Below are 57671 nucleotides of genomic sequence, written 5' to 3' on the forward strand. Positions count from 1 at the left end.
TTGGAAACGATGAACGGGAAGCCCAGTCGCTTCTTTCACTCTTAAACCTGTTGTTCCTGTTGCATAAAGTGTATGATCGGCCAAAATATCTCGATACGCAATGGCGAATTGAATCATGTCACTTTTTTTCTTATCGTGAGCGATTAAAGCAATGTTCATCAGGGGTCCACTCCTTATTAGTCGATAATATTTTCTAAGCCATAGACGAGTTGATCAATATGCATCACCTGTTCAACAGAAAGCTTCACACCTGACATAAATGATGCACGGTTATAAGAATCATGACGGATCGTGAGCGTCTGTCCGTCCATTCCAAACAGCACTTCTTGATGTGCAATCATGCCTGGAAGTCTTACGCTGTGAAGGCGGATGCCATCATAATCTGCTCCTCGTGCACCTTCGATTAGTTCTTTTTCTTCAGGGTGCCCCTGCTTTTTGCTTTCTCTTACTTCTGCGATCATTTCAGCTGTTTTTAGTCCTGTACCGCTCGGAGCGTCCAATTTTTTATCATGATGAAGCTCAATGATTTCAACATCAGGAAAATAATTTGCTGCCATTTTGGCAAACTTCATCATTAAAACAGCACCAACAGCAAAGTTAGGCGCAATAATACAGCCTATCCCTTTTTCTTCTGTTAATTGCTGAAGTTCTTTTAGGTCGTCTTCTGAAAAACCTGTTGTGCCTACGACTGGACGTACGCCATGTTCAAGGGCTTTTTTTGTATGTACTTTCCCGATTTCTGGGGTCGTCAAATCAATTAATACATCTGGTGCTGTTTCTGAAAAACACACGTCAATATCCGTATAAATGGGCGCATCAGATGTTGTATGAAGCACATCAGATAGCTTTTTCCCCTCATGTGTGTGATCAAGTGCTGCTACCAGTTCAAAATGGCTTGTTTCTTCTGCCAGCTTGACAGCCTCTATCCCCATTCTTCCTCTTGCTCCAGCGATTACGACTTTGATGGTTTGATTCGTCATCTTCTCTACTTCCCTTCTTTTTTCGTCCAGCGGTCTTTGTCTCTTGTATTGAATTTATGCATCACACGATCATGGGCTTCTTCAAGTGATATATTGAGTGAATTGGCAAGGCATGTTAACACAAACAGCACATCGCCAATTTCTTCTTCCATGCTTTTTTCTGTTTCAGTTGTTTTTTTCGGCTTTTCTCCATAGTAATGGTTAACCTCTCTTGCCAGTTCACCTAATTCTTCTGTCAGACGGGCCATCATGGCAAGCGGGCTGAAATAGCCTTCTTTAAATTGTCCTATGTAATCATCGACTTCTTGCTGCACGTGACGCAGCGTTTTTTCATTCGTCATGAAGCTCATCCTCCTATCCATCTCTTACATGTTAGCGAAATCATAAATATTTGACAAATGTTTAAAACTCAGTTTGCTTGTTTCTCTTCCATACCATATAATATTATCGCTGTCTAAGCAAAAAAAGGAGTGATCTTTTGCTAAAAGAAATTCGTCTTAAAAATATCGTATTTATTTTAATAGGATCTGCGATTTTTTCTTTCGGCCTTGTTCATTTTAATATGCAGAACAACTTGGCGGAAGGCGGATTTACAGGTATCACACTGCTTTTATATTTTCTATTTCACATTGACCCATCTATTTCAAACCTTGTGTTAAACATTCCGATCTTTTTTATCGGCTGGAAAATGCTTGGCAGAACCATGTTTACATATACAATTGTCGGAACCGTCAGTCTTTCTGTCTTTCTAGCCATCTTCCAGCGCTTTCAAATACATATGCCTCTTCAGCACGATTTAGCCTTAGCCGCACTCTTTGCAGGTGTGTTTATCGGAACAGGCCTCGGAATCATCTTTAAATTCGGCGGGACAACAGGCGGCGTTGACATTATTGCAAGACTGATCAACAAACATTATCAAGTCGCAATGGGAAGAACGATGTTTATCTTCGATGCGTGCGTCATTACCATCTCTCTTACCTATTTAAATTACAAAGAAGCCATGTATACACTTGTTGCCGTATTTGTTGCTGCAAAAGTCATCGACTTCATGCAAGAAGGCGCTTACGCTGCCAAAGGAGCGATGATTATTTCTGAAAAGGATGACATCATTCAAAAGAAAATCACAGAGGAAATGGAGCGCGGAGTGACCATTTTAAAGGGTGTCGGCTCCTATACGAAACAGGAACGCAACGTCCTTTACTGCGTCGTTCCAAAAAATGAGCTTGTCCACCTCAAGAGCGTCGTAACTTCCGTCGATCCTCATGCCTTTGTATCAGTGAGTGACGTGCATGACGTACTTGGTGAAGGCTTCACATTAGATGAACATAAAAAGCCGCTCAATCCCCACTAAAAAAGAAGCCCGATAACGGTGCTTCTTTTTTTATGACTTTGGATAATCGGCTTGTCGCTTTTGCTTTTTTTCTTTTTCAGCACGGTATTTCCTAAACCCAACATACGTTAAAGTGAGTAAAATCATACTTCCTGTTGTTAAAATGACCCATAAAAGCGATGGATCCGCTTCATCTTGATCAACGTTCGCAAACACACTTGATAAATCTTCTTCGAGTTTCGTGAGACGCTCAAGCTTTGTCCCACTCGATGCTTTTAAAAATTCACCTTGTTCAATTACTTCCATGTGCTGCTTAATCGTTTGCAGCTTTTCAGGCGAGATATCAATGGTTAAACTCGGATAAATCATATCATACAATGAAACCAGCTCATTCCAAGTTTCATAGAACGTCGTCGATTCTGGATCTTTTACTTCTTTCTTTAATGTCGGAAAAGACCCCATAATCGGCTTCTCGAGAGATCCCCAAAGAGGTTCTGAATTTGATTGTATCGCATCGAGAAGCATTCTAAACTGAGAGGCATACCGAAGTTTTTCGCGCTCATTTAAGTCTTCCTGCGGGAGTCCTTTAATGATATCTTGATAGCCAAGTGTAATTTGCCGAACCTGCGTATTCGTCAGAGTTCCACGCCAATTCTCAGCTTTAAATGTCTTTTCAGCATACAATGCAACTTGTAATGCCTCATCATATTTAGCTTGTCTCGTTAATTGAAAGATTGAATCTGATAGTTCCGTTAATTCTTGCAGCGCTTTAGCAGCTGTTGTTTCCTCACCTTTTGCAGCTGCTGGATGCAAGACGAGAAATAATAATAGAATCATCGCGATTGACTTTCGTTTCATGCAAGTCCCTCCTAGCCTTTCTCCATACAGCGTATGAAGAAAAGGACAAGGTTAGACCAACATTGTTAAGCGAGTTCAAGCTTGACCGATTTTTTCGAGATGACAAGATAATACGAAACAAGAAGAACGGCAATACTTAACCAAAACGTCACGTAGCCGATCTCATTTGAATAGGCAGAAAGCATAGAATAACGCGGCATCATTCCAAATACATAATCAATCACATCATTATGTAAAATCCATATGCCTGCTACAACCAAATGACGCATGTGAAAACGATAATACGGCGCAAATAACACAGCCTGTACCGCCATCGCAAAGTGCGAACCAATTAGCATATATCCTTCCCACGGAAAATCATCAACAGAAACGAGCACGAAAAGATTCATCCCTACAGCCCATAATCCATATTTGATCAAAGTGACAAGGGCCAGTGCTTCAAAATAAGGAGCATGGCGTTTCATTAGAAAGGCTAGTAATACAAATAAAAAGAAAAAGCTTGCCGTCGGACTGTCCGGTACAAAAGGTAAAAAGATAGCCGGCGTCTCAACGAGCTGCGGGATATACCAGTAGTAGCCGTACACAGTACCAAGAAAGTTGACAATGAGCACCAGCACAAGCATGTAGCGTGTGGCTAGCAGATATTGAATCCATCTCATATTTCTCTTCACTCACGATCTGTTAAAATCAGAAAAAAGCTGACAGCGCCAGCTTTTTTCTCCTTTTGAGTATATCCTTGTACTTGCATTTAAACAACTGAATTATTTAGATTTGACCTCAGATAAATATTTCGAGAGCTTTTCAAGTTCTTCATCGCTGCCTTTAAAAATGCCCTTAGGCATGTTGCCTTTACCTTCTACAGCGATTTTCGCAATTTCCTCTGGTGCTAAACCATTGTCAACAAGTGACGGTCCAGCTGCCCCGCCTTGCATATTATCTCCGTGACAGGAGATACATGTCTGCTCTTGATAGATTTTATACTCTTCAGCTGAGGTATCAATCTCTGCTTCTTTCTTGATTTCACCTTGCTTCGCAGCTGCTTCCCAGTCATGAGTAGCAACAGACTCCCATGTTAAATAGGTTGCTGCACCAACTGCAAGAATCATCATCCCAACTGCAATTGGTCTTCGATATGGCCTGCGTTCAGGACCAGAATCAAGAAATGGTGCGAGTAAAAGAGCACCAAACGCAATTCCAGGCATAATCATTGCGCCAACTACCGTATAGCTCCCTGCAGCAAACTCATATTTTAACAACTGGTACAAAAATAGGAAATACCAGTCTGGCAGCGGAATATAGCCCGTATCTGTCGGATCAGCCATCCGCTCAAGCGGAGGTGCATGAACAACAGTTAGGACAAGAAATCCAATTAAAAAAACAGCACCTACAAGCCATTCCTTTAAAAGAAAGTTCGGCCAAAAGGCTTCGGTTTTTCCCGGATATTCGGAATAGTCTTTAGGTATGTTAGGTTTTCTTTCTGCCGGTATTCTGGAATCTCCGACAAACTTCATCCCTTTTCCCCTATGCAAAGTCATCCCCTCCTCATTGAACATTCATCAAACGCAAAATTTTACAGCGGTCCAGAAATTCCTTGCTTACGAATCATAATAAAGTGGGCAGCCATCAGCCCAAATAATGCCGCTGGCAAGAAAAAGACATGGATAGCGAAAAATCTCGTCAGCGTTTGTGCACCTACAATGTCAGGATGACCTGCAAGCAGCGTTTTAATCTCTTTCCCAATGAAAGGTGTCGCCTCTGCAATTTGAAGACCAACCTTCGTCGCAAATAGCGCCTTCATATCCCACGGTAAAAGATATCCTGTAAAACCAAGTCCAAGCATCACAAAGAAAATGAGCACACCGACAATCCAGTTTAGCTCTCTAGGCTTTTTATACGCCCCTTGGAAAAAGACCCTCAGCGTATGTAAAAACATCATAACAATGACTAGACTCGCACCCCAGTGGTGCATCCCTCTTACAATCTGTCCGAATGCCACTTCATTTTGCAAATAATAGACAGATTCCCATGCGTTTTTAATATCCGGTACATAATACATCGTTAAAAACATGCCCGAAAGGACTTGAATGACCGTCACAAAAAACGTTAAACCGCCAAAACAATACACAAAAGCAGAGAAATGATGTGCTGGATTGACGTGCTCAGGCACTTCATGATCCGCAATGTCTCTCCATATCGGTGTGATGTCCAGCCGCTCATCTACCCAATCGTAAATCTTGTTAAGCATCGTTACCCTTCCCCTTTCGGCACAGCTTTTCCAAGATAGAGGTATCCGTCCTTCACTTGCTGCTTATAATGATCAAGCGGTGCAAGCGGTGGAGTTCCGGGTACGTTTGTACCATCCTTGTCGTACAGCCCATAATGGCATGGGCAGAAAAATTTGTTTGGATTTTTCGGATCACTGTTCCAGTTCACTGTACATCCCAAATGTTTACAGATTGGCGATAAAGCGACAATTTCATCCCCTTCTTTGTACACCCATGCAGACCTAGATTCCTTTGACTCATACCATGCATCTACTTGATCAATTTTAAAGTCAAAGCGCTTCGGTTCTTTTGTCAGTTCATCTACACTGACAACTTGAACCATATCCTGATCCTCTGTTCCTTTTAGCACAGGGTCAAGCGCAAAGCGAACCATAGGCATGAGCATTCCAGCGGCCATAAATCCCCCCACGCCGGTCAACGTGTAATTCAAAAATTGACGCCTGGACACTCCATGTCTCTTCTCGCTCATTTTTTTCTCCCCCCCTCAGGTCGTCAGCTACTTTATAACTGAATTAGAAAAAATTTCATAAAACTAGGACACCCTCATAATATATCAATCTATTCACAAGGTCAACAGCCTAAAAAGCTATGTACAATGCAAATGTAAGGGTTTTTATGAAGGGTTCCATTTTTGTAACAAAAAGTTCAAAATTTGTTCTACACTGTCTTGAATGACTTTTTGCTTTAAATTGACCTTTAAATGCTCAAGCGGAACAGACTGCAATATAAATGCCGATTCGCTCACTTCTAGCTGTTCTTTCCATTTGTTATCAGATGTGATAAACACAACATGCTGAAAATGTTCTTGCAATGATTGTTTTACTGCAAGTATGTCTTCTTGCTTACGATGATTTACTTCTAAATATGTATGTGGAGGAAAAAGAAATACTCTGCCTTTCAGTTGCCTTTCAAGATCCTCTGCCACAAGCATTGTAAACTCACCTAAAGACACGGTTTGTTTGATATGGCTTGCATCTATCCCAACTAATGGAATGATAGCGGTATCAATGTAATCTTTAGATTGTAAAAAGAGATGCGCGTCCTCCGCCTGAAACTTCATCTAGTTCCCCTCTTTCATCACATAAGCCCTGCCTGTATAGGGCAAGGCTTATTGGCTTGGTTTATGATAATAGGCTTAATTCTTTTGCTAACTTATTAAATGTTTCTTGATCATGACGGTCAAGCGCTTCATCGATTTCTTTCATCAGCCGTTCTTTTTGGAAAGTAGCGATAGAATGCTCTAGCACTTTCTCAGCAAGATCTTTATCTTTTTCATTTTCATAAAGATCTTTAGGAATATGAGGATTTGTTTCAAGTACAGCGGCATATTCCGGCGAACGATATGCAGATCGGAAATTCAATTGAATAAACAAGTCTTGCTGTTTATTCAAACGAATATCATGAAATGATTTTTCTGCATCTGTCGTCATGATATTTTCTTTATAAAATCTAAAGGGAACTTCATCCACACAGTGTGTTGACATAATAATTCCCCTTGGGCAAAATTCTGCTTGCTCTACAAAATGAACCTTTTCCATCAAAGAGTCGTGACTCATTAAATAATTTAATATCCAAACACACTCTCTTCGCTTTAACTGATAATGGTTTAAGAACCACCGGATAAATTCCTTCTTTTCATTGACAGAAACAGGGGTCTGCATGTTATTCCCTCCTCTATCGTAAATTAAATTGCTATACATGAATTATTCAACAAACCAGTTCTTCATTCCTGCAAACTATAAGGAAATTTCGTCTTCAATTCTTAAAATCGTTTCTTCAATTTCTTCATTCGTGCCATCTTTCTGAAGAACTTTTCGTAATAACGGCAAGGCTTCTTTTTGTCTGCCTTCTTCTAAAAGGAACGAAGCATATTCATATAAAAAGTCACGTTCCTCATCAAAATCAGGCAGAGCAAGTTTGAAATACTCAGCGGCTTCATCGTATTCTTCTCTTCCGACAGAAGCAGAAGCAGCATACCAATTCCATTTTGGATCTTCTTCCCCAAAGCTTTTAACCTCTTTAATCACATCCAGAATTTCATCAAACAGCTCTTCATTTAAATAGATCGCAAGCAGCGTTTGAACCGCTTCAATATATCCTGGATCAAGAGCAAGTGCTTCTTGAAGCAATTTTTTCGCATCTTCCGAATGGCCATTTTTCAAATCAATCTTTGCCCCATATAAATATAACTCTTTGTTATACTCATCCACTTTAATTCCTTCTTTTACTATCTCTAAAGCTTCATGATATAGTCCTTCTTCCTCATAGCTTTTGGCTAAAGGCATATAAAGTGACGAATACGAAGGATCAATATCTTTTAGTTCAGAAAGCTGCTGAATAGCCGTTTTCGTTCTGCCAGCCCTCATCGCTGTAAATCCGTAGCCAAAAAGTGTATTTGGATCCACTTGATCCTTTACAGCCTTTTCATACCATTCAAGGGCATCTTCAAATTCTCCAGCTGTGCTTAATGATTCAGCGAGCCGCTGATATACATTGACACCGCCAATTTCATTTTGTTGATCGGCCACTTTGTAGAAATAGTCGGCTGCTTTTTTTGAAAGACCTTGAGAAAAATACAATTCCCCTAAAGCAAAATCAATGACGGCTTCATGAGGTAGTAACTCTTTCGCTTTTAAAAGCTTTTGTTCACTGACTTCAAATAGTCCTTGCATTTGATACAAATCTGCCATTAACAATAAACTCTCTGGATACGCATCGTCATCTTCAGGAATCGTTTCAAGAACTGCTATTGCCTTCTCTTCTTCATCAGAGTCTATTAACAGCTCTGCATAAAAACAGGTTAATCCTGTTTCTTCTGGATATAAATCATGTAAATCACTAATGAGATTCCGTGCTTTATCAATATCTCCCCAGTCATAATATAACTGAGCTGCCTGCGCTTTTTCTTCATCATGAAGATGCTTCTCTGCTTGAGCAAGTGTTTGGAGTCCCTTTTCAGTCTCACCAGCCTCAACTAATTTTATGGCTTCTTGTAATGAACTATTCAAATCAAACCGTTCCTTTCTGTTTCCAAAAACCTAAACTGTTGTTACTTCATATCATAATCGACAGCTGCATATCCAGCAAATATGTTGCTCTTTTAACATGAAGCCATTTTTGTGTTTTGAAGACTCTTTTTCAATCAATACTTTACTAAACTGACGATTTGTAAACCGAATACGCTAAAAAATTGTTTTTGAATCAGCAAAATGCTCTTTTTCAAGGTTTCACCTTGAGACAAGCTATGCTATAGTTCTTTCAAATATGCAAAAGGAAAGAAAAAGCCTGAGGAAATCCTCAGACTGTTTGCGTTAAGTATTCAATGTGTTCAAAGAAATTTGGGTAAGATACACGTACTGCATCTGTATCTTCAATCTCGATTGCTTGCTCTGTTATACAAGCCGCAATTCCTAACATCATACCAATTCGATGATCTCCGTAGCTTGAGACGACTGCGCCGCCTTTAAGGCTCGTTTTACCATGAATCTTCATTCCATCATCTGTTGCTTCAATATGAGCACCTAGTTTTTTAAGTTCTGAAACGACTGTATCAATACGATTGGTTTCTTTCACTTTTAATTCAGCGGCATCTTTAATGATCGTTGTTCCTTCTGCTTGAGTAGCTAGGAGCGCAATAATAGGAATTTCGTCGATGAGTCTAGAGATCATATCACCTGAAATGTCGATCCCTTTTAATGAAGAGGTAGAGATCGTTAAATCACCGTACGGTTCTCCGCCTTTAGCATCCACTTCTTGAATGTCGAGGTCTGCACCCATTTGTTTTAGCACATCTATAATACCAGTTCTCGTTTTGTTCAAACCGACATTTCTCAATACAATCCGGCTGTTTGGAACGATAGATCCAGCCACTAAGAAAAATGCAGCTGAAGAAATATCTCCAGGGACAAATACATCTGTTGCTTTTAACGTTTGTCCACCTTCAATTGAAACACTTTGTGCATCTTCATGTAGCGAGACACCAAACATTGATAACATTCTTTCGGTATGGTCTCTTGATTTATGCGGTTCAGTTAACGTCGTTGTTCCTTCTGCCTGCAGCCCAGCTAGAAGGACAGCCGACTTAATCTGGGCACTGGCAACTGGAGACTCATAAGAGATAGCTTTTAAATTACCCCCACGTATAGAAAGTGGTGTATACTCGCCATTTGCTCTGCCATCTATCTTGGCTCCCAATTGTCTTAGCGGACCTGTTACCCGTTTCATCGGTCTTTTGGCAATACTTTCGTCACCGATCAGCGTACTGTGGAACTCACAGCCAGCCAAGATTCCCATCATTAAACGAATAGTCGTGCCAGAGTTACCAACATCGAGAATATCGCTCGGCTCTTTAAGTCCTTTTAGTCCCTTACCATGAATGACAACATCTGTACCTTTTTGTTCGATGTCGACACCCATTTTTCTAAAACAATCAATCGTGCTTAAACAATCAGCGCCAGGAAGAAAGTTTTTTACTACTGTAGTACCGTCAGCAATAGCGCCAAACATCACAGATCTATGAGAAATGGATTTATCTCCTGGAATATGAATTTCTCCATTCATAGGAGCACTTTTATGAATTTTCATGTTCCTCACCTCAATCAGCATAAAATGTATCGTAATTTGCTCTATTTTTTATACAGAGTTCTGCCCGCTTTCGATCGTCATCTGTTTGAAAACTAATGCGTAAAATCCCGTTAATGTCTTCTCGCGTTTCAATAATACGGATATTTGTAATACTGATGTTTTCATTTGCTAGATATCCTGTAATTTCCGAAATAACACCAGGATGATCCGGCACATCGACATAAAGATCATAAAAAGCAGGGATAGCTCCTTTTTTCCTCAGAGGCAGGCCGTCGCGATATTCCTTGGCCTCTTGGAAATAAGAGAATAACCCCTCAGCATCTTCTTGTTGCACAAAGGATTCAATGCGGTCAATCTCTTTTTTCCATTCATGAAATCGGTCTAAAATCTTGTTTTTATTGTGCAAAAGGATATCGCGCCACATTGCAGGATTACTTGATGCAATACGGGTAATATCTCGAAAGCCTCCTGCAGCAAACCGTTTTACAAGAGGAAATTCTTCTTCAAAATGATGCGCTTGATGCACAAGACTGGCAGCGACGATGTGTGGAAAGTGACTAATCACACTTGTCACAGCATCATGTTCTTCGGGTGTCATTTCAATGAAATGAGCATTGGTTCCCTTCAGCAGATCCTTCAAACGGTCAACAGCCTGACGACTTGTTACTTTTGCTGGCGTTAAAATGTAGAATGCATTTTCAAATAAAAAGTCTTTCGCTGCAATGACACCTGATTTATGAGACCCTGCCATTGGATGCCCACCAATAAATTGGTAATGATCAGGCAACGTTTTTTCAGCAAAATGAACGACCTTTTGCTTTGTGCTCCCTACATCCGTAATCGTGAGCTCTCTTTCAATTCCAGATGCTGCAATATCACTTAACATTTTGACGGTTTGTTGTACTGGCGTTGCCAAAATAATCGTTGCTGCTTCATTCAAGCCTTCTATAAAGGACTCGGCAGTCTCGTCGATGATCCCTAGTTTTGTTGCAGCAATCATTTGTTCTTTAGAGACATCATAGCCTACAATTTTTTTATGTGGAAATTCTTTTTTAATCGACAGTGCAATAGAACCACCAATTAAACCAAGTCCAGCGATTAATATGGTTTCGTTTGCTTCATTCATGTTCATCACCTGATTTTTCGCGAAAATTAAACAAGCTGTTTCAATAGCTTATATGTATATTGGATGAGTTACAACGAAAGCCATATCCCATAAACAGGATATGAATTCATTGTTATGCTACGCACGAATGCCTTGTAATAAATCGGCAAGTGTAGTTAAGATTTCTTCATTTTGCTCCTTTGTTCCAACAGTAATACGCAAAGAAGTTGGGAATCCGAGAGCTTTACCAGATCGAACAATATAGCCCTTTTTCAAAAGTGCATTGAACAGCTCATCTGCATCTCTTTTAAAGTCAATCAGCACAAAGTTTGTTTGAGATGGATAGATAAATAGTCCAAAACGTTCCGCAAATTCTTGATATTGCTTGAGACCTGCTTCATTTTTTTGTCTGCACGATTGAATGAAGTCTTGATCTTTTATGGCTGCACGTGCAGCTGCCTGAGCGATACGACTTGTATTAAATGGCTCTCTCGCAGGTTCAATGGCGGTAATCAACTCCTCTGAGGCAACCCCATAACCTACTCGAAGTGCCGCAAGTCCATATGCTTTAGAGAACGTGCGCAGTACAATGACATTTTGATAGGCTTTTAATAGAGATAAACTGTTCGGAAAGTCTTCCGCGCGAACATATTCAAAATATGCTTCATCTAGAACGACAAGCACGTGAGCAGGCACTTGATCTAAAAACGATACGAGCTCAGATTCTGACAAATGATTTCCTGTCGGATTGTTCGGGTTACACACCCAAACGACTTTTGTGTTGTCATCCATCGCATCCAGCATTCCCTTTAGATCATGAGCTCCTCCATTTAGAAGTGGTACTTCTCTAATCTCTGCATGCTCAATTACTGCATTGTGACGGTATTGCGGGAATGACGGAGATGGGATCACCGTATTTGTATGTTGATCAAGGAATGCCCTAGCAATAATTTGCACAAGTTCATCTGAGCCATTCCCGAATATTAATTGTTTTTCATTTACTTGAAGAAACTCAGCCAGTTCCGTTCTTAAACTTGCGCTGTATCCGTCTGGATAAATCGCTAAATGTTCAAGTTCAGCTTGTATGGCCTCTCTTGCATGTGTGGAACATCCAAAAGGGTTTTCATTTGAAGCCAATTTCACAATTTTGTCTAATTGATATTCTTTTTTGACCTCTTCAATTGGTTTCCCAGGTTGATACGGTTTTAGCTGTTTTAATTGATCTTTGATTTGCAAAATGTTTCACCTCATTTGAATGAATAGAGGGGACTAAATGTTTTTGCATATGTTTCAAATTCTCTTAAAGCCTCTTGGCGTGTATCACTCGCTACTAATTGTTCTTGAAGCTCTTCAATTTTTTTGACAAGTGCACTGCCGACAACGACACCATCACTCATTTTATTCATTGAGTCTACTTGTTCTCTTGTTGAAATACCAAAACCTACAGCAACTGGTATTTGACTCAGCTGTTTCACTTGTTGAATAAAATCTGTAATCGATGCGTCGAAAGATTGTCTGACACCTGTGACGCCGAGAGATGAAACACAATACACAAAACCTTCTGCCTGCTCTACAATTTTTTCTAATCGTTCCTTGCTTGTTGGTGCAACGAGTGATATATATGAAATGTCGTGTGCTTGACAGTTCTTCTGCAGCTCGCTGCTCTCTTCAAAAGGCAAGTCGGGTGTTAAGAGTCCCGAAATATGATTTTTGCGCAGTAAAGCGAAAAAGTATTCTGTGTCTAATTGTAACACAGGATTATAATACGTAAATAGAATTACAGGAATTTTTACGCCGTTTTTTTTCATCTTTCCTGCTAATTCTATCGCTTTTACGATATTCATACCATGATGAAGTGCTCTTTTAGAAGCTCTTTGAATGACAGGGCCGTCCGCTAACGGATCAGAATACGGCACACCTAGTTCAATCGCATGTGCCCCTGCTGCTTGAAGCGCGAGGGCTAAATCAATGGTGATCTCTTCTGATGGATCACCCGCTGTAATAAATGGAATAAATAATTTCTGACCTTGCTCTAATTGAAATGTGATCATTTTGTTTCACCCTCACTTTCAAGCACATTCATTAATGTATGCACGTCCTTATCTCCTCTGCCTGACAAGCAGACAAGAACAATGTCGTCTTCACTCATGTTCTGGCTCATCTCAAACGCTTTTGCTAAAGCATGTGCAGATTCGATCGCTGGCAGGATTCCTTCTTTTTCTGTGAGCAGCTTTAACGCATCTAGTGCTTCTTGATCTGTCGCACTCACATATTGAACCCGGCCGCTCGCATGCAAGTACGCATGCTCTGGCCCGATCCCCGGATAGTCTAATCCAGCTGAAATGGAATAGGGCTCAATAATTTGACCAAATTCGTCTTGGATCAAGTATGTCAAAGATCCATGTATGACACCTTTTGTCCCTTTCGTGATGGTTGCTGCATGAAGCGGAGTGTCGATTCCTTTCCCAGCAGCTTCTACACCAATGATATCGACCTCTTCATCTAAGAACGCCCGGTACATTCCTATCGCATTGCTTCCGCCGCCAACACAGGCAACGACTTTATGAGGAAGCTGCCCTTCCTTTTCAAGTATCTGTGCTTTTGCCTCATCTCCGATCATCCGCTGAAATTCACTGACGATTTGAGGATACGGATGAGGTCCAACGACTGAGCCGATCATATAAAAGTGGTCACTGCAATGCTGGACCCAATAGCGGATGGCTTCATTGGTTGCATCCTTTAATGTTCCATTCCCGCTAGTAACAGGTATGACTTCAGCGCCGAGCAGTTTCATTCGGAACACATTGAGTGATTGTCTTTCCACATCTTCTTTTCCCATAAATACAGTGCAGGATAAACCGAATTTTGCGGCCACTGTTGCAGCAGCTACACCGTGCTGACCTGCTCCTGTTTCGGCGATGATATTTGATTTCCCCATTTTTTTCGCTAGCAGTGCCTGCCCAAGCGCATTGTTAATTTTATGAGCGCCTGTATGGTTTAAATCTTCTCTTTTTAAATAGATTTTAGCACCACCGAGATATGCCGATAATTGATCAGCGTATGTGAGTGCAGTTGGTCTGCCTGAATAGTTTTTCAAAAGCGATATATATTCCTTTTGAAAAGCAGGGTCTTCTTTTAATTCACGAAAAGCTTGTTCGATCTCTTCTAGTGGCTGCATGAGCGTTTCAGGAACGAATTTCCCTCCAAATTCTCCGTATCTGCCAATCTCATTTGGATATGCGTACATGGTTCAACATCCTTTCTTCGAGCACTTTCATCTTTGTACTGCTTTTCTTCCCGTTTTCTTCTATACCGCTTGAAAGGTCTATGGCGTCTGGACCAAAAGCAAGCAGATCTATTATGGTATCTGGCGTGATCCCGCCAGCAATGGCGCAAGTTTTCCCCAGTTGTTTTGCATGCTGAACATATGAAGGCACTGCCTCCCATGCAAAAGCTGTTCCAGAACCGCCTCTCATTCCTTTCACTTTCGCATCAATGAGAAAACCGTCGACACTTGGAGCAAATGCCGTCATATGTTCAAGTGTGTCGTTTACATCGGGGTCGTGATGGAACACTTTCCAAACGAGCGCCTTCGTTTGCTGTTTGATGTCATGTGCAACTTCTGGCGTCTCATCGCCATGAAGCTGCACAATATCTAAGGAGAGGTTGTTTGTGATCTCGCACACTTTTGGTGTTTTTTCATTCACAAATACCCCCACTATCTCTTTTTTGCATTTTACTTGTGACAGCCAGTGTTTCACTTGATCTGGATGAACTCGTCTTTTACTCGGGGCAAAAATAAAACCGATGGCATCCGCTTGTGATTGCGAGATGCATGCGACATCCTCTTGTGAGACAGCCCCGCAATATTTTAAATAAGGTTTCATCCTATTCATTCTCCGAACAATGCCTGAACGGCTTTCTCCTGTGATTGTTCCCTCATTAAAGATTCACCAACAAGAACGGCGTTTGCTCCGTGCTGTTTCACAAAGGTCAGATCATCAAATGTCTTTATGCCGCTTTCACTTACTAGTAATACGTCTTTTGGAACAAGTGGCGCGATCTCTTTTGTTTGTTCAACTGTTGTTGTAAACGTATTGAGATTCCGGTTGTTCACACCGATAATCTCAGGAGTAAATAGGTGTAAGATCTTTTCTAGTGTATGTGCTGCATGTACTTCAACGAGGACATCCAGTCCTTTTTCTTTCGCTTCTGTATAGAGCTCATACAGCTTTTGCGGCTCAAGCACCTCTCCAATTAATAAAATGGCATCTGCCCCTATCCGTTTCGATTCTTCTACTTGTATAGAGTCAATAATGAAATCTTTTCTTAGAATAGGACGTGTGATGTGTTCTTTAATAAGAGACAAATATTCGTTTTTCCCTTGGAAAAACGGTTCATCCGTTAAGACAGATAAACAATCTGCATTTGATGCTTCGTATGCTTTTGCTGTCTGTAAAGGATCAAAATGAGGCTGAATGATTCCTTTGGAAGGAGACGCTTTTTTCACCTCAGCAATCAGTCCAATCGAGCGGTGAGGATTCATAAGGGATTCTTTAAATGATCGTCTTTCATAATGTCCATCCTCAGGTAATTGCAAGGTTTTCACATGTTCTTTTTTACGGGCGATAATTTGATTAAGCATAGATCTCTTCCTCTTTCGTTTTTTGTTTTAGACGGGCTAATTGTTCTTTAGCTGATCCGTTTTTGATCGTTTCTAATGCTTTCATTGTTCCTGCCATCAGACTCTCTGCTTTTCCTGCCACATATAATGCGGCCCCAGCATTAAGCGCTGTAATATGAAGCGGTGCTCCACCCGCTTGATAATTCAATATATTCTGAATCAATTTGGCACTTTCTTCTGGTGATTGGACCTGAATGTCTGATAAATGCCCTTTTTCAAGTCCGAAGTCTTCTGGGTTTAACGTATATTCTGTCATGACACCTTTTTTGAGTTCAATGATGTATGAATTTGCTGTAATGGTTAATTCATCCAGCCCATCATCTCCGCAAACAAACAGGACATGTTCTGGCTCTAAAGGAGCAAGAGCTTTCGCCATGAGCTTTGCCTTTTCCTTTGCATACACACCAATGATTTGCTTTTTGGCCTGCATCGGGTGGCAAAGCGGTCCTAATAAGTTAAATACCGTCCGAAATCCGAGCTGCTTGCGTACGGCGGCTACTTGTTTCATAGAAGAATGATAGAGCGGTGCAAATAAAAAGCCCATGTTTTTCTGCTGTATTTGTCGTCTTGTTTCTTCAGGTGTGGATTGAATTTGAATACCAAGACATTCTAGCACGTCAGCACTCCCGCTTTTAGAGGAGACGGAACGATTTCCGTGCTTGGCGATTTTCGCCCCAGCAGCCGAAGCAACGATGGCAGCAGCTGTTGATATATTAAATGTTGATAAACCATCGCCTCCTGTCCCGCACGTATCAACGACATCAAGTGATCTTTCTACTGGTGCTGCATGCTGCCTCATGGCTTTCACGAAGCCTGTCATTTCTTCGGCTGTTTCTCCTCGATGCGCTAAAATAGATAGACTAGCAGCGACTTCAGCATCTGTTAACGAGCCGCTCATCATATCATGCATCAGGCCATTCGCTTCTTTTTCTGATAGTTTTCCTCCATTAACAAGAGCTGATAGTCGTTGATTCATTTGGCATACTCTCCTTTTCTGAGAAAATATGTTCAGCAAGCTGAATGGCTTTTAGAAGTGCTCCTGCCTTATTGCACGTCTCTTCCCATTCGTTTTCTGGAACGGAATCAGCGACAATGCCGGCACCTGCTTGTATAGAAGCAGTCTGATGTTTGACGCTCATTGTGCGAATGGTAATACAGGAATCGATATTGCCGTCGAAACCAATATAGGCAATACAGCCGCCATACGTCTCTCTTGGCTCAGGCTCCATTTCGTTTAATAATTGCATCGCCCTAATTTTTGGGGCGCCTGTCAATGTGCCTGCTGGAAAAGCGGACATAAGCGCGTCTACTGGATGTGTATCCTGCTTCAGCTTCCCTGTCACAATAGAAATAATGTGCATGACGTGCGAAAAGTTCACGACTTTTGTAAAAGTTGGGACAGACACACTGCCATATTCTGCCACACGCCCCACATCATTTCGAGCCAGATCCACTAGCATGTAATGTTCTGCTTTTTCTTTTTCATCATCGAGCAGCTCTCTTGCTAGTGCATCATCTTCTTCTTTTGTCATTCCTCGTTTTCTTGTACCAGCAATTGGATGGATTTCTAAGTGACCGTTTTTCGCATGGATTAATCGTTCTGGCGAGCTTCCGACTAAGTCTCGATCTTTTAATTTCATAAAATACATATACGGTGATGGATTGACAATCCGAAGCACACGATACAATTCAAATGAGCTCACTGTCACTGGAATGTCAAAACGCTGAGAAAGTACACCCTGGAAGATATCACCCGCTCGAATGTACTCCTTGATTTTTTCGACATCCTTTAAAAATTTTGCTTTTTCATAGGTAGACGTCACCTGTTCAAACGAAGGGGGTTCATTCATATTCCCTGAGATAATCAGTTCTTTCATATCAATTTTTGTATGAAGCTGCTGTACCATCAGTTCAAGCTGCTTTTGATTTTCTCGATAAACCAGAATTTTTTCTTCGTCTGTTTCATGACCGTTCAGCTGCGTGTACTGAATAAAATGAACTTGGTTTGTTTCGTGATCAAATGCGATCATTGTTTGGCAAACAAATAATGTGCAATTATCTGTTGTTGATGCATTCGGATGCGGCTTGACAGACGGCTCAATGTTGGGAATGAGGTCGTAACTTAAGTACCCTACGGCTCCGCCAGTAAATGGGATATCAATTTCAGGTGTCTTGATTTGATATTGCTCTTTCATCCAGTCAAGCAACTCTTTCAGCTCCGCTTTTTGCATCACTGACTTTCCCGCAGCGTCACGAGCAATATAATGGTCTTGCTCGTCATGTAATGTTAAAAAAGGATGTAATCCGATAAAGGAATATCTCGACCAGCTAGAAGATTCGTCTTTGCTTTCTAGCAAATACACAATATCCTGTTTCAGTTTCTCGACAATTTGAATGGGTGAGAGCGTATCAACTGTAATGGTTTCAACAATCGGGATGGTTTTGTAAAACTGACTGTCTCTTAAAAATTGGGTAAGGTTTGATTGGGATTTCATAAGCACACTCCTTAAATGGAATTAAGGAGAATGAGGGGACATCTTGAGGATTTGTTTGAGTATACGAAATAAGCCTAAAAGAGGCTTCGCTCTTTTAGGCAGTATGATTAAATAGAAGTATCGTATCTCTGCTCAACTCTACTCATCTCAACTACCCTAGTCTCATTCTCATCTTCTCTAAGCTTGCAATGCCGTTCACACCTGTGTGTAAACTTCGGCTGTTCATATCGTATTATAATTCCTTGTTTTTTGTCAACTGTAAATCAGGCCGAAGCGTGACAGCCTCTTCCAAGTATACGTGCTGTATGTCTTCCTGCTTGACATCTGTCTGAACGGTCATTAAAACGCGAATGCACTTCTTTAGACCTCCATCAATGTCAAGCTCTTGCATACAAGTGACAGGCACATAGGTCCATCCTTCAAACTGCCTGAGTACTTTTGCTGGAAAAACAGAGTGAATATCTTGTGTAGCTGAAATCAAGATCTGCACGACACGCTCTGGATCTACTTGATTTTTTGAAATAATCGCTTCTAGCAGCTGCTTCGTTTTGGTTAACACTTCTGTTTCTGTATCTTCTGTCACAGTTGTAGCCCCGCGTATCCCGCGAAACATCATAGACAGCCCTCCTCCCGTTTCCATTCTTCGAGCCAGTGATACAGCTCATCTTTTGTGAAAGATTGCAGGGTGACGTCTCCAACTTGTTTTAGCAAAACAAACTGAACACTCCCGCCTCTTGCCTTCTTATCACCAATCATGCGATCGACAAATGTTTTGGTTGAAATCGTTTGTGTGACTTGTACTGGGAACCCTAGTTCTTTCATCCACACTTTAAGTTTCTCGCGATCTAGGCTGAGTCCTTGCTCTTTTTCACTGACATATAAAGCAAACTGCATGCCAATTGCAATGGCATCTCCATGCGTGATCGCACCGTATCCATACTCCGCTTCAATGGCATGCCCTAGTGTATGACCTAAATTCAAGTATGCCCGCACACCTTGTTCTTTTTCATCTTCTTGAACAATGGATGCTTTCACTTGAATCCCTTGATAAAGCATATGTGCCAGTTCATCCTTTGATAATTCTGTCAACGAACGAATGGACATCAGTTCTGATAAAAAGACTTCACTTGAAATCAGTGCATGTTTTATCACTTCTGCAAAGCCTGATCTCAGCTCTATTGGTGAGAGTGTCTCTAGCATACTTGTATCATAGATGACAGCAGCCGGTTGATGAAACGCACCAATTAAATTTTTGCCGAGCGGATGATTGATTCCGGTTTTTCCGCCGACTGCACTATCATGTGCAAGCAGCGTGGTCGGTACTTGAATAAAATCAATGCCTCTCATATAAGTGGCAGCAGCAAAGCCAGCCAAGTCTCCAATCACCCCGCCTCCTAATGCAATGATGCATGAGGAGCGGTCGAGTTGAAATTGGATGGCTTTCGTATGAATCTGCTCAAACTGCGCAAAAGATTTTGATTGTTCTCCGTTTGGCACCACTACTTTTTGTACAGACCATTTCTGTTTCAGTAATTGAACCATTTCATCTCCATAAAGGGCATCGACGGCTGAATCTGTCACGATAAAGAGCTTCGTGTAGGATCGCCCAGTGGAAGTAATCAAGTCTACGATATTTTGTCTAATCCCATCACCGATATATACAGGATAAGTGGCTGAAGACGTCTTCACTTCCAGTGTTTTCATTAAAACTCCCTCTGAAGCTGGCGCATTTTGTCCACATTTTCTTTAATGCGATCAATTTGATCAAGGCCAAACTGCTCAACTACAGCATTGGCGATTTCCCATGCAACGACTGCTTCTGCCACAACACTTGCGGCTGGAACAGCACAGCTGTCAGAACGCTCAATACTTGCAGAGAAAGGTTCTTTTGTTTCAATATCCACGCTTTGCAATGGTTTGTATAAGGTTGGGATTGGTTTCATAACCCCTCTTACGACGATCGGCATGCCAGTTGACATTCCGCCTTCAAGACCACCTAAGCGGTTTGTTTTTCTCGTATAGCCTTTTTCTTCATCCCAGATGATTTCATCATGAACTTCACTGCCATTTTTAGAAGCTGCCTCAAAGCCAATACCAAATTCAACACCTTTAAAAGCGTTGATACTCAGTACTGCGCCTGCAAGCTTGCTATCCAGTTTGCGGTCATAGTGCACATAGCTGCCGACTCCAACTGGCATCCCTTCAACGATGACTTCGACAATACCACCAATTGAATCGCCGTTTTTCTTCGCTTCGTCAATGGCATCCATCATTTTTTGACCAGCTTCACTGTCATAGCAGCGAACAGGTGATTCTTCTGTTACTTTTTGCAAATCTTCAATAGATTTATAAGCGGTATGGGAAGCTTTTACTCCACCAATTTCAAGGACGTGACCAGCCACTTTGATTCCAAGGTGAGCCAAAATTTGTTTAGCTACTGCACCTGCTGCTACACGAACCGTTGTCTCGCGTGCTGATGAGCGCTCTAATACGTTTCTCATATCACGGTGACCATATTTAATCGCACCATTTAAATCCGCATGTCCTGGTCTTGGACGAGAGATTTGACGCTTCATTTCACTCTCTTCTTCTTCAGTAATCGGCTCTGCACCCATGACCTTTGTCCAGTGCTTCCAATCATTATTTTCAACAACAAGTGCAATAGGAGAACCTAATGTTTTCCCGTGGCGAACACCACTTAACACTTTCGCTTGGTCTTTTTCAATCTGCATTCTTCTTCCACGGCCATGACCTTTTTGTCTTCTAGACAGTTCATAATTGATGTCATCCTGCTCTATGTAAAGTCCCGCTGGAACTCCTTCAATAATTGTGGTCAGTTGTGGACCATGTGATTCACCTGCTGTTAAGTACCTCATGACTTATTCTCCCTTCATCGCATTAACGCTTTTAAGTAAAACTATGATAACACACTTCCTACTAAAAAGTCAGCTACTACCCCTTCTTTTGATAAAAGAAAGTATCAGCAGAGGTTAATCCAAACTTTTCTGGGTGAAAAATTTGTTCTGTAGAACCAACAAATAATACGCCATTTTGCTTTAAACTGCTGCTCATTTTTAAGTAAATTTCTTCTTTCGCCTCTTCTGTAAAGTAGATGAGAACATTTCGGCACACGATGAGATCCAGCTGTTTTTCATATGGATCCGCTAAAAGGTTGTGTTTCTTAAATTGAATGTGCTTTCGAATCTCATCCTTCACCGTGTAAAATGAAGAATCTTCTTTTGTGAAATATTTTTGCTTGATTTGATCTGGCACCTCTTGCAAAGATCGTTCATGATATCTTCCTTTTTGCGCGGATTGCAAGACTTTATCATCAATATCCGTTGCAATAATTTGGAAGTCTTTCACAAGCGGATGGCTTGATAGCAGCATTGAGAGTGTATACGGCTCTTCTCCAGTAGAGCAAGCTGCACTCCATATTTTTAGGGTGCCACTGTTTTTTGAAAGCAGCGGCAGGATTTTTTGATCAAGTACTTCCCAGCGCTGATAGTTTCGGTAAAATTCTGACACATTGATCGTCATTCGATCCATCGTTTCATCTAATAGCGCTTTGTCCTTTTCAAGAGCAGACGCAAATGCCTCAAAATCTTTATATCCTTTTTTATCATAAAGGGATGTTAATCTTCGTTTCATTTGTGCTTCTTTATATAAGTTCAGATCTATCCCAGTTAGTTTTTTCCATTTTCCAACAAATACTTGATACTGATCCATCAATGTCCTCTCCTGTCTCATCTATCTTTGTCCTAGTATAGCTGTTTTTATCATAAATTTGTATCATCTCATGCGAAAATTCGTATAGAAATCTCAATATAAAAAAGCCAAAGTGATCATTTGATGAACACTTTGGCTTGAACATTAATAAATCCAGCTGGAGATCGTTTGATCCCAGTTTGTCAGTTCTTCTTGTTTAAAGAAAAGGTTGATTTCTCTTTCGGCACTTTCTGGTGAGTCTGAGCCATGGATAATATTTTTGCCAACAGTTAATCCATAGTCACCTCTTATCGTTCCCGGAAGCGCTTCCTTCGGATTTGTCTTTCCAATTATCTGCCTTGTTACGTCTACGACTTGTTCACCTTGCCATACCATCGCAAATACAGGTCCTGACGTAATAAAGTCAACCAATTCACCGAAAAATGGTTTTTCTTTATGCTCTCCGTAATGTGTTTCTGCTACTTCTTTTGGAATGCTCATGAGCTTTGCTCCAACAAGCTGAAGCCCCTTTTTTTCGAATCTTGACACAATTTCACCGATTAATTGTCTTTCCACACCATCAGGCTTGACCATAAGAAATGTTTTGTCCATATACGTTTTCCACCCCGTCGTTATGTATGTATAGGCTTACATTGTTACAAAGTGATCGTATCATTTTTTTTTATAATAATCAATTTTTGACAAAAAATTTCACAAAAAAACCAATCAACGAAACGTTGATCAGAATTTTCGTTTACCAATATATTTTGCAATCGACGCTAATGATGATTTAGCCCGCCCGCGCGGAAGTTGATCGAGCTGTTCAAATGCTTTTTTCAAATACATTTCACTCACTCGAATGGAACGGTCGATCGCATCTGTTTGTTTGAGATGTTCAATTACAGGTTTCAGCTGCTTTTCTGTCGTTTCACTATTGATCAGCTTCAACTGACCTTCTAACGTCGGGTTCTGAAGCGCATATAAAACAGGAAGAGTGACATTTCCTTGTAAAAGGTCCCCACCAACAGGTTTGCCTAATTCTTCTTCAGTTGATGTAAAATCAAGGACATCATCAATGATTTGGTACGACATACCAACATAGTACCCAAACCAGTAAAGGGCTTTATGTGTTTTTTCATCTGTTCCAGCTGCAATCGCGCCTAATTGACAGCTGCCTGCAATAAGCAAAGCTGTTTTTCGTTTAATTCTTCTTAAATATGTACGAAGGTTTTGGTCCATGTTGTATTTATCTTTGACTTGTTCTATTTCCCCAAGACAGAGCTCGACGACCATTTTTGACAAAATTTCATGTGCCATTGGGTGATTGATTTTCGTCATGTACTCGAGTGACCTTGCAAATAAGTAATCCCCCGTGTACATCGCAATTCTGTTGTCCCATTTTGCTTTAATCGTCGGTTTTCCTCTTCTTAGTTCTGCATCATCAATGACATCGTCATGGACAAGTGATGCCATATGAATTAATTCAAGCGCTACGGCTACATATTTAATTTTATTAATATCATAGTCACCAAACATGCCTGATAGGAGAACAAAAACGGGGCGGATTCGTTTCCCGCCCGCTTGCAGCAAATGAAGACCGGCTTCACTTAATAATGCATAATCAGAGCGAACGGTTTGTTCAAGCTCTTTTTCAATTATATCGATATCATGATTTAGAAAAGAAATCATTGCTTTTAGTTTCATTATTTTCACCCAAATATCGTTTATTCAAAGCTTCTTTCCGATATGTGTTGCTGCTACACCGCCTGTAAATGGATGATACGAGACATCAGATAGACCGGCCTCTTCAAAAAGAGACGCCAGTTCTTTCATGCCAGGGAACGTTTTGGCTGATTCTTGAAGCCATGAATACTCCTGATAGCTTTTGGCAAACAGCTTGCCAAAGAGCGGCATGATGTATTTGAAATAGACATAATACCCTTGTTTAAACCCAATCATCTCAGGCTGTGATGTTTCAAGGCAGACAACCATTCCACCGGGTTTTACCACTCGTGTCATTTCCTTTAGCACTGTTAAGTAATCAGGGACATTTCGAAGGCCAAAACCGATTGTGACATAATCAAATGAGTTGTCCTCAAAAGGGAGCTCCATTGCATTGCCGTGGAGCAGCTCAATTTGATTGTAGCCGCCTGTTTTCACCTTTGTTTCGCCAACACTCAGCATATTTTTACTGAAGTCAAGGCCTTTGACCTCGCCTGTTTCTCCAACAGCGTCTGCAAGCGCAATTGTCCAATCGGCAGTTCCGCAGCATACATCTAGTGCTTTGGCTCCTTTTTGAACATTCATGAGCTTCATTGTTTTATCGCGCCATTTTTTATGCTGTTTAAAGCTAATGACAGAGTTCATTTGGTCATAGTTTTTATAAATTTTTTCAAATACACCGTGTACTCGCTGTTCTTTTGATTGCTGCATGACTTACCCTTCTTCCACTTTCTGATGGTACGCAGGTTCATTTTTCATATGATCCAAGCGATTTAATAGCTCTTTTTGAACGATCGGAGAAGAAACTAGATGCTCCTTGATTGATCGTTTGGCCTTTTCATAGCCTTCATTCTCAAAGTTGTCAAAACATGTATAGGCGTCCGTATAGCTATCGTTCAAAAAAAGTTTTAAATGTTTGTCGTCTTCTGCTTGTTTCATAAAACGTTTATAAACAAGGAAGCGACTTGCAATTTCATTCCAATGCGTCAATTGAAAGTGCTCAGAAATTCTTTGGAATAGCGCAGATTCCACTGTAGCAACACTTTTATAAAAGTGGGCTGCATCTTGAATGGATCGATCATATAGTCTAATTTTATGTTCATTAATCTCTTTGATCGCCGTGGCGAGAGTGCGGATCATGTAAATATCTTTCATGTCAGAGAGAAGAGAGTAATAGAGACCGCTGAAATAGTCTCCTGCTAGGATGGTCAACTGACGATTTTTGAACTCGTCTTGTTTGATGGCTGCAGCAGTTGTGACTTCGTCATGGGTATCAAGGGCAATTTGCACAAGCATCGCCGTTAAAATATAATTTTCTTTTTTCTCAGCATCGATTTGAGCTTCATCAAACATTGCATGAAAAAGAAGGAGCTTATCTTCATCGATGAGCGGCGCACGCAAATGCTTCGCCAAATAAGGATGAGAAAGCTTTTTGTTTAATTTTATATTCAGATTAGATAAAATTCCGTAGATGTCTTGCAAAGATATCACCCTTGTCCCAAAAATTACAGTTTCATATGTAGCTCTCTAGATTGTATAGAGATTTATTATACCATATCAGGCCTGACTTTCATGCTATCAAGTGCATAGTCGTGCGTTATTTCTTTGCTTCGCTTTGAATTTCACCAAAGCTTGTTTGAATGACAGCATCGCCCCGCACTTTGATGGCTGATGTGTGCTCAGTAAATTGTGCGATAATGACTTCACCTTTATCGAGCTTTTCGGAATGGTGAAATCTTGTATCGGAACCTCTAGTTAAGCCGATCACATTGACACCATTATCAATGGCTTTAATCACCACAAAATCAGATGCTTTATTTTCACTCAATCTGTTCACCTTCCATCTATGGATTAGTCGTTTTTAATAAAGGAAAGCACTTCTGCTCTTGCTGCCGCATCATTTGCAAATGTACCGCGTACGGCTGAAGTGACTGTTTTAGCGCCGGGCTTCTTCACTCCGCGCATCGTCATACACATATGCTCTGCTTCAACGACAATCATCACACCATGTGGATTTAAAGTTTCCACCATACTATCTGCAATCGTTGATGTAATGCGCTCCTGAAGCTGCGGGCGCTTTGCCACGGCTTCTACTGCTCTTGCCAGCTTGCTGAGTCCCGTTACTTTTCCGCCGCGCGGAATATAAGCGACATGGGCTTTGCCATAGAATGGCACAAGATGGTGTTCACACATTGAATGAAAAGCAATATCTTTGACAAGAACGAGTTCTTCATGATCTTCACCAAAAATGGTTTTAAAATGTTCTTTTGGATCTTCATTTAATCCCGAGAACACTTCTTCATACATTTTTGCTACTCGTTTTGGGGTATCAAGAAGTCCTTCACGATCTGGATCTTCTCCGATTGCTTTTAATATATCGCGTACTGCGTGTTCGATTAATTCTTTATTTATTTCACTCATGTATTATATCCTCCAAAGGCGATTACATTTCATTCAGATTCTAGCACACTTCAGATCCTAAAAGCAAAGGAGAGCGTTCTAAACAAACCATTTGATTCAAAAGGAAAAGCCCCTTATCAAAGGGGCTTTTCTAGACCAGTGTGAAACTGTATATGTATAACTCCTTCAATAGGATCATTACACATAACGATTATTTACCTGCCACCGCGTCTTTAAGTGCTTTACCTGGTTTGAAAGCAGGTACTTTGCTTGCAGGGATTTCGATCTCTGCACCAGTTTGTGGGTTACGTCCTTTACGAGCTGAACGCTCACGTACTTCAAAGTTACCAAAACCAATAAGTTGGATTTTGTCACCATTTTTAAGTGCATCTAAAATTGTATCAAAAACAGAATCAACTGCTTTTGTCGCGTCTTTTTTAGATAACTCGCTTGCTTCAGCAACCGCGTTAATAAGTTCTGTCTTGTTCATGCCTTTCACCTCCTCCCAAAAATATGCATTCAATAGATTGTTATCATTTCTTCACAATTCATCTTCTTTCTATACACTTTTTTTGAAAAAAAGAGCGTCTAGAAAGCGTCATACATGGCTTTTCATTAGAAAACTTCTCTTTGAAGGAATGTTTGTCCAACAAAGTGAAGATTTTCTGTAAGTAGATTAACACATATGAAATACCATATCAAGCATTTTAAAGGGAAGAATCCTTATTCGTCAAGGATTAAGGGCACTTTTGCGAACGAATATTCCTAATTTCAGCCTGAATCTGACTAATCTTTATACAATTGTCTTTTTATGACTTAACCCGCACGCAAAAAAAGACCCCCATCAATGAGAGGTCTCACATCCTATAGAATAATCGCGATCAGACCGCCTGATCCTTCGTTAATAATTCGTTCAAGCGTTTCCTTTAGTTTATACCTTGCATTTTCCGGCATCAGCGAGAGTTTTGCTTGAATGCCTTCTCTGACAAGCGAGCTGAGTGAGCGTCCAAATATATCGGAATTCCAGATAGAAAGCGGATCATCTTCAAAGTCTTGCATTAAGTATCGGACGAGCTCTTCACTTTGTTTTTCTGTTCCGATAATCGGCGCAAACTCACTTTCTACATCTACCTTAATCATATGAATAGATGGCGCGACTGCTTTTAATCTGACGCCGAATCTTGATCCTTGCCTAATGATTTCCGGCTCATCTAAACTCATATCCGACAAAGCTGGTGCCGCAATTCCGTATCCAGTCTGCTTCACCATTTTTAAAGCGTCAGACACTTGATCATACTCCGTTTTCGCATGTGCAAAATCTTGCATGAGCTCAAGAAGGTGATCTTTGCCCCTAATTTCCACACCAACCACTTCTTTTAGGATATGATCATATAGATCATCCGGCGCATACAGATCAATTTCTGCGATCCCCTGACCCATTTCAATGCCTGCTAAGCCTGCTCTTTCGATAAAATCGAATTCACTGAACTGACCTACCACTCGGTCAACATCTCTTAATCTCTTAATATCCTTGACGGTTTCTTTCACTGAATCCTGATAACTCTCTCTTAGCCAATGATCTTCTTTTAGTACCATGACCCAGCTTGGCAGGTTCACATTCACCTCAAGCACTGGGAATTCATATAATGCTTCACGAAGTACACTGAGGACGTCTTGTTCTCTCATACTTTCGACACTCATCGCGAGTACAGGAATATCATATTTTTGACTAAGTTCCTGCCGCAGCGCTTCTGTTTCAGGGTGATAAGGTCTCACAGAGTTGATTACCATAATAAACGGCTTTCCAACTTCTTTGAGTTCGTCAATGACACGTTCTTCTGATTCAATATAGTCATGTCTTGGGATTTCTCCAATTGATCCATCTGTTGTAATCACAACACCAATGGTGGAATGCTCTTGAATGACCTTGCGTGTACCAATTTCCGCTGCTTCATGAAACGGGATTGGTTCTTCATACCACGGCGTATTAATCATTCTCGGACCATTTTCATCTTCATAACCACGTGCACCAGGCACGGTGTAGCCTACACAATCGACAAGCCTAATGTTGACATCCAGGCCGTCACTCACGTGAATGGATGCCGCTTGATTTGGCACAAATTTTGGTTCTGTGGTCATAATGGTTTTTCCTGCTGCGCTTTGCGGCAATTCATCCTGTGCTCTTGCACGGTCTGCCTCATTATTGATATTCGGGAGCACCACGAGCTCCATAAACTTTTTAATAAACGTAGATTTCCCTGTACGAACAGCTCCAACGACTCCTAAATATATATCGCCTCCTGTTCGTTCAGCGATATCCTTGAAAATATCGACTTTTTCCAAGTGATCCCCTCCCGGACTTGCTATCCTCGTTTTCAAATAAAATACTCTATACTTCAATCAAACGGTGCTTGAAAGGTGTCAGGACAATATATGTGTATGACGTTGTCCTATTTGAATATGACACCTTTTTTGTTTTGAGAGTATGTTTAGCCATAAAAAAACCTTTCTCCTCATTTATATGCAGAGGAGAAAGGTTCATTCTTGTTTATGACGTCTTTTTTTCTAAAAAAGCCGGCTCACCTTTTTTGTTGATCGTATATGGAACAGAAAACGCTGGTACAAACGGGGTTTCCTGCCAATAGACATCTTGAATATTTTCACCTGGTTTCAGCTTTTGTTTCGTATTTTTCAAAATCTGGGCAAAATCACTGCGATAGTCAACATAGATTTCGCCATTTGAGGAAATCAGTAATGGAAGTGATTCACCCGTGACAGGGCTCGTCACTGTAGGCGGTGCTTTTAACCCTAGTTTTTTTTCATTTAACGTATATAAATCTTTAGATACTACTTTGCCATATGGCGGATATGTATGTTCATCTTGATATATTTTGATCCTTAGACGTAATTCACTGATCGTTTGCGTCATTTTGACATCAAGCAGTTTCACCGTTGGGTTTTGTTCGACGTCTGTGAGGACATAGATATATTCGCCCCCGCCTTCAAAAGATGTCGACGGTACATCGTGTAAATATCTTGGTGACAGACGCTTAAAGTCAATGACATACTTCTGATAAATAGGTGTGTCGCCTTCTTTTGTTTCAATCGGTAAAAGGCCATTTGTCGCTTTTTGAAAATCTTCAATTGCGGTCTGCACACTTTGCAGCTGCTCTTTATATGGCACGCGGTTTTCAGCTTTACGATTCTCTGGATAGAGGCACCCCGTAAGTAAAATAAGTGTTAACAGCATGACACTGATTTTTGCTTTGATCATCACATTCTTCCTTTTTCTTTATTCATTGACTGGCCCGCTAAATACAACTAAAAACACAATGATACCTGATATGAGCATTAAGCTGTACGCGACAGTTGAGGCTGTTATTTTCAGAAATCGGCTCTTCAGCTTAAACCTACTAAGATAAATGGTTACAACGGCTAAAAACATGAGCCCCATTGAACCAAGCGCAAACCACATCTTGATTAAAGCAAAACTCATCGTGCCTGTCCCCCTTTAACACAAACGAATTGTAAGCGTTTATATTTCATTCTAAACCAAAATTAAGTAAAATATCAATCATTTTTCCAATCAATTCAGAAAAAAGTGCATAAAAAAACTGAAGCAAAGAGGGGGACTCTGCTTCAGTCATTAGGTCGACTATTTTTCCTCATTCTGTAGAGGCAAAGCTCTATTCAAACTTCATTGTTATGTTATGCAAGTCTTCCCCTTCTTGCATCCTCTACACGCCTAAGTTCAGTCTTCCAATTATTTTGTTTGGTTTTCGAACATGTTCACAAGGTCTTCCATCTCATGTGTTTTCACACGTGCCATTAAGGATTCTACAGCATCGTCTACCTTTTTCCCTTCAAATAGGACGCCGTAAAGAGCCTCTGTAATCGGCATGCTGACCTTGTATTCTTTGGAGAGCTGATAAGCGCCTTTTGTTGTGCGGACGCCTTCGACAACCATCCCCATTTTTTCAAGCACTTCTTCGAGCTTATATCCTTTACCGAGTAAATTCCCGCAGCGCCAGTTACGCGAATGAACACTTGTACATGTGACAATCAAATCTCCAACACCTGTTAATCCGGCAAACGTAAGAGGGTTTCCTCCCATTTTTGTGCCGAGGCGGGCGATTTCAGCAAGACCCCTTGTGATGAGCGCTGCTTTCGCATTATCACCATATCCGAGTCCGTCTGTGATTCCTGCCGCAAGAGCGATGATGTTTTTCAGCGCCCCGCCAATTTCCACACCAATCACATCAGGGTTTGTGTACACTCTGAAGTTGTTGTTCATAAACAAATCTTGAACAAATTGAGCCGCTTCAATATGTTCTGATGAAACTGTAACAGTTGTCGGATGACGCAAGCCAACTTCTTCAGCATGGCTTGGTCCTGACAGGACAACAACTGCTTCTCTTTTCGCTTCCGGGACTTCTTGTTCAATCATTTGAGAAATTCTAAGAAGTGTATCTGGTTCAATTCCTTTACTGACATGAACAAATGGCACCTTTGACGTAATGAACTCATTTGCCTGTTTCAATACTTCTCGAATGGCCTTTGTTGGCACAGCGACAATAATCGCATCTGTCCCTTCTAGTGCCTGTTTCATATCTGTTGTCGCTTGAATAGACGCTGGCAATGCAACATTAGGCAAGTAATCATGATTTTCATGTTTCTCATTGATTTGATCAATTAATTCTTGTCTATGTCCCCACATGTGTACATCATGATGATTATCAGCTAATACAAGCGCAAGAGCTGTTCCCCAGCTCCCTGCTCCAAGTACTGAAATTTTCTTCATCCTGCTCACCCTTTTTATTTTCTCGCTCTCGCAAATATTTTAATTGGTGTTCCTTCAAAACCAAATGCATCTCGAATTCGGTTTTCTAGGAAACGCTCATAAGAAAAGTGCATAAGTTCTGGATCATTTACAAACACAACAAAGGACGGCGGTTTGATCGCCACTTGTGTTGCATAGTAAATTTTCAGACGCTGTCCGTTATGGGTCGGCGTTGGGTTCATCGCTACAGCATCCATGATAATATCGTTTAGAATGTTCGTTTGAACGCGCATCGCATGATTTTCACTAGCGGTAATAATTGTTGGCATTAACGTGTGAATTCTCTTTTTCGTAAGAGCAGACATGAATAAGACAGGTGCATAATCAAGGAATTGAAAATGCTCGCGAATATTTTGCTCAAATTCCTTCATTGTACGCTCGTCTTTTTCAACAGCATCCCACTTGTTCACAATGATCACAACGGCTTTACCCGCTTCGTGTGCGTAGCCGGCAATACGTTTATCCTGTTCAATAATGCCTTCTTCACCATCAAGAACTACAGCGACAACATCCGATCGATCAATGGCTTTTAACGCACGAAGTACACTGTATTTCTCTGTTGTTTCATATACTTTCCCTTTTTTTCTCATACCTGCTGTGTCGACAATGACAAAGTCACGTTGGTTGTACGTAAACATTGTATCTACAGCATCTCTTGTCGTACCAGCGATGTTGCTGACAATGACACGTTCTTCACCGAGCATCGCATTCACCAAAGAGGATTTCCCTACATTTGGGCGGCCAATTAAGCAGAACTGTACCACTTCTTCATCATACTGTGTATCTGGTAAGTTTTTGAAATGCTCTGCGACAGCATCAAGCAGATCACCTAGACCGAGTCCGTGCGTTCCAGAAATCGGATACGGTTCACCAAATCCAAGTGCATAAAAGTCATACACGTCGCTTCTCATTTCAGGGTTGTCCAATTTATTGACAGCAAGTACGACAGGTTTTTTCGTGCGATATAAAATTTTTGCGACTTCTTCATCCGCAGATGTGACGCCATCTCTTCCATTGACCATAAAGATAATAACATCCGCTTCATCCATTGCGATTTCAGCCTGATGGCGAATTTGCGCCAAAAACGGCTCATCTCCAATATCAATTCCACCAGTATCTATTAAATTAAAGTCATAATTTAACCATTCAGCAGAGCTATAGATTCGATCTCTTGTTACACCAGGTGTGTCTTCTACAATCGATATTCTTTCGCCTGCGATTCGATTAAAAATTGTAGATTTTCCAACGTTGGGCCTTCCAACAATGGCTACGACAGGTTTACCCATAGTACCCTTCCTTTCAATCCAGCCGCGATTCAATATGTTCATCATCATGTTTCAACCGGGATTTATAATTTTCATTCAGTTTTATGAAATAAACCCTTCAAACATGAAGGGTTCAACTTATATATTATATCAATTTTTAATCAGACCACAATGAATAACTTAAAAATGTTTGACAATCAAATAAAGATCTTCTCCAATGCCGTGTGCAATTCCATCTAAAATGGCCTCTAAATTCATGGCATACATGTCGAGCTCTTCTTTATTTTCACAGAAAAAAACGGCTGTTCCGCCAATGACCCGCTCTTTATTTGTTGTCGCCACAGCCAATATAAATTGTTCAATGGTGTTCGCCATGCCCTATTACCTCACTTTCTTTTTAATGAAATCTGTCGGCATTCTAATGGCATTTTCTAAAATAGGCACCTCTTCTAATACACGGACAGCCAAATCTTCACGCTGCCATTGCGGTAAAATGAATACGCCAAGTGTGCCGTTATTCAGATCACGTTTTGCGAGCGGACAAAGCGATGGTTCACCAGAATCTCGGTATACACCAAGCACGTTGGATAAATCAAATAAGATGGCTTGTCGCTGCCCAAGGTTTGCGATGGTTGTGGCCGAGTTAAAATTCTTTGGAGTCAAGATGAACCCCATTCCATGCTCTAAAATCAATTTTTGCTTTTCAGGCAGCCCGATATTCATAATGTAAATATCATTTACGTAAAGTCCTGCGCCGTCAAAGCGAAGTTCCCCTTTTTGAATATTCACGATATCCTTTAATTGGCTCCCTGACATTAATAGTTTTGCCATGAAAAAACAAAGAATACCGACCACTGTCCCCACGACGAGCGAGAAGAAAATACAGGCGGTCGTTGTAATAAGGGCAGTAAGAATGGCAATATAATTTCGACTTTCAAAGGCAATCGCAATGCCTTCGATATATGTACTGCCTCGTGAGACAAGCTCATACGAATCCATTTGGGTCAATGTATTTCTTTCCATATTACGCACATCACGAAATTGCGTGGCTGCAAGCGTCAGAAAGGTAATAGCAGTGAATTCTTCCTGGATCAGTGCAGGCATAATAATAGCACCAAGCCCTGATGCGATAAAACCAAGCGCAATGTGAATCACTTGTCCATGAATATATGTGGGATATTGCCGATAATCAGTTCTTAGCATATAAAGCCTAGCCGCCATCCCAAAGATGACACCAATAATCACAGGAAACGTGTAATCCGTCATGTTGATTTTGCAGCCCCTTTTACTGGTTTTCTAGATGAACGGGTGTTCAAGAGTTTTTCAAGCTGACCTACACCTAATAGAAAGACAGCTCCTTGAACAGCCATGGAAAGAAACGAGAGATCTCCTATGACAATGGAAGATGTGAGGCGATGAATCGTAAGCGCATAAAGGGCTTCCCCCAGACATATAGCCATCATCCATAAAGTGATCCGTTCCGTTAACTGATGCCCATATGTTAAACACATCAAGATCAGCAAGGCAAATACAACCCAGTCCACCTTTATTATCGTGAACCAAACTGGATCATATAATGCAAAAATCATAAAAAAGGCATACGCACTGACCATAGAACCTAATTGCATGATTCGCATGATTCGATGAGCAGGCCGAAAGATAACGAATGACATGCAAGCATATAAAAAGGTCATCAAAAATCCTGCATTGATCCTAATGTCTAAAATAGAAACCATGACATGACTGCATATAATATGAATGAGGACACATACGCCCAGCACATTGCGCCACGTGCTTTTCTCCATGATAAATGTCACCATAATCCAAACGAACCATATTGACCAATAATAGTACAATGCCTCCAACCCTCATCACCTCAATTACATTATGGGAAAATCTCCAGTTTTTAAACGTATGAGAAGGTGCGGGATTTGCATGAAATAAACAAGAGGTGACACCCTAATAGTTGAGGAGGGATGTATGATGGGTAAGGATAGACAGGAAAAACGCCTAAAGGCATCAAGAAGAGTTGAATCTGACCGTGATCAATCCATTCATCACAAAGGGGCAACAACTTTAGAAGGCCCGGAAGACGCTCGCAAAAGAAATCAATAAAAAAAGACATGTGATCATCACATGTCTCAGCGTGTAGACAAACCCTCGCATTCGATGTCAGTCCTGCGCGCTGGTGCTCACGAATGTCAAATTCGCTCCGCAAAAGTAGCTGTCTTTCATAGACTGCAAAGGTTTTCTTTCACGCTGAAAAGAAGACAAAGGGCTAAAATTTCATTTAGTCCTTTGTCTTCTTATTTCTTAAACTATAGTACGTAGTATCCACGCCTCTTTCTTTCAGCCAATGACTTGTTTCCCCTGTAAGCACAATCGGAGCTTGCCGTAGCTCCTCAATTGTCTTCATGCCAAGTACTGTCATCAACATCTTCACATCATCTTGTAGATCAATGATATCAGAGATGAGGCCCTTTTCTCCTCCACTCGTCAGGGATTTTAAGAAAAAGCCGGCTAATCCAGCGGCAGACGCACCAAGAGCAATTGATTTTGTCACATCAAGTGCATCTTGAATGCCTCCAGAAGCTAGGACGGTTTGATCTGGAAAGGCTGTATGTACTTCAGCCAGACTCGCTGCAGTTGGAATTCCCCACTGGTCAAAATAGCGAAGTGCTTTTTGACGGCGCAGGTTCTCGATTTTAGAAAAATTCGTTCCCCCAAATCCGCCTACATCAACAGCAGCAACTCCAGCATCAAATAATTTCTTTGCTGTTTCCTTATTCATCCCAAATCCAACTTCTTTGACGACAACAGGTACCTCAATTGATTCAGTGATGGCTGCGATCCGCTCAACAGCACCTCTGAAATCACGATCTCCTTCAGGCATGACGATCTCTTGAATCACGTTTAAGTGAATTTGGAGCATGCTTGCCTCCAGCATGTCAACGGCATCCCGTGCTTGCTGAATTGTCGCCTCACTGCCTAAATTGGCAAAAACGAGTCCATCCGGATTCACCTTTCGAACCACTTCATACGTACGACGTTCGTCTGCATCTTTCAGTGCGGCCATTTGTGATCCGACTGCTACTGGAATATTGGTTTCCTTCGCTGCGATAGATAAAGAGCGATTAATCTCATAGGTCGATTCTCCGCCTCCACCAGTCATTGCATTGATAAAAATTGGCGAACCGAAAGTCAGTCCGCCAATTGTCGTATGTGTATCAATTTGTGATGTCGCAAGATCTGGTAAACTGGCGTGAACGAAGGAAACATCTTGTAAACCTGTTGCTGCATGCTGGCCAGTCGACAAAGCATGCTCAATATGCTGTTTCTTTCTTTCTGCTCGCGTCAATTTTGATCACCAAATTATTTTAGTTTATTGAGTTTATCACCAATCAGGTCACCAAGCTGGAATCCGCTTGTATTTTCTTCTTTCGCCTGATACTGACGGTAATCCTCTTCGATTTGTTTTTCAGGATTCTCTTCTAATTCACGAATGCTAAGTGAAATGCGCTCTTCATCTTCATTGACATCAAGCACTTTCACTTTCACAGTCTGCCCTTCTTCAAGGACTTCTTGAGGAGTACCAATATGTTTGTGTGAAATTTGGGAAATATGCACAAGTCCTTCTACACCTGGCAGAATTTCAACAAATGCACCAAAGCTCACAAGACGTTGAACCGTTCCTTCAAGAACATCACCTTGTTTTACCTTTTCACCAATTTGGCTCCAAGGTCCTGGTAATGTTTCTTTAATAGATAGTGAGATACGTTCGTTATCGCGGTCAACAGCAAGAACTTTGACTTTCACTTCCTGTCCTTCTTCAACAACGTCAGATGGCTTTTCGACATGCGCATGGGATAGTTGAGAAATGTGAACTAATCCATCAATGCCGCCAATGTCAACAAATGCACCAAAGTCAGTCAGGCGCTGCACTTTTCCATCAATCACACTGCCTACTGCAAGCTTTTGCAGGAAGTCTTGCTTCTTGTCTAATTGTTCTTGCTCAACGACTGCACGATGCGATAGAATCACGCGGTTTTTTTCGCGGTCAAGCTCTACCACAACAAGCGAGAGTGTTTTTCCTTTGTAGTCAGTGAAGTCTTCTACATAGTGTGCCTCAACAAGAGACGCAGGAATAAATCCGCGAACACCAATGTCGACCACTAGACCACCTTTGACAACGTCTTTTACTTCTGCTTCAAATACTTCTTTTGTTTCAAACTTTTTCTCTAGGTCTTCCCAAGCGCGGTCTGCATCAACAGCACGTTTCGATAAAATCAAAGCATCGTCTTCGACCTTTGTTACTTTAAGCTCTAACTCGTCGCCATCTTTCACGACATCTGATGCTTTTTCAACGTGAAGACTTGATAATTCACTGATTGGGATGATCCCAGGTTGTTTCACATTGACGATATCTACATTGACATGCTTGTCCTCAACTTTAGAAACAATCCCTTTCACTACATCTCCAACCTCTGGTACCTGAACATCGATTTGATTCATTTCCTCTGTCATTTCGATAACCTCCTTGGTCCAAACCTACACAGCTTAGTTAAAACGACTGGGTGAATATGTGTCCTTAGCATGATGATTGCCAGCCGAATATGTATTATAGAAACATTCAAATCAACAGAATTGCTTGAATGATCAATAAAAATAGTATTAGTATAAACTTCTAATAAAAGACCTTGTTTGTCAAGAGATAAACCTCTAACTTATAAAAGTTTTCTAAAATTTCTTACTGTTTTTCTACACGCTCTGCTGCATCTAAAATTTTACCTGCAACCTCTTGAATAGAAAGAGAAGTCGTGTCAATTTCAATGGCGTCATCTGCTTTCTTCAGCGGTGATACCTCCCGCTCAGAATCAAGCTTGTCACGTCTTGCAATCTCTTCGATCAGCTGATCGTAATTGACATCATAGCCTTTTTTCTGATTTTCTTCAAAACGACGTTTTGCTCTTTCCTCTACTGACGCAAGTAAGAAAATTTTCACTTCTGCATCTGGAAGAACATGCGTGCCAATGTCTCTTCCATCCATGACGACACCGCCTCGGTTCCCCAGCTCTTGCTGCCTGCGGACCATTTCTTCCCTAACAGCTCGATGCTTTGCAACAACAGAGACTTGATTGCTTACGCGGTCTGTTCTGATGTCTTCTGTGACATCGATCGTGTCTAAATGTACTTTTTGACCTTCGTCAGTTGACACAAGTTCAATGACTGTCTTTTTCAATAAAGCATCAAGTGCCTGTTCGTCTTCAAGGTCTACGCCTTGATTGAGTGCTGCAAGTGTAATTGCGCGGTACATCGCACCTGTATCGATATAAATATATGATTTTTTCGCTGCGACAATTTTTGCCACAGTGCTTTTTCCTGCTGCAGCAGGACCGTCAATTGCGATAGATAATTTCTTTTTCATAATACCTCTCCTTGATTGAATCTCCCTTATGAATTGTAACACGATCACCGCTCAAACGGGGGAATTTTCTATCAATCCTTTTGCTTAAATGTCTCAATCCAATCTTCAATGCTCATGTTATTCACACCCTCGTATTGTACGACTTTTGACAAAAATAGTTCTCCTTTCGTCAAGTGAAGGGTGACCTGAACCGCCAAAAGCAGAATGAGCTGAATGAGCACTGCTTTGAATAGCCATCTTTCCATTGTTTTCATACAAAAAGCCTCCAACGCTAGATTCTTTCTCTCTAGTATGGAAGCTTTTGACAACCTTTATTCTTATACTTTTTTCACACGTGTTAGAAGCTGCTGCTGGAAGCAGTACTTCATGATGTGCTGCTGGTGGTCGTTTGTGATTTCAGTAAATTCCATGATCGCTCTTGTTTTCCCCGTCTGTTCATCTTGATAAACACGATTCATTTCTGCAATCGCTTTAATTTTCACTGGTTCTTTAAGTGAAAGTTCAAACTCTGTGACGACCTCGCCATATTCTTTTAGTGAGACACCTTCTGGAACAGCAATTGCTACACCGCCAGCACTCATATTGACAATAAATGTGTCGAAGGTTTCTTCACCATTTTGCGTAATGGACGCTTTCACCATCGTATCCACTCGAAGATATTCTCTTCGCTGAAGCCGGATCATTTCTTCTTTTGGCGGAATCGAAACGACAATCATCGGGATATCTTCTTTTCTTTTCCCAATGACTTTGCTTGTACATTTGTATGGAATTTGATTTTCATCGAAAAAGAAGACGGTGATTTCTGTTTCTTGATTTAAATAGATCGTGCGCCCCGTTTCTTTATCAGCTGGATAATTAATGCAAATATCATCGTTATTATTTTCCAAAACTTTCGATTTTGCAGTTTTCACTTCTTTGTTCTCATTGACATACTCAATTGTGATTGCATCCCCTATTTGTAACATTCCTCATCACTCTTTTCATCTGTGAAATCGTATCCTCTCTTATATTAAACCATGTATAAAACAAAAGGAAAAGGCTTATTCGCCTTTTCCTCGCTTCCTTTTCTATAGGTCTTTATATATAGGTTCTGCATTTTTTAGTTTATCTACTCTTTCTTCTTTTCCAGTATCTGCATTAATGAACATTCGGTACGTGTCGTTTTTAATGGTTCCTAAAAACTCATAGCAGAGAACTTCCTCTGACATATCATTTTGAACAAGAGCTACATGTGTATCCTCGATCTTCACATGTTTATTTAAGGTCTTTTCAGCTTCTTTTTGAGAAATTTTTGGTGCTTTCATGTCACGTTTTCTGTGATTCATTAAATAGTCTTTCGCTGAGAATCCCACAACCTCTCCATCATCTAAAGCGACTTTCATTCGAATACTATCTGGATAAAGCAATACGTTATTCTGTAAAGGGACATAGGTAAATACGCCGATATTATCAAATTGTGCACTCTCATCTAAATGAAATGATTCAGTATCGAATCCATGCTTCTTTAAGAAACTTAGTGCTTTTTCTGAGGCATCATTTAAACTGATTTTTTGTTTGTTCACTTCACGGTTCTGAAGAAGATAAACAGGATGGCCTCCTTTTTCAGTCAAGTCTAAATAAAAGTTTGCCCGGTTGTCAGGGTCAGACATTGACAGGCTGTAGACATCACGGTTCGTTTTACTCCCACTTTTTCTCACCTTAAAATCTTGGTTATGGTCAGGCGCAAATTGCTGGGCGATGCGGATCGCTTCTTTTTTTGAAATCTTTTGGCCTTTTAAGTGGTTGTAGCCTTGCGTTTCTGATTCAGTTGACACATTTGTAGGGCCGAGATCAACATCTGCAAACGCATCAGCATTTCTCTCAACGGTTTTCAATCCGTCAATGATGGTGTTGTCGTTTTTTCGATCTCCATCAGCCAGTGCCATTTCAACATCCATCCATTTTAAATTTTTGTTGAGTACGAGATGCTGCACTTGTCTAAGCTCGTTTTGAATATCTGCCGCTTGATCATATAAAGTGGTAATGGTTTTGTGTGTATCCTTGTTTAATGGTTCATCTGATAAAGATTTAAGTGACGATTTGTAGCTAAAGTCACCGACATTCGCTAGAAACTCTTCTGTTTTGTTAAAAGGCATCAATGTGAGCGGAAGCTGGCTGACATTGTTATGCGCTTCTGATGACATTCTCCATACATCTGCAAGTGCTGGAGATATAGATGTTTGGCTGTTCATCGCAAGTGTTGCGCCAAGTTTATCGTGCAGCTGATCGACTTGATACGTTAGATCATGGAAGGCTCTTTGATAGTTGTTCTCTGCATGAAGCAGCACTGCATCTTTTTCTTGATGCTCCTTATAGCCCCAGTATCCTGTTGAGATGACAGCAATTCCTAAAATAGCAATCAATATTCCTCTGATCATTTATTTACACCTCTTTTTATTCACAGAAAATATGTTTCCCGATTCGTTTAATTTGTGGCCTTCCCCAAATCCATGGGCTTGTTGCTGTATCAGGATTAAAGTAATAAACGGCGCTTTCAGATGGGTCCCAGCCATTAATGGCATCAAATACTGCCTTTTTAGCGGTTTCATTTGGCGCCATATAAAATTGTCCATCTGCTACAGCGGTAAACGCAAGCGGTTCAAAAATGACACCAGCAATCGTGTTTGGAAAGGTCGGGTTGTTTAAACGGTTTAAGATGACGGCTGCGATCGCTACCTGTCCTTCATAAGGTTCACCTCTCGCTTCACTATAAACAGCTTGTGAAAGGAGCTGAATGTCATTGCTTGAAAAACCACCTGGCATGTTGGCTGCTGTTTGTTTCGGCGTTTGATTTGCTTGACCATTTCCTGACTGCTTTCCAGACGAGCTGTTTCCTCCGCTTTGACTTTTTTGATTCTCTTTTGCACCTTGTGCTGTCTTTTTTTGCGTGTTTCTTTGCGCAGGAGCCTTTGTTTGCTGATCAAGAGGTTTCCCGCCATAGTGCGTAAACTGATTCCCTTTTTGCAACTGCTGTTGCACAAACTCTTTATAGTATTTCGTCTTTTGAACTAATAGGCTTTTTGTTTTTTCCCCTACGAGTCCATCGACTTTCTTTACACCAAACTGGCTTTGAAAATTGCGCACGGCCCAGTAAGTTCCCCAGCCATACACCCCGTCTATTTTTCCATTGTAAAAACCATTGTATTGGAGCCTTGCCTGGAGCTCGACGACATCTTCTCCTGTAGCTCCCCGCTGAATCACTTGATTTGTGAAAGCTTCACTTTTTTCAGCTGTCATCAATGAAGACGCGAGCAGAACAATTGAGAAGATAAGGACGATTTGTTTCATGAAACGAGCTTTGTCCATATTTGATCCTCCTGTACTTTTGATGTTTGAATATATGTTTCTTCCGATCCCTATTTTTATACATTCATCACAGGAGGGAATTGGATGGAAAAGACAAAAAACGCCCTAAAGACGTATAGGACGTTTTCCAATTTAAATTTGTACCATCTTCACCGCACGGGCTTTTTTGGCTTTCCGCAGACCAAACCACCATAAAAAAATCATGAACGGCAACATGATATATCCCCAATTTTTCATGCCAAGAAGAATGAAATCATATAAGCCATGAAAAAGGATAGGAAGTATTAAAGAGAGAATCAGCCATTTTCGCTGCTCTTTTTTATCAGAGAAACGAGCTTTACCTATATAAAACCCCATCACCACACCAAATAAAGCGTGGCTTGATACAGGCAGCAAGGCACGTGTAAACGCGTACTCTACCCCATGACCAACTAAGTACAGAATATTTTCAAGTGTCGCAAATCCAAGCGAGACACTTGTTCCATAGACAATCCCGTCATAGTGTTCATCAAACTGTACGTGCGCATAGACACTGACCATTAAAATAAACCACTTTAATGATTCTTCTAAAAAACCCGATGTCACAAATGAAATCACGATAGGATTCGTGGCGATATTTTCCTCTTGGAGGACATACTGAATAAACATGGTTGGAAACACAAGTATGACACCTAGCATAAAAGATCTGATGACCATATGAACCGGCTCATTGTCGTATTGATCTTTCAAATAAAAATAACTTAAAAGTGCGATGCCGGGAGCTAAACCTGCTGAAATGATTGCGATCATAATCAGACCTCTTTCCCTACATTATCCTTTATTATCGTACCACGAATCACCCCTTTTTTATATGACTCGAGCCCATTTTCCCAAAAATAATCTTCTATATAATCCCAATTTACATAAAAAGAACTGAATCCCTTAGAAGGACCCAGTTCTTTTTTTACCCGTTGATTCTTTTGTTGATTTCTTCTGCAATTAACCCGCCATGAAATCTTCCATTTTCAATAAAAATTTCGTTGGCGTTGTTACCAGCTGCAATGACCCCTGCAATGAAAATACCTTCTACATTTGTTTCCATTGTTTGTTCATCAAATGCTGGGCGGCCTGATTCTGGATCGATTGTTACACCCATTTTTTCTAAAAATGAATGATCAGGATGATAACCTGTCATCGCAAACACATAATCACTTTTCACTCGATCTGTTTGGCCCTGCTGGTTTGTAAAGACAACATCCTGTTCTGTGATTTCCTTCACCTCTGCACCAAACTCCATTCGAATGGTGCCATTTCGAACAAGCGCTTCAAACTCTGGTAAAATCCAAGGTTTGATGCTGGATGAATATTCAGTTCCTCTATATAAAACCGTCACCCTGCTTCCGCATTTCACAAGTTCCAGGGCAGCATCAACACTAGAGTTCTTCCCGCCGATCACCGTCACATCTTTATCAAAGTAGGGGTGTCCTTCTTTAAAATAATGATACACATGAGGAAGGTCTTCCCCTTTTACATTCATATAGTTAGGATGATCATAGTAGCCAGTCGCAATCACAACATAGTCACATGTATAGTCGTCTTTTGATGTATTCACGGTAAAACGGCCATCTTTTTTCGTCACAGCGTTTACCTTTTCAAAAGCATTCACACGCAGGCTTTTTCGTCTGACCACCTCTCGGTAATAGGAAAGCGCCTGAATACGAACGGGTTTCCGGTTTTCAGTGATAAAAGCGACATCACCGATCTCAAGCTTTTCACTTGTACTGAAGAAGGTTTGGTGTGTTGGGTAATGATAAATACTGTTGACCACATTGCCCTTTTCAATCACAAGTGCATCAATCCCAATTTGCTTGAATGCAATGGCAGCTGATAGACCGCACGGGCCGCCTCCTATTATGATCGCTTTTTCTTGTTTCATTTGTTCCACTCCTGTCGTTTCACTGCAATAACAATTGCTTGGCTGTTTGATTCTTTGCATAATCCCAATAAAAAAATCTCCTATTTAAGGATAGGAGATTTTAAGGCGCGATGCAAATAAGTCGCTTAAATCCAGCCTCTGAATCGAGAAGCTTCAGCCATTTTACGTACACCGACCATATATGCTGCTAGTCGCATATCAATACGGCGGTTTTGCGCCATTTCATAAATATTATTAAATGATTTCACCATCATATCTTCTAAACGAGTTTCCACTTCTTCTTCTGTCCAGTAGAACCCTTGGTTATTCTGAACCCATTCAAAGTAAGAAACAGTCACTCCACCCGCACTTGCAAGTACGTCTGGAACAAGCAGTACACCACGATCTGAAAGAATTTTTGTCCCTTCCAATGTCGTTGGTCCATTTGCTGCTTCTACGACAATTTTGGCTTTAATGTTCGCCGCATTATCTTCTGTAATTTGGTTTTCAATGGCTGCAGGTACTAAGATATCACAATCTAGCTCAAGCAGCTCTTGGTTTGTAATTGTATCATTAAATAATTTAGTGACGGTTCCAAAGCTGTCACGTCGGTCAAGCAAGTAGTCAATATCTAGACCATCTTCATCATACAAACCGCCGTAAGCATCTGAAATTCCTACGATTTTCGCTCCGGCATCATACATAAATTTAGCCAAGTAACTTCCTGCATTTCCGAATCCCTGAACGACAACACGAGCCCCATTGATGTCAATTCCTTTTTTCTTCGCCGCTTCTTTGATACAGATCGTTACACCTTTTGCCGTTGCAGTATCACGTCCATGTGAGCCTCCAAGAACAATTGGTTTTCCTGTAATAAATCCTGGCGAGTTAAATTCATCAATTCTAGAATACTCATCCATCATCCATGCCATGATTTGAGAGTTTGTAAACACATCTGGTGCTGGAACATCTTTTGTTGGTCCAACGATTTGGCTAATTGCGCGAACATAGCCGCGGCTTAGTTTTTCAAGCTCCCTAAATGACATTTCTCTTGGATCACAGATAATACCGCCTTTTCCTCCGCCATAAGGAAGATCCACAATACCACATTTTAAACTCATCCAAATTGAAAGCGCTTTTACTTCTTTTTCAGTAACGTTCGGGTGGAATCGTATTCCGCCTTTTGTTGGACCGACAGCATCATTATGCTGCGCACGATAACCAGTGAAAATTTTCACCGATCCATCATCCATACGTACTGGAATTTTGACCGTTAATAGGCGAATTGGCTCCTTCAGCAATTCATACACTTCTTGCGGATAGCCCAATTTATCAAGCGCTTTATGTATGACGGTTTGAGTTGACTTTAAAACATCTAGCTTATCTTCTGCGTTATGAGCGGCGTTTTGATCGGCTGCCATTAAAATAAACCCCCTAGAAATCTTTCATGATCTACTGCTCCCTTTCAAGCAATAGTATACACCTTCGTACTGGTAAAGCAAAGGTAAAAAGCGTTTTTTATCAAAATAAAATATCAGCGTTTATAAATATAAAAATGGATATAAAAAAATACTGTTGTTTCATCACAACAGTATTAAATATAATAGAAAAAAGTGATTAAAAATACAGTTGAATCGTTTTCACTGCATCTTCCTGCATGATCACTTTTCCGTATTCTTTTAACCGGTGAATGGTTAATGTCGTCGGTGAACCGAACTCCGCTAAAATAGAAATGACCGTATCTGCAGACAGTTCTTCGAAATCATCTAGGCTGAGAAAATATTGACCTTCATAATGGTAAACTGTACCCCCTAAAAGTCCAATACGACTTAAACTATGGGACAGTTGAATCACATCTTCAAACGAGGCAAATTGATAGAGCACATACTTGCTCTCGTCGAGCTTGACTTGCATTTCAATGTAATCTTCATCAAACTCATCATCAGCATCTTCCTGCTGACTCTTTGTCACAATGACGACCATCCCCTGCGCCTGAAGAGAAAATACTTCAACAGCAATCGGTCCATTCGCTTCAAAACCGAGCTCCTGATTCGCTTCGTTCATCATGTCTTTAAACAGCTGATGAACTTTGAACGAATCTTTCCAAAGGTCTTCTTTCGTAAGACCTCGGTCTGTCAGATCATCTAGTGTGAGAAAAATTTTGATTTTATTATAATTCAGACGCTCTAGCCGCATAACGTTCCCTCCTGCCTCTTCTAACACACATCATACTGTAGTATATGAGATGATGAGTCATAGGTTCTTAATTTTGTATTCAGTTTACACTGTGTCAAGACGGAAGACAAGCATGAAGCTATGCTTACGGTGACTTTTATGGAAAATATTGATGGGGCATCAACTTAGCGCGTTTTTAGCGGCATTAAATAGATCAGATGGGTTTCTGGTTCTGCTCCAAGACGCATCGGAATCTTTGTTGTTCCGTAACCATTACTAATCAGAAAGAAAGCACCTTTGACTTGGCCTGTTCTTCCTTTTTCATACGGACCAAATTTCCCAATGCGAATTTGACCCCCATGGGTATGACCGCTCAAAACGAGATCAATTCCCTCTTCTTCACTCATCAAGTGATGCACATCTGGGTTGTGTGATAAAAGGATATTCACATCTTCTTTGACAAACTCCGGCCGTATCGCTTCATAATCTGCTTTTTCAAGCCGGATATCATCGATTCCGCCTATTTTAATGGGCTGTCCTTCAAAATCCCACACAGCCGTCTCATTTTGCAATGTCGTCACCTGATAGGTATGGAGGATGTCTTTAAGTTTTTGCTGATGCAGCTCATGGTCGTTATTCCCCCACACAAAATACACCGGGGCAATCCTTGCTAGACGTTTCACATTTTCTTCGACTCTAGCATAAGGGACTCCCTTTTCAGCTAAGTCCCCGCCGATCATAATGACATCAGGCTGCTGCTCTTCCACTTCCGCTAATAAAGTATCACTAATTAGACGGCGATGTGTATCAGAAATAAAGAAAATGACAGCAGGTCGATCTGACTTAAGTCCTTCTATTGTAAAGTAATGCTTTTTGATGTTGTTTTGTTTTGCCGTTTTCACCATTTTCGCTGTTACACACACACCTGTTGTCACAGCCGCTATGGCAGCAGTAAATCCAATGGCATATTTCATTATGAATGACTCCCTTGTATCAGCTTTCTTTTATAGGACGCTTGAATGAAAAAAGACGTTTCAACTGTTTAAACGTCTTTTGCTCATTTATTTACTTTCATAATAGAGATTGATGTCATATTGCGTCTGCATGAAGTGAAAAACGGCCTCGCGCTCTTTCCACTGATTTGATTGAGGCCATAAATCTGTGCTTTTCTGTATAATTTCACATCTGAGCTTATGATATTCATCCTCAGCCTTTTCTTCTTTTTTCTTATAATAATACGATGCGTAAAAAGCAAACACTTCAGCCATGATCCAAAACAGAAACACCTCATGGCCAAGCAATGTGGCAATCATCGCTTCCGGCTGCAGGGAGCCCCCGCTATTAGCTGTTATCACAAAATAAAACAGAAGAATCGCAAGTGATAAAAGGGCTGTCCATTGCCACCTTTTGCATTGTTTTGCAAATCCCTCGTATTTGCGTTTCCTTTTGATCAATGTTTCAATCATTTTCTGTGTCGGCTGATCCATATAGCGGCTGATTGCGTGCAATGTCATCACATACACCCTTGTCCCTTTTTTCTACATATGTATGTGCTTTTCGATTCATTCATGTCAAATATTAATTTTCTAATGGGATATTCAATACTTGTCCGCTGTACACGCTATTTCCTTTTAAATGATTGTAAGCTCGAATTTTCTCTTCCCCTGATCGGTTTTGATAATACTTCATGGAAATTCGATACAAGTTTTCCTCTGGTCCAACAGTATGCTGCACGACACGAACAGGCTTTTCTTCCTGCTTTTTCTTCTCTTCTGCTTCTTTTCGCTTTTTCTCTTCTTGCTGTTTTTGAAGAGCGAGTTGCTGCTGCTCACGCTTTTTTGCAGCTTCGGCCTTTTCACGCTCAGCCTTCTCTTTAGCGGCTTGTTCTTTTTTCTTTTGCTCTGCTTTTTCTTTTGAACGCTGCTTTTCTTTATCAGCATCTTTCTTTTTCTTCTCATCATCAGACGCATCCGCTTTGTCAGCGCTTGAATCATTTTTTGTTTCAACAAGTGCTGACGGGACTGGATCTGTGTCAGCACTAGATGTTTTATCAATATAAACACCTTGATTGTTGTTATCATTAATTTCCTTTGATGTGTAATAAATCAACAGGAAGAAAACCGTGACGACAATAATAGGAAAGATAATAGCCAGCGTCGTAAACAATGGATTACGCACCTTTTTGGTTCGCTGCTTTTTATATTCATGAAAATCTTCTCGTGTAGGAAAGTGAGAGTCATCTGAAGGATGCACTTTTTCTTCTTCAATATTTTCCTCTACATCATCATCATGGATGTTTGTCAGCTGCTGCTTTTTTCTCTTCATTCTCGACATTTCTTCCATGTTCATCCCTCCCCCAATATTTAAAACGAATTTGACATGCAAAGACTAAGTCAATGACAAAGTGTGTCATGACAGGAACGAATAAATTCCCTGTCCACTCGTATAAAAGTCCTAAAAAAATACTAATAGAAACCACAAGGATAAACAAGAGTATTTTTGACAAGTAGCGAAAGTGAAGAAGTGCAAACACAATGCTTGCAATCTCCAGTCCAAATTGTTGCTGAACGATCCCGCGAAATAAAATTTCTTCTGAAAAGGCAATGAGCAGCGTTAACCAAACAATATGCGGGATGCTGCGGTTTTTGAACATTTTTTCATTTAATCCGCCATCATCATACATATGAGCCGGAAACACCTTCATGACAATAGCGTCGACAATAATCACAAGCAAAGCGCCGCCAATTCCGTAAGTCAGGATACGCATATCTCGGATCTGCCATAGGGCTGTAAAATCAGTCCAATGATCAAACATAAACATCCCTAGTAAAAAAGAGACAATCAGCATGAGCAGCTGTGTGAAATACAACTGTTCTACTACTTGTCGATCGGTTAATTTTTCAATAATACGGCGATGTTGTTCAATCAATGCTGCGCCTCTTTTGTCAGGTGAAACAGACGATCCAGCTCGGTCTTCCAGTGTTTCATTTCATTCAGCTCCAATGGTTGATCTTTTTTTTCGTAATCAGACAGGTCAAGTCCGCATGAAGAGCAGCAGTTCCCAAATGAAGCGTCCTCCGTTAGATCAAGCTGCTCATCAAAGTATGATAACAGAGATTGCCTAAAGCAGCGATGGCCAGTGATATGCTCTTTAAACTGCCACACTTTTTTTAGCTTCTCTGTTTGTCTATCCTGCAGCTTTTCTTTCAGCTTCTTCATGAGCAAACGGGGCTGTTCAGTTTGGTACATCATGTAATAATGCGAGAGCATTCGCGCACGCGTCTCCTGAAGCCCTGCTTCCATCAATTGTTCACGTAATTTCTTTTCATCATTTATCGGCATTTGTGATATTCGGGCTAAGAAAAAATCAATTTCTGGATCATCAAAACCTTCTGCTTGAATCAAATGACTTTGAATATCCGCATCCTCTTCAGTATATAAAAGAACGCTCACACTATTTTTCCCGTCCCGTCCAGCTCTTCCAATTTCCTGCATAAATGCTTCAATTGACTGAGGCGGACTCATATGAATCACAAAGCGTATATTTGCTTTATCAATTCCCATTCCAAAAGCACTTGTACAGCAAATGAGATCAATTTGACCACTGATAAATTGCTGCTGGATCAGCATGCGGTCCCCTGACTCCATTCCGCCATGATAAAACTCTACACGTTGATGCGTTTTTTGTTTCACCAAACGTGAAATATCTTCTGTCATTTGCCGGGTCGGACAATAAATCAGCCCAGGCCCTTGAAGGGTTTCCACAAGCTCAAGTGCTCGTTTCTCTTTTGCTTCTTTCGTTTCATGCGCCTCTTTTAATAGTGCAATATTCGGCCGGTTGACTGAATGAATATGAACATCTGGATGCTCTAGCCGCAACGTTTGCACAGTATCTTTTAAGGTTTGTTTCGTCGCAGTTGCCGTTAGTGCTAAGGCGACAGGATTGCCGAGCGCTTCTCTCCATTCTCCAAGCTTGGAGTATTCCGGGCGGAAATCATGTCCCCATTCCGATATACAGTGAGCTTCATCTACAACGAATAGACCCACATGCATCGCTTTGAGCTGCTCTACCAATACCTCTGACATAAGCGCTTCAGGTGCGACAAATAAAAATTTATATGATGGCAAATGCCGAATAATATGTCTTCTTTCCTGAAAGGACAGTGTACTGTTAAGCGCAGCCACTCGCTTTTCACCGCGCATTTTCATGCGTTCTACTTGATCTTCCATGAGTGATAAAAGAGGTGAAATGATCAGCACTAACCCGTCTGTCAAATAGCCCGGAATTTGATAACAAAGGGACTTCCCGCCACCAGTAGGAAGCATGGCAACCGTATCTTTTTGTTGAAGTACACTTCGAATAATGTCCTCCTGACCTGTTTTGAAGGCATCATAACCATAATATCGCATCAGCGTCTGATGAAGCTTATCCATTTGCTTTCACCATCCTTGTCAATGCCAATCGTATTTGAAAATAAGTAAATGAATGCTCGAGACTTTCTTTGATCAGCTTCATCTTGTTGGTTTGGAGCTGACCGGCTACCTCATGTATCGCCTTTTGAGCTTCACTGCTGACATATGGTTCAATCGAGAAGCTCGGCTCATGTATCGAGAGCTCCACAATATGATCTTCGATTGTCGCTTTTTTTAATGAACGAATATGAGCAATTTGATCAATACTGAACCCTTTTTGTACAAGCTCAAGCGTTTTATGGGTAGAGGTGGTCAGCACACGTTTGAATTGAAGATCATGTATCATTCGCTGGATGATCGGTGCCTCACCTTTTTGCGCACATTGAATAAAATAATGGAGCACATTCCAAAAACGCAAGTAAACATACCATACATCTTCTTTCATCCATTCCGCCATTTGCTGGTACGTCCGTCCGATTCTTTCATTGGAAGTCAATGAATAAACAAAAAGCAGTGCCTCTTGATCAGTTAAATGAGTAAGAAGTGTTTCAAGCTCATGATGGATATCTTCAGAAAGCTTTTTCTTCTGGTGATATTGCGAGAAAAAGGATTTCGTCCAGCTTTGAACCGATACATCTCTTTGAATCGGTGCATATTGTTGTGACCCCGCTGCATGATGTGAAAGGACCTGCACAAGTAAAGACAGCCTCATCCATAACACCTTTGCTTTATCATGATACTTGGCACCATCAAAATAAATTGGCATCGGTTTTTCAGTGAAACACTGCCTGAGCATACTTATTCCTGCATCTGTGGCGATGAATGTATCCCCTGTCTTTCTGATGAAGTGCTGCTCTTTTAGCCTTTGCACAGAACGGTTCAGCTGATCCCTCGTAAAAGCTGGATAGCAGCCGAAGTAGCTAGAAAGCTGAAACAAACTTGCATCCTGTATCGTTTGTGATGATTTTTTTCCTTTAAAAAGATGGTAGACAGCACTAATGGAGCGTTCGCCGTTCAATTTATGTACGCTGTCCATCAACATGACATCCAAGTAATGAATCGTCATTGACCAAAGCACCTGTCTTCCTGACAAAATTCGAATATTTTCTCCCTTTATTTTAACAGATTTCATTGAAGAAGAAATGTTTAAACTCAATTAATGGGGGAAAGTTATGAACAAACCCTTATGTGATAAGCATTCTCAATCACTTTACAGTTGAAATGTGAATTTAAAATCATTACAATAAGGTTTGAGGAAATTGGTTTTTTATCGGTGAAACTAAAAAGGTTAAACCATTTGTTCCATCGAACAATCTGGGAGGTATTTTTTTAACATGGCAAAATATACAATTGTAGACAAAGACACATGTATTGCTTGCGGCGCATGCGGTGCAGCTGCTCCAGACATTTATGATTATGATGATGAAGGCATTGCATTTGTCACGCTTGATGACAATCAGGGGACTGTAGAAGTTCCAGAAGTACTTGAAGAAGATATGCTTGATGCATTTGAAGGTTGCCCAACTGACTCAATCAAAGTTGCGGACGAAACTTTCGATGGTGATCCACTTAAGCATGAATAGGATAAAAGCCCCTTTTAAAGGGGCTTTTTTTATATTAACTATTTTGAAGTCGGCGTTTATTTTCAAACCACGGACGCATTTTGACAAAAATGAAACTAAAGACGATGGTGATGATGATTCCTTTAATAAAGTTAAAAGGTAAGATTCCTGCTGTAATGGTTGTTTTAAGCGCATGATCTGATAGTTCAGGTGCGTTTAAAAACCATGTGTACGCTGGAAGGAACAAGAAGTAATTTAAAATGCTCATCATGACGGTCATAAGCACTGTACCGATGACCATTGACCACGCCATTCCTCTTGCTGATTTGATTTTTTTAAACATAAAAGCGACTGGCAAAATGAATAATGTGCCTGCAATGAAATTGGCTACTTGCCCAACAGGAACACCGGACATACTGCCCTGAATGAGGTAATGTAGTACATTTTTTAAAGCCTCAACGGCAATCCCTGCACCTGGCCCATAAATCAAAATCGCAATAATCGCCGGAATATCGCTAAAATCAATTTTTAAATACGCTGGAAGTCCCGGAAAAGGGAAATCTAATAAAATTAATACAAACGAAATACTGCTAAGCATACTGGTAACAACTAAACGTTTTACTCTACTTTGATTCAATATTCTCTCTCCTTTTCGATCAAATCTTTCGAAAAGAGGATTGTTCAATTTTAGCCACAAAAAAACCGCTCTGAATACATACACAGGAGCGGGAAATTTAGGCTACACAAATAAACGTATAAACAGACATGTTTTCAACGTTTACGAACCTCCATCTTCTCCCATCCAGACTATACTGTCGGCTTCGGAATCACACCGAATCCTGCCAAAAAAGGCTCGCGGGCTTAGAGACTATGTCTCATCACCGCCGGTAGGGAATTACACCCTGCCCCGAAGATTGATCATTATTCAATTCGACATCATTATATATGATATATGAACATTTGTACAGATAAAAATCCTGAGCAAATTCATCAGTTTTAAGAAATCGCAAAAAACCTAAAATTTATAATGACAAATGCGTAAAAATTGGTTATCTTTTGTTTAAAGGTGTCCATTCTTGATCAAGACACTAAAAAATGTTCGTGTTTTCTTTTTCGCTTTACTGCTTTAATTTGATTGACACAGTGAAAAGGAATATGGTAAATTATCAGATATTTATGACGTTTATTTTAGGAGGAAATCTTACGATGTTTCGAGTATTAGTCTCAGATAAGATGAGCAATGATGGTCTTTTACCACTATTAGAATCAGATTTTGTTGAAATTGTTCAAAAAAATGTAACAGAAGCAGAAGATGAATTACACACGTTTGATGCCTTACTTGTCAGAAGTGCCACAAAAGTGACAAAAGAACTTTATGAAAAAATGACTTCATTAAAAATTGTTGGCCGTGCCGGTGTGGGAGTCGACAACATTGACATTGATGAAGCAACAAAACACGGTGTGATTGTCATCAATGCACCAAATGGAAATACGATTTCAACGGCAGAGCATACGTTTGCGATGATCTCATCTCTCATGCGTCATATTCCTCAAGCGAATATTTCTGTTAAATCAAAAGAATGGAACAGAGGCGCATATGTCGGTGCTGAGCTTTACGGAAAATCTCTTGGGATTGTTGGCTTAGGCAGAATTGGAAGTGAAATCGCCCAGCGTGCAAGAGCATTTGGCATGACGGTCAACGTATTTGACCCTTTCCTCACAAAAGAACGTGCCGAAAAAATTGGTGTCAATGCAAAATCACTTGATGAAGTGCTTGAAGTATCAGATATTATTACGGTACATACACCTTTAACAAAAGAAACTAGAGGACTTCTCAATAAAGAAACAATCGCAAAAACGAAAAAAGGTGTTCGTCTAGTGAACTGTGCACGCGGCGGCATCATTGACGAACGAGACCTTCTTGAAGCACTTGAAAATGGTCATGTCGCAGGGGCTGCTCTCGATGTATTTGAAGTAGAACCACCTACTGAGAATCCACTTGTGGATCATCCAAACGTCATTGCCACTCCGCATCTTGGTGCATCTACAAAAGAAGCACAATTAAATGTGGCGGCACAAGTCTCTGAAGAAGTTCTTCAATTTGCAAAAGGACTCCCGGTCATGTCATCTATTAATCTACCAGCGATGACAAAAGACGAGTTCAAAAAAATCCAGCCTTATCATCAATTTGCAGGAAAACTTGGACGTCTTGTTTCTCAATCGATGAGAGAACCTGTAAAAGAAGTCAGCATTTCATATGAAGGATCTATCGCAAAACTCGAAACATCGTTTATTACAAAAAGTCTGCTTTCTGGCTTTTTGAAAGAGCGTGTCGATTCGACTGTAAATGAAGTCAATGCTGGTATGGTGGCAAAAGAACGCGGCATTAGCTTTAGCGAGAAAATTTCTTCAAGCGAATCTGGCTATGAGAACAGCATTTCCATTGAAGTCAAAGGTGACCTTTCCACCTTTACATTAAAAGCAACGTATATCCCGCATCTAGGTGAACGTGTCGTTTCTATTAATGGTTTCAATATTGACTTTTACCCAGATGGGCACCTTGTCTATATTCAGCATACTGACGCACCTGGTGTGATCGGTCAAGTTGGAAAGATATTAGGCGACCACGATGTGAACATTGCGACAATGCAAGTAGGCCGTAAAGAAAAAGGCGGCGAAGCCATCATGATGCTTTCTTTTGACAAGCACCTTGAAGATGAAATTGTCCAAACGTTAACTAAAGTGAGCGATATTCTTTCTGTACGTCTGATTGACCTATAAAAAAATGGTAAACCTCATGCTTTTGCATGAGGTTTATTTTGTTGAAACGATTAAACGTTCACCTGTACGTATGAGATTCTTTGTCAGTGCATTGATTTTCTTCAATTGATCAACGGTCATTTGATGTGCTTTAGCAATGGACCAGAGCGTGTCCCCTCGTTGTATGACATATGTATGTTTCTCATATCCATCTACATGAAGGGCTGGCTCTTGGAAACGATCTCTTGCAATGATTGTGAGCGGATCTACTGCATCTTCTTTATTAACTGACCAATTACCCCTGTGCACCTCAAAATGCAAATGAGTGCCCCTAGAAGCGCCTGTGTTGCCTATGATGCCGATCGGCTGCCCTGTTTGTACATGATCACCATTCTTCACAAAACGCGCATTTAAATGCGCATAGACGGTTTCATATCCATTGGGATGCCGAATAAATACAACTTCTCCATATGTAGCAGATACATAGGAACGAGTAACCACACCTTCGCTTGCAGCAAAAATGGATTCTCCTTCTGGTGCAGCAATGTCTAACCCCTTATGCGAACCACCTCTTGTCCCAAACAAATCAGTGACTTCACCTTTGATTGGTTCCACCCACTCGGTTGTTTTCTCTGCATGGGCAAACGGTGATAAGGTCAAGAACAAGAAACAGCTAGCACATATGTAGCAATACCTTTTCATCAGTGACTTCCCTTCTTTGAAGTTCTTTTCATGACAGCTTAGTATACCTCAAGGAAGCCCTTTTCTATACATGAAAAAAGAACGCATAAGTTGCGTCCTTTAGCGTTCTTTGATAACAACTGGGTTTGGCAGTGCCGGTACCTCTAGCGGTTCTTTTAATTCATATGGGCCTACTTGATCTGTTCCTGCATTTTGTATCGTGACATCTGTAAAACCGAAATCTTTCGCTGTGAGCAGCAGCCCTTCAATAAGTAAAATATGATCAATTGAGTCCGTTAATTGTGCTGATGCTCCAAACGTGATGGTTGCATGTTTACCTTTTGATGTCACTTTTTTAATAGGCTCTTCTTTAATGAGTGGATCGAGTCCTGCATCATTCGCCCGCTTCATCGCCTCTACCGCATCTTTATAAGAAGGATAATCATCTTTTGAGGGCACCAAAAATGTCCCGCTCTTATTTTCTAAAACGTAGTAAGCGTGCTTTGTTTGTTTATTAATTGAAATGGTACCAAGACGGCCATTCGTCCCTAATTGAAGGTGCGAGCCATTGACAGACTTGACCTGTACTTGTTTATATTGGCTCCATTTTAACGTTTCTTTTACCAAGTCTTTAAAACGGTTGGCTTCTTTTAATGTATCAAGAGACAAATCATTTTTCAGCTGAAAAATCAGTGTGTCTCCTTTTTCACTCACATCCACCATATCCATATAGGCTTGAAGAGGTTTTGTCATTTCAGGCAGCTCCAGTTTTTCATATGTATCAAGAAGCGCCTGCACATCGTCATGCTTATTTTCTTTTTGAATACTGATTGGGACAACTTGAGAAGTCGATTCATCTATGTATGAAATCGTCATATACTTTTCTTTGTCAGATGCATAAGCAACATGTGAAGGATCATTTGTGTTTTTTACCGCCTCTAATGTAGCATTCACCTGTCCTTTTTCAGCACTCGAGTCCATTTTCACTTTCTTTATATCTTGAGCAGCCGGCTGAAATAAATGAGGAGAAATCAAAAACGCCATAAATAAGACCACAACGGTTGCGACCGCTGGACCGATCCATCTGGCACTTTTCTTTTTCTTCCCGCTTGCCATCAGCATTTGCTGGTAAATCTGCTTAGATGAACGGTTGTCCTCCACCTTTGGAAGCTGACTGAGTAATACTTTAATTCGTTCTTCGCTCCAATTGGACCTGTTCGTTTTCATTCACTAGCTCCTCCTTCAAAAGCTCCATATGTTTTCGGAGCACTTTCAGGCCTCGGTGCTGCGTTGTTTTGACTTTGCTTTCCGAGAACTTTAGCGCCTTGGCCGTCTCCATGATTGAGTAGCCTTGGATAAACCTTAAAATGATGACGGCTCGTTGATCAATGGTGCAATGATCAAGTGCGGCATAAATTTCTTTGATATTTTCATCCTGTACAGCCAATTCATCTGGGAGCAGGTCTGGATCTTTTACATCCTGTTTATCCCAATCAAACGTGCCGAGCACCCGTTGTCTGATGGTTTGCTGTTTGCGAAACCAGTCAATTGCCACATGCCTTGCAATTGAAAACAGCCATGTTTTCTCGCTGCTTCTTCCTTCAAAAGTTTTATATGAGTGAAGTACCCGAATGTAAACCTCCTGCACGAGATCCTCTGCCTGATTTTTATCTTTTACCATATAAAATAAAAATTGGTACAAATCTTGATGGTACGAATCATATATTTTTTGAAAGGTTTCATGCATAGGAAACCCCTCCGTTCACTTATTTTTGTCGAGTGACTCTCACAAAACGTTACATTACAACTTTATGACAAATATATTACAAGATCGACAATTTGGAAAGGGCTTTTTGTTTAACTTCTCCTTAAAAATATGAAAATAGAAAAAACACTTCGTTTTCTTTCGAAAAGAAGTGTTTCTCATGTAACAAGATTCTTCGTCAAGATTAGACGAGTTCCTGCTTTTTTTTCGGAATATAGAAAGTGAAGTGAGTACCTGTTCCAGCTTTACTATGTGCATGAATGGAGCCTTGATGCGCTTCTACGATGTTCTTCACAATCGCAAGGCCCAGCCCCGTACCGGAACGTCCTCTTGTTCTTGCTTTATCTGCTTTATAGAACCGTTCAAAAATAAATGGGAGATCCTCTTCAGGAATGCCGCTTCCCGAATCTTTCACATCCATCTTGAGCCCATTTTCCACCGATTGAACTGAGAAGTGAACTTCTCCGCCTTCAGGTGTATGACGAATGGCATTATCGATGAGATTTGTAAAAACCTGTTCTATTTTATCTGGATCAAATACAAAATACGGTTCTTCTACTTGAATTTCATACGTCAGGTTGATTTGTTTTTCTTTCGCAATTCCAAGGAATTTACGGTAGATTTTTTCAGTCAGCTCTTCTGTATCAGTTGATTCAAGATTCAGTGTAATATGACCAGCTTCCATACGCGCGAGATCGAGAAGATCATTCACAAGACGCCCCATTCGAAGTGATTCGTCATAGATAATTTGGGCAATCTCTTTCTTTTCCTCTTCTGATCCGGCAATGTCATCGACAATCGCTTCACTGTAGCCCTGCAGCATAGCAATAGGTGTGCGGAGTTCATGGCTGACATTTGCAATGAAGTCTTTTCTTAGCTTATCCAGTCTTCTCTCTTCTGTCATATCGCGAAGCACCGCAACCGCCCCTCTGACATCTTGCTGGTTATAAAGCGGAGACATAAGAAGAACCCAAGTACGCCCTTGCAGCGTGACTTCGATCATTTGCTCTTTTTCCGTACTGACGGCAGTATGAAACAATTCACGCGCTTCTGGCGGCAGTTCATCCCCATCTTTGATCTTCATATTTTGCTCGTAATACCAAGCCTGCAAGAATCTTTCTGCAGGAGGGTTTGTCATGAGGATCGTTCCATCAATATTGATCGTGATGACACCGTCTGCCATACTGCTGAGAATGTTGGACAAATGTTCTTTTTCTTGATTTAAAGCGGTTATATGAAATTTAAGCTGCTTGCCCATTTGATTAAAGGCGATCGCCAGTTCCCCAATTTCGTCTTGCGTTAAAATAGGAATCTTTGTATCAAATTTTCCTTTCGCCAAATCTTGTGCTCCCTCTCTCATCTTTCTGAGAGGATAGGTGACACGAGTGGATAAGA

General features: G+C 40.7%; 65 protein-coding genes and 1 riboswitch (2 of these 66 cut by a window edge). Of the genes, 4 read left to right on the top strand and 61 right to left on the bottom strand.

The window, feature by feature from the left end:
* The 3 genes in view from mgsA to MHI41_RS10295 are tightly spaced (at most 17 nt apart) and all read right to left on the bottom strand, a layout consistent with a single transcriptional unit that may run on beyond the window.
* Positions 1-159: the 5' portion of a methylglyoxal synthase gene (mgsA, locus tag MHI41_RS10285; RefSeq protein WP_048001888.1), read on the bottom strand. The gene continues 261 nt to the left of window position 1, outside the view; only the first 159 of its 420 coding nucleotides appear in the window; it begins with the start codon at positions 157-159; the stop codon falls past the left edge of the window.
* Positions 160-176: 17 nt separating this feature from the next.
* Entirely contained in the window at positions 177-980 is an 804-nt protein-coding gene (gene dapB, locus MHI41_RS10290) for a 4-hydroxy-tetrahydrodipicolinate reductase (RefSeq protein WP_039963968.1), read from the bottom strand.
* A 5-nt stretch (positions 981-985) separates the two neighbouring features.
* Positions 986-1321 carry a nucleotide pyrophosphohydrolase gene (locus MHI41_RS10295; RefSeq protein ID WP_008344575.1) on the bottom strand — a complete coding sequence of 112 codons (336 nt, stop codon included), beginning with the start codon at positions 1319-1321 and terminating at the stop codon, positions 986-988.
* Positions 1322-1458: 137 nt separating this feature from the next.
* Between MHI41_RS10295 and MHI41_RS10300 the strand changes: the two genes are divergently transcribed.
* Positions 1459-2331, top strand: coding sequence for a YitT family protein (locus MHI41_RS10300; protein WP_003215598.1), 873 nt, complete (start codon positions 1459-1461; stop codon positions 2329-2331).
* Positions 2332-2361: 30 nt separating this feature from the next.
* Here MHI41_RS10300 and ypjB read toward each other — a convergent pair whose 3' ends face one another.
* The 36 genes from ypjB to MHI41_RS10480 form a co-directional block, all read right to left on the bottom strand.
* Positions 2362-3168 carry a sporulation protein YpjB gene (gene ypjB / locus MHI41_RS10305; protein WP_008344572.1) on the bottom strand — a complete coding sequence of 269 codons (807 nt, stop codon included), beginning with the start codon at positions 3166-3168 and terminating at the stop codon, positions 2362-2364.
* A 65-nt stretch (positions 3169-3233) separates the two neighbouring features.
* Positions 3234-3827 (bottom strand): DUF1405 domain-containing protein, encoded by a 594-nt coding sequence (locus tag MHI41_RS10310; RefSeq protein ID WP_146271198.1) that lies wholly within the window; start codon positions 3825-3827, stop codon positions 3234-3236.
* 102 nt (positions 3828-3929) lie between these two features.
* The gene (locus MHI41_RS10315; protein ID WP_008344567.1) at positions 3930-4697 is read right to left on the bottom strand and encodes a menaquinol-cytochrome c reductase cytochrome b/c subunit; all 768 of its coding nucleotides are present in this window, start codon (positions 4695-4697) and stop codon (positions 3930-3932) included.
* A gap of 41 nt (positions 4698-4738) precedes the next feature.
* A complete protein-coding gene (gene qcrB, locus MHI41_RS10320; RefSeq protein WP_003215804.1) occupies positions 4739-5413 on the bottom strand; it encodes a menaquinol-cytochrome c reductase cytochrome b subunit in 675 nt (224 codons plus the stop codon).
* A 2-nt stretch (positions 5414-5415) separates the two neighbouring features.
* A complete protein-coding gene (locus tag MHI41_RS10325) occupies positions 5416-5922 on the bottom strand; it encodes a ubiquinol-cytochrome c reductase iron-sulfur subunit (protein WP_007500911.1) in 507 nt (168 codons plus the stop codon).
* Between the two features lie 144 nt (positions 5923-6066).
* Complete coding sequence (locus MHI41_RS10330) at positions 6067-6513, bottom strand: YpiF family protein (RefSeq protein WP_146271197.1); 447 nt, start codon at positions 6511-6513, stop codon at positions 6067-6069.
* Between the two features lie 61 nt (positions 6514-6574).
* On the bottom strand, positions 6575-7114 hold the full coding sequence (locus tag MHI41_RS10335; protein WP_008344562.1) for a ReoY family proteolytic degradation factor: 540 nt from the start codon (positions 7112-7114) through the stop codon (positions 6575-6577).
* A gap of 75 nt (positions 7115-7189) precedes the next feature.
* Entirely contained in the window at positions 7190-8461 is a 1272-nt protein-coding gene (locus tag MHI41_RS10340) for a tetratricopeptide repeat protein (protein ID WP_035702924.1), read from the bottom strand.
* A 289-nt stretch (positions 8462-8750) separates the two neighbouring features.
* Entirely contained in the window at positions 8751-10037 is a 1287-nt protein-coding gene (gene aroA, locus MHI41_RS10345) for a 3-phosphoshikimate 1-carboxyvinyltransferase (protein ID WP_024718513.1), read from the bottom strand.
* A gap of 10 nt (positions 10038-10047) precedes the next feature.
* Positions 10048-11163 carry a prephenate dehydrogenase gene (locus tag MHI41_RS10350; RefSeq protein ID WP_146271195.1) on the bottom strand — a complete coding sequence of 372 codons (1116 nt, stop codon included), beginning with the start codon at positions 11161-11163 and terminating at the stop codon, positions 10048-10050.
* Positions 11164-11280: 117 nt separating this feature from the next.
* A complete protein-coding gene (gene hisC / locus MHI41_RS10355; RefSeq protein ID WP_007500922.1) occupies positions 11281-12378 on the bottom strand; it encodes a histidinol-phosphate transaminase in 1098 nt (365 codons plus the stop codon).
* 11 nt (positions 12379-12389) lie between these two features.
* Complete coding sequence (gene trpA, locus MHI41_RS10360) at positions 12390-13193, bottom strand: tryptophan synthase subunit alpha (RefSeq protein WP_017359752.1); 804 nt, start codon at positions 13191-13193, stop codon at positions 12390-12392.
* On the bottom strand, positions 13190-14389 hold the full coding sequence (gene trpB, locus MHI41_RS10365; protein WP_007500937.1) for a tryptophan synthase subunit beta: 1200 nt from the start codon (positions 14387-14389) through the stop codon (positions 13190-13192). The genes trpA and trpB overlap by 4 nt, the downstream gene beginning before the upstream one ends.
* On the bottom strand, positions 14370-15038 hold the full coding sequence (locus MHI41_RS10370; protein ID WP_342494179.1) for a phosphoribosylanthranilate isomerase: 669 nt from the start codon (positions 15036-15038) through the stop codon (positions 14370-14372). Before MHI41_RS10370 ends, trpB begins: the two co-directional genes overlap by 20 nt.
* On the bottom strand, positions 15035-15787 hold the full coding sequence (gene trpC, locus MHI41_RS10375; RefSeq protein ID WP_148779988.1) for an indole-3-glycerol phosphate synthase TrpC: 753 nt from the start codon (positions 15785-15787) through the stop codon (positions 15035-15037). The genes MHI41_RS10370 and trpC overlap by 4 nt, the downstream gene beginning before the upstream one ends.
* Positions 15780-16802 carry an anthranilate phosphoribosyltransferase gene (gene trpD, locus MHI41_RS10380; protein WP_017359755.1) on the bottom strand — a complete coding sequence of 341 codons (1023 nt, stop codon included), beginning with the start codon at positions 16800-16802 and terminating at the stop codon, positions 15780-15782. The genes trpC and trpD overlap by 8 nt, the downstream gene beginning before the upstream one ends.
* Positions 16774-18321 carry an anthranilate synthase component I gene (trpE, locus tag MHI41_RS10385; protein ID WP_035702915.1) on the bottom strand — a complete coding sequence of 516 codons (1548 nt, stop codon included), beginning with the start codon at positions 18319-18321 and terminating at the stop codon, positions 16774-16776. Before trpE ends, trpD begins: the two co-directional genes overlap by 29 nt.
* Positions 18322-18553: 232 nt before the next feature.
* Positions 18554-18937, bottom strand: coding sequence for a chorismate mutase (aroH, locus tag MHI41_RS10390; protein WP_035702913.1), 384 nt, complete (start codon positions 18935-18937; stop codon positions 18554-18556).
* The gene (aroB, locus tag MHI41_RS10395) at positions 18934-20025 is read right to left on the bottom strand and encodes a 3-dehydroquinate synthase (RefSeq protein ID WP_007500945.1); all 1092 of its coding nucleotides are present in this window, start codon (positions 20023-20025) and stop codon (positions 18934-18936) included. The genes aroH and aroB overlap by 4 nt, the downstream gene beginning before the upstream one ends.
* Positions 20025-21197 (bottom strand): chorismate synthase, encoded by a 1173-nt coding sequence (gene aroC, locus MHI41_RS10400; protein ID WP_342494180.1) that lies wholly within the window; start codon positions 21195-21197, stop codon positions 20025-20027. The genes aroB and aroC overlap by 1 nt, the downstream gene beginning before the upstream one ends.
* 76 nt (positions 21198-21273) lie before the next feature.
* Entirely contained in the window at positions 21274-22050 is a 777-nt protein-coding gene (locus MHI41_RS10405) for a protein-glutamate O-methyltransferase CheR (protein WP_342494181.1), read from the bottom strand.
* 144 nt (positions 22051-22194) lie between these two features.
* On the bottom strand, positions 22195-22641 hold the full coding sequence (gene ndk, locus MHI41_RS10410; protein ID WP_003216015.1) for a nucleoside-diphosphate kinase: 447 nt from the start codon (positions 22639-22641) through the stop codon (positions 22195-22197).
* A gap of 129 nt (positions 22642-22770) precedes the next feature.
* Positions 22771-23733, bottom strand: a complete 963-nt coding sequence (gene hepT, locus MHI41_RS10415) for a heptaprenyl diphosphate synthase component II (RefSeq protein ID WP_007500951.1) — start codon at positions 23731-23733, stop codon at positions 22771-22773.
* A 24-nt stretch (positions 23734-23757) separates the two neighbouring features.
* Positions 23758-24462 (bottom strand): demethylmenaquinone methyltransferase, encoded by a 705-nt coding sequence (locus tag MHI41_RS10420; protein ID WP_007500957.1) that lies wholly within the window; start codon positions 24460-24462, stop codon positions 23758-23760.
* 3 nt (positions 24463-24465) lie between these two features.
* Positions 24466-25233 carry a heptaprenyl diphosphate synthase component 1 gene (locus MHI41_RS10425; protein WP_007500958.1) on the bottom strand — a complete coding sequence of 256 codons (768 nt, stop codon included), beginning with the start codon at positions 25231-25233 and terminating at the stop codon, positions 24466-24468.
* Positions 25234-25348: 115 nt separating this feature from the next.
* Positions 25349-25579, bottom strand: coding sequence for a trp RNA-binding attenuation protein MtrB (gene mtrB / locus MHI41_RS10430; RefSeq protein WP_008344541.1), 231 nt, complete (start codon positions 25577-25579; stop codon positions 25349-25351).
* A 23-nt stretch (positions 25580-25602) separates the two neighbouring features.
* On the bottom strand, positions 25603-26172 hold the full coding sequence (gene folE, locus MHI41_RS10435; protein ID WP_003215789.1) for a GTP cyclohydrolase I FolE: 570 nt from the start codon (positions 26170-26172) through the stop codon (positions 25603-25605).
* 190 nt (positions 26173-26362) lie between these two features.
* Positions 26363-26641, bottom strand: a complete 279-nt coding sequence (gene hbs, locus MHI41_RS10440; RefSeq protein ID WP_003215863.1) for a non-specific DNA-binding protein Hbs — start codon at positions 26639-26641, stop codon at positions 26363-26365.
* A gap of 374 nt (positions 26642-27015) precedes the next feature.
* Positions 27016-28494, bottom strand: coding sequence for a stage IV sporulation protein A (gene spoIVA / locus MHI41_RS10445; RefSeq protein WP_008344534.1), 1479 nt, complete (start codon positions 28492-28494; stop codon positions 27016-27018).
* A gap of 205 nt (positions 28495-28699) precedes the next feature.
* A complete protein-coding gene (locus MHI41_RS10450) occupies positions 28700-29425 on the bottom strand; it encodes a hypothetical protein (protein ID WP_007500961.1) in 726 nt (241 codons plus the stop codon).
* A gap of 18 nt (positions 29426-29443) precedes the next feature.
* On the bottom strand, positions 29444-29647 hold the full coding sequence (locus MHI41_RS10455; RefSeq protein ID WP_008344530.1) for a DUF2768 domain-containing protein: 204 nt from the start codon (positions 29645-29647) through the stop codon (positions 29444-29446).
* A gap of 267 nt (positions 29648-29914) precedes the next feature.
* Positions 29915-30952 (bottom strand): NAD(P)H-dependent glycerol-3-phosphate dehydrogenase, encoded by a 1038-nt coding sequence (locus MHI41_RS10460; RefSeq protein WP_008344529.1) that lies wholly within the window; start codon positions 30950-30952, stop codon positions 29915-29917.
* Positions 30953-30966: 14 nt separating this feature from the next.
* Positions 30967-32277: a ribosome biogenesis GTPase Der gene (gene der, locus MHI41_RS10465; protein WP_008344528.1), complete on the bottom strand. Its 1311-nt coding sequence runs from the start codon at positions 32275-32277 to the stop codon at positions 30967-30969.
* 159 nt (positions 32278-32436) lie between these two features.
* Positions 32437-32631 (bottom strand): hypothetical protein, encoded by a 195-nt coding sequence (locus MHI41_RS10470; RefSeq protein ID WP_008344527.1) that lies wholly within the window; start codon positions 32629-32631, stop codon positions 32437-32439.
* A gap of 6 nt (positions 32632-32637) precedes the next feature.
* Positions 32638-33522, bottom strand: a complete 885-nt coding sequence (locus MHI41_RS10475; protein WP_007500964.1) for a YIEGIA family protein — start codon at positions 33520-33522, stop codon at positions 32638-32640.
* Complete coding sequence (locus MHI41_RS10480) at positions 33519-34061, bottom strand: hypothetical protein (RefSeq protein WP_017359763.1); 543 nt, start codon at positions 34059-34061, stop codon at positions 33519-33521. Before MHI41_RS10480 ends, MHI41_RS10475 begins: the two co-directional genes overlap by 4 nt.
* Before the next feature lie 178 nt (positions 34062-34239).
* Here MHI41_RS10480 and MHI41_RS10485 point away from each other — a divergent pair, with 178 nt between their 5' ends.
* On the top strand, positions 34240-34371 hold the full coding sequence (locus MHI41_RS10485; RefSeq protein WP_008344525.1) for a YpzI family protein: 132 nt from the start codon (positions 34240-34242) through the stop codon (positions 34369-34371).
* Between the two features lie 175 nt (positions 34372-34546).
* On the opposite strand, the gene fni is transcribed toward MHI41_RS10485, so the two are convergent.
* From fni to MHI41_RS10570, 17 genes are all read right to left on the bottom strand, one after another.
* Positions 34547-35614 carry a type 2 isopentenyl-diphosphate Delta-isomerase gene (gene fni, locus MHI41_RS10490; protein WP_035702903.1) on the bottom strand — a complete coding sequence of 356 codons (1068 nt, stop codon included), beginning with the start codon at positions 35612-35614 and terminating at the stop codon, positions 34547-34549.
* A gap of 14 nt (positions 35615-35628) precedes the next feature.
* Positions 35629-36780, bottom strand: a complete 1152-nt coding sequence (rpsA, locus tag MHI41_RS10495) for a 30S ribosomal protein S1 (RefSeq protein ID WP_008344519.1) — start codon at positions 36778-36780, stop codon at positions 35629-35631.
* 223 nt (positions 36781-37003) lie between these two features.
* A complete protein-coding gene (gene cmk, locus MHI41_RS10500) occupies positions 37004-37681 on the bottom strand; it encodes a (d)CMP kinase (protein ID WP_007500974.1) in 678 nt (225 codons plus the stop codon).
* Positions 37682-37752: 71 nt separating this feature from the next.
* Positions 37753-37935 carry a YpfB family protein gene (locus tag MHI41_RS10505; RefSeq protein ID WP_008344514.1) on the bottom strand — a complete coding sequence of 61 codons (183 nt, stop codon included), beginning with the start codon at positions 37933-37935 and terminating at the stop codon, positions 37753-37755.
* Positions 37936-37998: 63 nt separating this feature from the next.
* Positions 37999-38646, bottom strand: a complete 648-nt coding sequence (locus MHI41_RS10510; RefSeq protein ID WP_007500975.1) for a flagellar brake domain-containing protein — start codon at positions 38644-38646, stop codon at positions 37999-38001.
* A gap of 102 nt (positions 38647-38748) precedes the next feature.
* Entirely contained in the window at positions 38749-40098 is a 1350-nt protein-coding gene (ypeB, locus tag MHI41_RS10515; RefSeq protein WP_019744024.1) for a germination protein YpeB, read from the bottom strand.
* Positions 40099-40114: 16 nt separating this feature from the next.
* Positions 40115-41026: a spore cortex-lytic enzyme gene (sleB, locus tag MHI41_RS10520; protein ID WP_008344509.1), complete on the bottom strand. Its 912-nt coding sequence runs from the start codon at positions 41024-41026 to the stop codon at positions 40115-40117.
* A gap of 132 nt (positions 41027-41158) precedes the next feature.
* The gene (prsW, locus tag MHI41_RS10525) at positions 41159-41815 is read right to left on the bottom strand and encodes a glutamic-type intramembrane protease PrsW (protein WP_008344507.1); all 657 of its coding nucleotides are present in this window, start codon (positions 41813-41815) and stop codon (positions 41159-41161) included.
* Positions 41816-41969: 154 nt separating this feature from the next.
* On the bottom strand, positions 41970-42941 hold the full coding sequence (locus MHI41_RS10530) for a YpdA family putative bacillithiol disulfide reductase (protein WP_017367512.1): 972 nt from the start codon (positions 42939-42941) through the stop codon (positions 41970-41972).
* 125 nt (positions 42942-43066) lie between these two features.
* Positions 43067-44341: a Glu/Leu/Phe/Val dehydrogenase gene (locus MHI41_RS10535; RefSeq protein WP_007500982.1), complete on the bottom strand. Its 1275-nt coding sequence runs from the start codon at positions 44339-44341 to the stop codon at positions 43067-43069.
* Positions 44342-44537: 196 nt separating this feature from the next.
* Positions 44538-45116 carry a genetic competence negative regulator gene (locus MHI41_RS10540; RefSeq protein WP_342494182.1) on the bottom strand — a complete coding sequence of 193 codons (579 nt, stop codon included), beginning with the start codon at positions 45114-45116 and terminating at the stop codon, positions 44538-44540.
* Positions 45117-45280: 164 nt separating this feature from the next.
* Entirely contained in the window at positions 45281-46069 is a 789-nt protein-coding gene (locus tag MHI41_RS10545) for a metallophosphoesterase (protein ID WP_048001875.1), read from the bottom strand.
* Between the two features lie 87 nt (positions 46070-46156).
* On the bottom strand, positions 46157-46609 hold the full coding sequence (locus tag MHI41_RS10550) for a DUF2663 family protein (RefSeq protein ID WP_007500988.1): 453 nt from the start codon (positions 46607-46609) through the stop codon (positions 46157-46159).
* 64 nt (positions 46610-46673) lie between these two features.
* Complete coding sequence (locus MHI41_RS10555; RefSeq protein WP_272511672.1) at positions 46674-47438, bottom strand: LysM peptidoglycan-binding domain-containing protein; 765 nt, start codon at positions 47436-47438, stop codon at positions 46674-46676.
* Positions 47383-48024, bottom strand: coding sequence for a CPBP family intramembrane glutamic endopeptidase (locus MHI41_RS10560; protein ID WP_008344498.1), 642 nt, complete (start codon positions 48022-48024; stop codon positions 47383-47385). The genes MHI41_RS10555 and MHI41_RS10560 overlap by 56 nt, the downstream gene beginning before the upstream one ends.
* Positions 48021-49529, bottom strand: a complete 1509-nt coding sequence (locus tag MHI41_RS10565) for an ATP-dependent DNA helicase RecQ (protein WP_342494183.1) — start codon at positions 49527-49529, stop codon at positions 48021-48023. The genes MHI41_RS10560 and MHI41_RS10565 overlap by 4 nt, the downstream gene beginning before the upstream one ends.
* Complete coding sequence (locus tag MHI41_RS10570; protein ID WP_342494184.1) at positions 49522-50574, bottom strand: helix-turn-helix domain-containing protein; 1053 nt, start codon at positions 50572-50574, stop codon at positions 49522-49524. The genes MHI41_RS10565 and MHI41_RS10570 overlap by 8 nt, the downstream gene beginning before the upstream one ends.
* Before the next feature lie 268 nt (positions 50575-50842).
* On the opposite strand from MHI41_RS10570, the gene MHI41_RS10575 reads away from it, so the two are divergent.
* Positions 50843-51091, top strand: coding sequence for a ferredoxin (locus MHI41_RS10575; protein WP_008344492.1), 249 nt, complete (start codon positions 50843-50845; stop codon positions 51089-51091).
* A gap of 34 nt (positions 51092-51125) precedes the next feature.
* Here MHI41_RS10575 and MHI41_RS10580 read toward each other — a convergent pair whose 3' ends face one another.
* Positions 51126-51707 carry an ECF transporter S component gene (locus tag MHI41_RS10580; protein WP_019744031.1) on the bottom strand — a complete coding sequence of 194 codons (582 nt, stop codon included), beginning with the start codon at positions 51705-51707 and terminating at the stop codon, positions 51126-51128.
* A 149-nt stretch (positions 51708-51856) separates the two neighbouring features.
* A riboswitch (FMN riboswitch) is annotated at positions 51857-51989 on the bottom strand.
* Positions 51990-52276: 287 nt separating this feature from the next.
* On the opposite strand from MHI41_RS10580, the gene serA reads away from it, so the two are divergent.
* On the top strand, positions 52277-53851 hold the full coding sequence (gene serA, locus MHI41_RS10585; RefSeq protein WP_008344488.1) for a phosphoglycerate dehydrogenase: 1575 nt from the start codon (positions 52277-52279) through the stop codon (positions 53849-53851).
* A gap of 33 nt (positions 53852-53884) precedes the next feature.
* Here serA and MHI41_RS10590 read toward each other — a convergent pair whose 3' ends face one another.
* The 4 genes from MHI41_RS10590 to MHI41_RS10605 all read right to left on the bottom strand — a co-directional run.
* Entirely contained in the window at positions 53885-54532 is a 648-nt protein-coding gene (locus MHI41_RS10590; RefSeq protein ID WP_026050105.1) for a M23 family metallopeptidase, read from the bottom strand.
* A 99-nt stretch (positions 54533-54631) separates the two neighbouring features.
* Positions 54632-55738: a sigma X negative regulator gene (locus tag MHI41_RS10595; protein WP_146271178.1), complete on the bottom strand. Its 1107-nt coding sequence runs from the start codon at positions 55736-55738 to the stop codon at positions 54632-54634.
* On the bottom strand, positions 55698-56258 hold the full coding sequence (gene sigX / locus MHI41_RS10600) for an RNA polymerase sigma factor SigX (RefSeq protein WP_007501006.1): 561 nt from the start codon (positions 56256-56258) through the stop codon (positions 55698-55700). Before sigX ends, MHI41_RS10595 begins: the two co-directional genes overlap by 41 nt.
* A 202-nt stretch (positions 56259-56460) precedes the next feature.
* Positions 56461-57671, bottom strand: partial view of an ATP-binding protein gene (locus tag MHI41_RS10605; protein ID WP_024718919.1) — the 3' portion only. Its footprint extends 571 nt past the window's final position; the window shows 1211 of its 1782 coding nt (coding positions 572-1782); its start codon lies beyond the right edge, outside the window — the gene reads right to left on this strand; the stop codon is at positions 56461-56463.

The sequence above is a fragment of the Bacillus sp. FSL M7-0307 genome, from assembly GCF_038627835.1.
GTDB classification, from domain to species: domain Bacteria; phylum Bacillota; class Bacilli; order Bacillales; family Bacillaceae; genus Bacillus; species Bacillus altitudinis.

Coding starts and splice junctions, on each gene's coding strand:
- dapB (WP_039963968.1), bottom strand. CDS start 980: ATGACGAATCAAACCATCAAAGTCGTAATCGCTGGAGCAAGAGGAAGA.
- MHI41_RS10295 (WP_008344575.1), bottom strand. CDS start 1,321: ATGACGAATGAAAAAACGCTGCGTCACGTGCAGCAAGAAGTCGATGAT.
- ypjB (WP_008344572.1), bottom strand. CDS start 3,168: ATGAAACGAAAGTCAATCGCGATGATTCTATTATTATTTCTCGTCTTG.
- MHI41_RS10310 (WP_146271198.1), bottom strand. CDS start 3,827: ATGAGATGGATTCAATATCTGCTAGCCACACGCTACATGCTTGTGCTG.
- qcrB (WP_003215804.1), bottom strand. CDS start 5,413: ATGCTTAACAAGATTTACGATTGGGTAGATGAGCGGCTGGACATCACA.
- MHI41_RS10325 (WP_007500911.1), bottom strand. CDS start 5,922: ATGAGCGAGAAGAGACATGGAGTGTCCAGGCGTCAATTTTTGAATTAC.
- MHI41_RS10330 (WP_146271197.1), bottom strand. CDS start 6,513: ATGAAGTTTCAGGCGGAGGACGCGCATCTCTTTTTACAATCTAAAGAT.
- MHI41_RS10335 (WP_008344562.1), bottom strand. CDS start 7,114: ATGCAGACCCCTGTTTCTGTCAATGAAAAGAAGGAATTTATCCGGTGG.
- aroA (WP_024718513.1), bottom strand. CDS start 10,037: ATGAAAATTCATAAAAGTGCTCCTATGAATGGAGAAATTCATATTCCA.
- MHI41_RS10350 (WP_146271195.1), bottom strand. CDS start 11,163: ATGAATGAAGCAAACGAAACCATATTAATCGCTGGACTTGGTTTAATT.
- trpA (WP_017359752.1), bottom strand. CDS start 13,193: ATGATCACATTTCAATTAGAGCAAGGTCAGAAATTATTTATTCCATTT.
- trpB (WP_007500937.1), bottom strand. CDS start 14,389: ATGTACGCATATCCAAATGAGATTGGCAGATACGGAGAATTTGGAGGG.
- MHI41_RS10370 (WP_342494179.1), bottom strand. CDS start 15,038: ATGAATAGGATGAAACCTTATTTAAAATATTGCGGGGCTGTCTCACAA.
- trpC (WP_148779988.1), bottom strand. CDS start 15,787: ATGCTTAATCAAATTATCGCCCGTAAAAAAGAACATGTGAAAACCTTG.
- trpD (WP_017359755.1), bottom strand. CDS start 16,802: ATGAATCAACGACTATCAGCTCTTGTTAATGGAGGAAAACTATCAGAA.
- trpE (WP_035702915.1), bottom strand. CDS start 18,321: ATGAAATCCCAATCAAACCTTACCCAATTTTTAAGAGACAGTCAGTTT.
- aroH (WP_035702913.1), bottom strand. CDS start 18,937: ATGATGTTTCGCGGGATACGCGGGGCTACAACTGTGACAGAAGATACA.
- aroB (WP_007500945.1), bottom strand. CDS start 20,025: ATGAAAACACTGGAAGTGAAGACGTCTTCAGCCACTTATCCTGTATAT.
- aroC (WP_342494180.1), bottom strand. CDS start 21,197: ATGAGGTACTTAACAGCAGGTGAATCACATGGTCCACAACTGACCACA.
- MHI41_RS10405 (WP_342494181.1), bottom strand. CDS start 22,050: ATGGATCAGTATCAAGTATTTGTTGGAAAATGGAAAAAACTAACTGGG.
- ndk (WP_003216015.1), bottom strand. CDS start 22,641: ATGGACAAAACATTTCTTATGGTCAAGCCTGATGGTGTGGAAAGACAA.
- hepT (WP_007500951.1), bottom strand. CDS start 23,733: ATGAAACTAAAAGCAATGATTTCTTTTCTAAATCATGATATCGATATA.
- MHI41_RS10420 (WP_007500957.1), bottom strand. CDS start 24,462: ATGCAGCAATCAAAAGAACAGCGAGTACACGGTGTATTTGAAAAAATT.
- folE (WP_003215789.1), bottom strand. CDS start 26,172: ATGAGTGAAATAAATAAAGAATTAATCGAACACGCAGTACGCGATATA.
- hbs (WP_003215863.1), bottom strand. CDS start 26,641: ATGAACAAGACAGAACTTATTAACGCGGTTGCTGAAGCAAGCGAGTTA.
- MHI41_RS10450 (WP_007500961.1), bottom strand. CDS start 29,425: ATGATCAAAGCAAAAATCAGTGTCATGCTGTTAACACTTATTTTACTT.
- MHI41_RS10455 (WP_008344530.1), bottom strand. CDS start 29,647: ATGAGTTTTGCTTTAATCAAGATGTGGTTTGCGCTTGGTTCAATGGGG.
- MHI41_RS10460 (WP_008344529.1), bottom strand. CDS start 30,952: ATGAAGAAAATTTCAGTACTTGGAGCAGGGAGCTGGGGAACAGCTCTT.
- der (WP_008344528.1), bottom strand. CDS start 32,277: ATGGGTAAACCTGTCGTAGCCATTGTTGGAAGGCCCAACGTTGGAAAA.
- MHI41_RS10470 (WP_008344527.1), bottom strand. CDS start 32,631: ATGGCGAACACCATTGAACAATTTATATTGGCTGTGGCGACAACAAAT.
- MHI41_RS10475 (WP_007500964.1), bottom strand. CDS start 33,522: ATGACGGATTACACGTTTCCTGTGATTATTGGTGTCATCTTTGGGATG.
- MHI41_RS10480 (WP_017359763.1), bottom strand. CDS start 34,061: ATGGAGAAAAGCACGTGGCGCAATGTGCTGGGCGTATGTGTCCTCATT.
- MHI41_RS10485 (WP_008344525.1), top strand. CDS start 34,240: ATGGGTAAGGATAGACAGGAAAAACGCCTAAAGGCATCAAGAAGAGTT.
- rpsA (WP_008344519.1), bottom strand. CDS start 36,780: ATGACAGAGGAAATGAATCAAATCGATGTTCAGGTACCAGAGGTTGGA.
- cmk (WP_007500974.1), bottom strand. CDS start 37,681: ATGAAAAAGAAATTATCTATCGCAATTGACGGTCCTGCTGCAGCAGGA.
- MHI41_RS10505 (WP_008344514.1), bottom strand. CDS start 37,935: ATGAAAACAATGGAAAGATGGCTATTCAAAGCAGTGCTCATTCAGCTC.
- MHI41_RS10510 (WP_007500975.1), bottom strand. CDS start 38,646: ATGTTACAAATAGGGGATGCAATCACAATTGAGTATGTCAATGAGAAC.
- ypeB (WP_019744024.1), bottom strand. CDS start 40,098: ATGATCAGAGGAATATTGATTGCTATTTTAGGAATTGCTGTCATCTCA.
- sleB (WP_008344509.1), bottom strand. CDS start 41,026: ATGGACAAAGCTCGTTTCATGAAACAAATCGTCCTTATCTTCTCAATT.
- prsW (WP_008344507.1), bottom strand. CDS start 41,815: ATGATCGCAATCATTTCAGCAGGTTTAGCTCCCGGCATCGCACTTTTA.
- MHI41_RS10530 (WP_017367512.1), bottom strand. CDS start 42,941: ATGAAACAAGAAAAAGCGATCATAATAGGAGGCGGCCCGTGCGGTCTA.
- MHI41_RS10535 (WP_007500982.1), bottom strand. CDS start 44,341: ATGGCAGCCGATCAAAACGCCGCTCATAACGCAGAAGATAAGCTAGAT.
- MHI41_RS10540 (WP_342494182.1), bottom strand. CDS start 45,116: ATGCGGCTAGAGCGTCTGAATTATAATAAAATCAAAATTTTTCTCACA.
- MHI41_RS10545 (WP_048001875.1), bottom strand. CDS start 46,069: ATGAAATATGCCATTGGATTTACTGCTGCCATAGCGGCTGTGACAACA.
- MHI41_RS10550 (WP_007500988.1), bottom strand. CDS start 46,609: ATGACATTGCACGCAATCAGCCGCTATATGGATCAGCCGACACAGAAA.
- MHI41_RS10555 (WP_272511672.1), bottom strand. CDS start 47,438: ATGGAAGAAATGTCGAGAATGAAGAGAAAAAAGCAGCAGCTGACAAAC.
- MHI41_RS10565 (WP_342494183.1), bottom strand. CDS start 49,529: ATGGATAAGCTTCATCAGACGCTGATGCGATATTATGGTTATGATGCC.
- MHI41_RS10570 (WP_342494184.1), bottom strand. CDS start 50,574: ATGACGATTCATTACTTGGATGTCATGTTGATGGACAGCGTACATAAA.
- MHI41_RS10575 (WP_008344492.1), top strand. CDS start 50,843: ATGGCAAAATATACAATTGTAGACAAAGACACATGTATTGCTTGCGGC.
- serA (WP_008344488.1), top strand. CDS start 52,277: ATGTTTCGAGTATTAGTCTCAGATAAGATGAGCAATGATGGTCTTTTA.
- MHI41_RS10590 (WP_026050105.1), bottom strand. CDS start 54,532: ATGAAAAGGTATTGCTACATATGTGCTAGCTGTTTCTTGTTCTTGACC.
- MHI41_RS10595 (WP_146271178.1), bottom strand. CDS start 55,738: ATGAAAACGAACAGGTCCAATTGGAGCGAAGAACGAATTAAAGTATTA.
- sigX (WP_007501006.1), bottom strand. CDS start 56,258: ATGCATGAAACCTTTCAAAAAATATATGATTCGTACCATCAAGATTTG.